The following is a 57,671-nucleotide window of genomic DNA, read 5'->3' as shown; positions in this document are numbered from 1 at the left end:
GTACCTTTTTTGCCTTGATCATTCCAACAGTTAAATTATCCGTTGGTTTCAAACCAAAAGCCAACTTTGCGGCAGCCCCCAAAGTTGGATCAGTGAAGTTAACCACTGTGTCATCAGTTACATCACTAGGTATCGTATAAGAAATCGAACTTGTAGGTGTTGTTGCATTAATTGTCGTCCCTGTGGTACTTGTAGGATCAGCGGGACCTACAGGAGATGGAGATGTTGTCGTTCCACCTATTGTAATTGTGCTCGTGGTAGTAGTTGTTGTTGCTGTCGTACTACCAGTGGTTGAAGTCGTACTACTACTGCTTGGTTTACTTTCCGTTATAGTTCCAGTTGTTGTTCCAGTAGTTGGTGTGCTGCTAGTTGTAGTGCTTGGAGAGGCTGTTGTCGCACTCATAACCCCAGTTGTTGGTGTGCCGCTAGTTGTGGTGCTTGGTGAGGTTGTTGTCGCACTCGTGACTCCAGTAGTTGATGTGTCGCTAGTTGTGGTGTTCGAAGATGTCACCGTACTATTACCTGTAGCTGTACTAATCGGAGATGTTGTACCAGTAATTGATGTCGTTGTAGTGCTTGGTGCAACTGTTGATGAAGTTGCGGTAGTACTCGTGACTCCCGTCGATGCTATCGTTCCACTTGCTGTACTTGGCGATATTGTGGCAGTGCTCGTTGGTGTTGTAACACTACTTGTGGTTCCAGTAGATGTGCTTGGCAACATTGATGTACCGTTCACAGCACTTGACGTTGATGATACAGTTCCACTTGATGAAGTACTATCCGTTCCAGTAGTTGATACAGCCGTTGTACTGTCTGTAGAAGAGCTAGGTACAGCTGTTGTTGTGGTGACTGTCCCTATGGTATCAGCTTTTGTTACTTGTTCTGTTGATACAGTTGCTAAAATTGCTGAAGAAAATAATGTGACGCCTAAATAAATACATTTTTTATTTAATACCATATGAATCACTCCTCTTTTGTTTTTTCAAAGCACATCATAGGTCGTAACTATATGTATACCAAATAAATAGTATTGGCTATATTTTATATAGAATTAGCTTTATATCATTTATATCAGTGGTTTATAGAGTTTTAAGAATCAATAGACCAATTGTATGTATACGAAAGAATAAATATATATATTAATCCGATATTTAATTACATAAATATAGTCATTTTAGTTTATTCCAGATTTTGAAAAAGGTTCTTACGAAAACTGAATCAAAATATCTGCTAAATGATAGTAAACTACGAATTGTATTAAGGAATGACCTCATATAGATATTAGTTAAATTTTTAAGTGCATTTGGCAGTGTACATAAAAATTGATATGTATATAAAATAAAAAAAGATATCCATGGTCGGCATACCACAGATATCTTCAAATAATAATTCACACACAGCTTTAAAATATAAAATTAAATAGTAGCCTTAAAGGATTGTTCAACAACATCGTACATGGCAACGTACTCATCGGGAGCAATACGTAAAAAAGGCATACCGTTAGACGTATTTATTTCAGTATCAGTAGCCCACCGGCTATTTGGTTCTATAGATACGTTATTTTTTTGTACCAAATTATGCTGATAAACTCTTACAGGTTCATCAGCACCATCAAGTGATTGAACTTTAATGACCATGGGACGAACTTTATATGCAAAACTATCCTTTGAACTTAGAAATTGATTAGGTGCAACTTGGAAATAATCAGTTCCATTGATACTTTGAGTTTTGGCAACTTGCCAAGTACTATTGTCTTGGAGTGCAATATCAGTTTTGTTACCGTTTTGATCGTAGACTTGAGCTTCATTTACATCTACTTGGGCAAAGTCTCCCTTTTGAGTTACTGATTGGGCATTTACATCAGTAACTGAATTTGTAGCAGCTGTTAAAGCGCTTCCTGTACCTAATAAAGCACACACTAAAAACAAGATAGTTTTTTTCATTTTTCTGACCTCACTATAATATTAGTTCCCCGTGCGCAGCTATTTTTTGGCAGAAAAATAGCGTACACAAAAATTGATTTTGTAAATAAAATAAAAATATTAATAATTCACACAGTAGCTTATACATTTTCGGCATAATTATAAGCAACTACATAGTACAAGGATTTTGAATCAATTTCAACAACTTTTTGTCATTAAATTAGATATTTTTTTATAAAAAATTTTGTATATTCAATATCTTTAATTGCAAAAAACGTTATAACTCTTGATACTATTTACTTTTGTAGACACAACATATCATGAATATAAAAAAGATTATCTTTAATGTTCTTTAAAGATAATCTTTTTTTCTATATTCTTGATGTAAACGATTGTTGAATTACGTACCACATACCAACATATTCATCTGTCGCTACTCTGACAAACGGCATACCATCTGGCGTAGTAATAACTCGATCTGAATACCAGTAAGTACCTGGTGCTAATGCAACTTCAGAACTCTCAACAAATTTATGGTTAAAAACTGGAATATCTCCATCAGTATCAACTCTGATAACTTCAGGTCTGTCACGGTATACATAACTATCATTAGAGCTTAAATATTCATTCGTAGCAATCTGATAATAATCTGTTCCTTTGATATCAATTGTTCTCCCAAGATACCAATCGCTATTCTCTGATTCAGTTTTGTCTAAGTATTCCCCATCAACGTTATATACTTTAGCGGATGAAGAACTGACATCGACATAATACCCGCTAGTTACGGATTCAGCCTTGACAGTTTCAGTAGGTAAAAATGAAAATCCAATACCTAGCACGATTGCAAAAATCGCTACTATTACCTTTCTTCTCATTTTTTGTACTTCCTTAGTCTCCTTAGACTAAGTGAATAGTAATATGTTTAAACAATTTTAGCAATTACAAAGCTTATTTCTTTTTTTATAAAAAAAATCACCAGAAAATTTTCTGATGATTTGATTTATTTATTATTCATTTTTTCTAACAATTCTTGATTCTTGTTGGCTTTAGCCAAATAAAAAGCCAAATTATTGTGATCTTCATATTCCTGTCTATCGCCATCATTATTCTTTAATGAGTTGGCTGCGGCATAATTCAACTCATCCAAGAAATAAGAGACATGTTTTGTCTGAGCAAAGTTAATCCCTATTTGACTAAAGTCATATGACCTCTTATATAATTCCATATCATTAAATGAATTAGCCAAAGTCTTACAAATAAAGAGAATTTCCAAATCACTAGCATTTGAGATTACTGAATCATCATCAATAGAGTCATCGATCATTTGGAAATAATACTGGGCACGATCGTAATGTTTTTGACCTAGATAATTTAATCCTTTGAATAAGTACGAAAGCAAAGTATAAATATCATCTTTGCCTGACTTAGTAAGTTGTAGAACTTTATCTAAAGTAAATAATGAAGCATCAAAACGCCCCTTCAAATAATCCATCACACCGTTAACTAATTCATATTGTTTCATATCATTGTTACTCAATTTTCCTTCTAACAATGACAATCGGTCTTCAATATTATCAGTCTTCTTCAATAAAACATCATTTTCTATCGCATCCAGAATACTTTCCTCATTGGCAGAAGATTTATCCGAAAAATCACTAAACACATCATTCAATGTTAAGCCTAATTTCAAACAAATTTTAATCAGAATATTCACTGTTGGTGCGATATTATGCTTTTCAATTTTACTGATCGTATTTTGAGTACAAATATCGTTGGCTAGCTCAATTTGAGTCAAATTCATTTCTCGTCTTTTATTATAAATAATAGATCCAAGAAACAATGGCAACACACTCCCATCTTAATATCGTTATGACATTTATCAATAATACTATACCACCTCATAGAAAAATATATACACTTATAATAAATATAAAGTCTAAAAACTAAATATTTTTTTATGACATTTGCATGAGCAAAAAAAAAGCAGCTAGACAAAAATGTCTAACTACTTTAGTGATGCGGGTAAGAAGATTCGAACTTCCACGGAGGAAACCCTCCACAAGATCCTTAGTCTTGCGCGTCTGCCAATTCCGCCATACCCGCATGCAAATACTAGTATACAATTCGGCATAAAATTTATCAAGACGAAATTGTCATATCATGCAGATACTTCAATCTGCCACGACACTTGCCACAGACGTACTTTTGAAGATTCATTTTTCTTACTCTTTTATAAATATGATGACAATTAGTACATTCATATATATGATAATTTTTCTTTTTGGATATTGGTTGAATTGGAGAATATCTTGAACCACCAACTTGTTCCAACAACACTTTAAAACTACGATCCTTATGTTGTGCTGGTAGATCATCATTATACAAATGATAATGACATAATTCATGTTTGATAACGCCAATCAACTCCTGATATCCAAAATCCTGATATATCTTAGGATTAATATCAATATGTCTATCTTTTAGATGAAAACGGCCGCCAGTTGTTTTAAGCCGATTATTAAAATATGCTTGATGAATAAAAGGTTTCCCAAAATATTCTTGGGAAACCTTTTTTATTAATTCAGTTAATTCTCGATCAGTCATTAAGCTAGATTAGTTAACTTTTGAATTAATTTAGAAAACTTATCCATATATTCATCTTGCACTTTTTCAGCTTCATCAAATTTATGACGATCAACTTGTTTATTATCACCAATACTATCAGTCATATCAGCACAACCAGCAACGTAGTTTTTAAATGCTGAAACTAAAGAAATATGTGTCCCCATCAAACGTGCAGGAGCCTTACCTTTTTCTAGTTTAGCCAAAGTTGCTTGATAATTTTTTGTTCCCGTAGCAAAATCTTTTTGAATCTTTGTATATTCAACATCATCCATCTTGTCAACTTTACTACGATCAAGTGCATCACGTAATTTTTCAAATTCTGGATTTAATTTATCTTGTTCATCTTGAATTGATTGAACAGTATTGTTGATCAATTGACCATATTGCATTGCTCTTTTTTGTGCGGCATTCATAGTAATTACCTCTTATTTTCTTCTCGTGTTTTTTCGGTGTAAATATCTCTTTCAACAGTAAATCTTGGGCGTTGTTTAACTTCGCTAAAGATTTTTCCAACATACTCACCGATCACACTAATACTTATTAATTGTACACCACCAAGTGCCCAAATAGATATCATTAATGATGACCAGCCATCAACTACATTGCCATTGATTTTTTGTACAAAACTATATATCAATAGAACCAAACTGACAAAGACGATAACAAATCCTAACCCCATGATCAACTTAATAGGAACTATTGAAAATGAAGTGATTCCATCTATGGCAAATTTAATCATTTTCCGCAATGGATATTTAGATTCACCGGCAAATCTTTCCTTACGTGCATAGTAAACCTTAGCCGATTTGAAACCGATCAAAGGTACGATTCCTCGTAAAAATAAATTTCTTTCTCGATAACTAAGTAATACTTTGCAAGCACGTTGGCTCATCAAGCGATAATCGGCTGAATCCGGGACTAACTTAACACCCAAAAATCCCATGAATTTATAGAACAATTCTGCCGTATTACGTTTGAATTTCGTATCAGTATCGCGATTGTTTCTGACACCATAAACCACTTCTGCACCTTTAAGATATTCGTCCACCATCTTAGGAATGGCATTAACATCATCCTGCAAATCGGCATCTATCGTTATAACGGCATCAGAATCTTCAGACGCACTAGTAACACCAGCTAACAAAGCACCCTGATGACCAAAATTCCGACTTAACTTTACACCCGAAACAGTATTATATTTCTTCGAAAATTCGTCAATCAACTGCCAAGTCTTATCTTTACTGCCATCATCAACAAAAACTATCTTACTTGTTTTTGTTATTTTGGCACTATCGATCAAACCTTGAACAATTCCAGTCAATTCTTTAGTAGTTTCATGTAGAACTTCTTCTTCGTTATAACAAGGCACCACAATGCTCAATTTAAATAAATCAGACATTTGATTTCCCCCATCTTGATCTTGCCCAATCACAAATACTATACAATCCTAAACCGCCAAGTATTGCAATTACTGGTAAAAATTCTAGACGATATCGTCCTTGAACTTCAATTAATAATTGTACAACTGCATACGCCATTAATGGCAGAATAATCAAAAATATTTGCTTATTCAATTTCATTTTAAACAACTTCAACGAACCAAACCATGAAAGAATAATCAATCCTACTGACCCTAGATAACCTAACAATTTAACTAAATTACTTATCTTTAAGGAATGTATCGTTTCAAAACCAGTAAAATCAATCGTCGTTGATCTAGCGGCCCACATGGTCATGTTCTTATTCCAGAATAATTTCAACCAGCCATTAGTTGAATTCAAATTTTGAATATTTTCATGAATTATTTGATATTCTTTGGCACTCATCTTGGAACGACTAGTCTTAAGATCAAATCTATTTACCATTGCTTGATCATATGACCCATTTGAATTTGCATCTAGACCAATCACGAATTTCCACTCGGAATCTCGATTAGTTAATCCATATGAATTAAGACCTGAATTCTTAATAGCCATTCCAGCGCCAGTAAAGAGCAGTTCATAAATAACTAAAGTTATTAAAACTTTTCCAATAGCAGATAGATCAAACTTACCTTCGTGAATCACTAAATATAGCAAAGCGTAAACTACAATACCAGCAATCACTACAGGACCAATGGGTCGGATGATACTTCCTAAAGCTAGGGTAAGACCCGCTAAGGCATAAGACCAGTACTTATTCTTCATAATTAGATAAAATGTTAAAAGAAACAGCATCATCCCTAAATATTGATTATCAGCTTGACTGTTTAAAGCAAACCAATCTAAATCAATCATCAAAATAAAAACTGACAATCGAGCAAGTTTAACTTTATTAAAAATCTGCATTGAAATTAAATAAACTAGATACAAGATCAATACTTGATAAACAACATTTAGTAATTGAATTGCAATAACATGATGTCCAAAAACTTTAACTACTGTCATAACATAGACTAAAAATCCTGTTTGATAAGCCCATTTTGCAAAATAATCATTGTCATAATTAAATATTTTTTGTCCATCTAGTGCTTTCGGAGCTGTTCTCCAAAATGCCAAAAAATCACTAACTTGTTTCTGTGGCACAACTTTTAACCAAACAATTGCCACAATCGCAAAAACTAATAACATACTAATTAGAATCAAGCGATTCAAATTAGTATCGTCATCCCTAATTCGATAAAGCCAGTAACCAATGCCACCGACAAAAATAATTGCACAAAGAAAAACCAGTATGGCTAGTACTGGTTCAATCTTTAAATAATTAACTGTATAAAACTGTCCCATTTGTATCAATACAACAGTCGTAAAAATTGCTAAACAAGCAATAATTACTTTGCTAATAATACTTTGAAATTTACTTAGCATGTTACCCCTCTATACTTGCAAGTTTTTATATTCCTTCAAAAAACTGCCCAATTTTGAAAGACATTCAGAGATATTCTCCATGCTTGCTGCATAGCTGATTCTCAAATGACCTTCGCCACCGATACCAAAGAAACTACCTGGTAAGATTGCCAAATGTTCTTCTTCCAACAATTGATTAGCAAATTTTACATCATCCTGTTCATATTGTTCAGGAATCTTAATGAATAGATAAAATGCACCATCTGGATCTGGAGCTGTAAAGCCTAAATCTTTTAAGCCACCATACAATTTATCTCTTCTAGCTTGATATTGCTCTCTCATTGCAATTGGATCATCATAGCCGTTCGTATAAGCTTCAAGTGCCGCATACTGCGTAATTGAAGTAATAGATGTTGTCGCTAACTCATGAATCTTATTAATTTGAGAAATTACTTCCGCAGGTCCACAAACAACACCAAAACGCCAACCAGTCATAGCATGTGACTTAGACAAGCCATTCAAAAGAATCGTCTGTTCTGGCAAAATATTACCGAATGAAACATGCTTAAAATTATAAGTCAATTCACTATATATTTCGTCACTAACTACAAAAATATCGTGTTCTTTTAAGATATTTGCTAAAGCTTGTAATTCATCCTCAGTGTAACTAACCCCCGTTGGATTGCTTGGATAATTAAGCAAGAAAATCTTAATTCTAGGATTTGTTCTTAAAACTTCTGACAAAATTTCAGGTGTAACTTTAAATCCTGTCTTTGAAGTATCCAAGTAAACCGGTGATGCACCATTAAAATCAGCATCTGGGCCATAAATCGTAAATGCTGGTGAAGGAATCAAGACTTCGTCTCCATCCTGCAAAATTGCATTGAAAACGGAGAAAACTCCCTCAGTAACACCCGCAGTGGCAATTATTTGTGTTTCTGGATCATAATTTAAATCATATTTGTCGTGCAAATAGTTAGCTACGGCAACCAAAAGCTTATGATCACCTTCAGGAACTGTATAATGCGTTTGATCATTTTCGATAGCTGCAATAGCAGCTTTTTTAATATGATCAGGAGTATGAAAGTTGGGTTCGCCAACCGTCATATTAACAGCTCCTGGAATACTCTTTGCTCGAGCATTAAATTTAAAGATCTCTTGTTGTTTGATTGCAACCACAGATGGTTTCATAAGGGAGATTAAATCACTTTTCACTGTTAAACACCTCTTTTAAAAGAATACACTTAATTCTACCATATGATATTTTGTAAAAAAAAAGACATTCAAAAAATTTGAATGTCCAAATATGAAATCACTAATATTTGACTAATCATCAAATACGGTATAAGGAAGACGACGTTTATGTGCGGTTTTCTTGTACCAATTTTCAATTATTTCTGCATTTTCAGGAGCAATATCTTTTCCTTCAAGATAATCATCAATATCCCTGTAAGAAACTCCCAAAGCTTTCTCATCAGGAAGACTTGGACGATCTTCCTCCAAATCAGCAGTTGGAACTTTCTCATAAAGATTCTTAGGAGCATCAAGCTTAGCAAGCATCGACTTTCCCTGACGCTTATCTAAACGGAATAACGGCGTTACATCGGCAGCACCATCACCATATTTAGTATAGAAACCAGTAATATTTTCGGCCGCATGGTCAGTACCTACGACGACACCACTGTTTTCACCTGCAATAGCATATTGAGCAATCATTCTGGCACGTGCCTTGATATTTCCCTTATTAAAATCAGAAATTGTCAAACTATTATCTTCAATAGCCTTTACCATTGCATCAACACTATCTTTAATATTTACACGAACAACCTTGTCAGCTTTCATCCATTCGATAGCTTGCATACAATCAGATTCATCAGCTTGTTCCCCATATGGCAAACGAACAGCGATAAATTGGTAATCATTATTACCTGTTTCCTCACGTAATTCAGTAACAGCAATCTCTGAAAGTCTACCAGCCAAAGTGGAATCTTGACCGCCAGAAATACCTAAAACTAAAGTTTTCAAAAAACTATGTTGTTTTAAATATCTTTTTAAAAAATCAACTGAACGTCTAATTTCTGTTTCAGGTTCAATTTCTGGTTTAGTTTGTTCAAATTCAATAATTTCTTTTTGCAATGGTCTCATTTTAGTCACCTAATCTAATATTGTTTACATCATTTCTAATTTTTTCGATGTACTTCATCTTATGGCTGTAAAGCTTAGAAGACAAATCAACTGGATAAACTTGAGGATTCAAAATACGTTTGTATTCATCCCAAAGTGAATTCAAATTGTCAGCACAATACTTTCTGATATCTTTAACATTTGGCAAATCATAAACTAACTTTCCATTAGTAAAGATATCATGTAATAAAGGTTTAGCCTGAAAGTCTTCAACGGTCTTGTTGATGTAAGTATATTGTGGATGGAACATATAAAGTGAACTATGTTCTCTAGGATCTTCATTCCAGAAGGTTACATAATCACCTTCTGATTTATCATTTTTTTCATTATTTGTAATTCTCCAAACCTGCTTTTTACCAGGTGTAGAGATCTTAGCTGCATTACTAGAAAGCTTCAAAGTATCCATCATATTGCCTTTGGCATCTTCAATGCTTACCATCTTATAAACAGCACCTAGAGCTGGTTGATCAAAAGCAGTAATAACTTTGGTACCAATACCCCAAACATCGATCTTAGCGTCTTGCATCTTCAAATTAAGAACAGTCTTCTCATCAAGATCGTTAGAAGCATAGATTTTAGCATTAGGAAAACCAGCTTCATCAAGTTGTTTTCTAACACGCTTAGAGATATAAGCCATATCCCCAGAATCAATTCTAACACCTAAGAAATTGATCTTATCGCCCATCTCACGGGCTACCTTAATGGCACTTGGAACCCCACTCTTCAAAGTATCGTAAGTATCAACTAAGAAGACACAATCCTTATGAGTTGTTGCGTAAGCTTTGAAAGCAGCATATTCATTACGATAAGTTTGTACCAAAGCATGCGCATGAGTTCCTGAAATTGGGATACCAAACAACTTACCAGCTAAAACATTACTTGTAGCATCAAACCCGGCAATATAAGCGGCACGAGTACCCCAAATAGCAGCGTCAACTTCTTGAGCACGACGTGAACCAAATTCCATAACGGGATCATCACCACAAACAGTCTTAATACGAGCTGCCTTTGTAGCAATAAGTGTTTGGAAGTTAACCATATTTAAAATGGCCGTTTCAATCAATTGACACTGTGCTAAAGGTCCCTCAACTTGAAGGATAGGTTCTTCATTGAAAACCAAATCACCCTCTAGTGCTGAGCGCACAGTGCAACTGAATTTCATATCTTTTAACCAGTGTAAAAACTCCTCATCGAATTCACCATCTTCACGTAAATAATCGATATCAGAATCTGAAAAGCTTAAATTTTTAAGATAATTGACAACATGTTCCAATCCGGCAAAAACGGCAAATCCATTATCAAAAGGCAAGCTTCTGAAGTAAACTTCAAAAACAGCCCGACGATTATGCAAACCTTTCTTCCAGTATGTATACATCATATTTAGTTCATAATAATCTGTATGCAAAGTTAAATCTTCATTTTGAAATTGAGTCATTATTGCTCCCTTATTAATTTGATGTTATCAGGTATATTTTACCCTAATTAGCAATCAATGTCGCTTCGTAACCCGCATGTACCTTACCTGCCAATTTTTCAATTGAATAGTTATCTCTAACTTCTTGATACAATGCTAATCCCTTTCGATCTAAGTTGCCATCCTTCCAAAATGCATGTGCATCATTCAAGGCAGCAATTAATGCTTGTTCATTATCCGATTCAACTAACCAGCCAGTTTCATCGTTAATAATTTTATTGGTAGCACCAACGTTTGTGGCAATCACTGGCTTTCCATAAGCTGCCGATTCCAAGTAAACTGTTGGTAAACTTTCAGATTTAGAAGTTAGTATTGAAACATCACATTCTTGATAAAAATCGCCTGTATTTTCTCGAAAACCGACGAATTCAACTTTATCTTTTAAGCCTAATTCCTTAACCAAATTACGCAGATCATCCATCAATGGACCATCACCAACTAATGTCAAACGGAAATTAAACTTCACTTTACTCAAAGCCTCTAGTAACAAACGATGATTCTTAACTTCAACCAAACGTGCTACTTCCAACAAACTGAAAGTTGATTGACGATTGAAACGAGGATTGATTCCTGAAAAATCAATTGCATTGAAAACTTCATAGGTTTTATCTGTTGAGATTTTCAAGGATTCAAAATAATCTTCCAAATCAGGATTCATGTAGAAAAGTGAATCAGCTTGCTTTAGAGCGTGTAGATTTAATTTGAGCATAACCTTACCTTTTAGTCCGGAAAAGTCAATACGAGGATCAGAATGCACTGTTATGACCCATTTAGCATTAATTTTCTTCCGAATCAAAGAAACAATATAATTGGCCCGTGGCCCATGGGTATGAACAATATCGAATTTGTTATTATTGATATATTGAGCTAACGGTTTTAGAATCGATAAGTCGAATCGTTGCTTTTGCTTCATCACTGAAACACTTAAACCATTTTCTCGAGCCATTTTGGAAACTGGACCTTCCTGAAAAGTCAGCAAGGTACTTTCTTCACCAGTTAACTTTTGACCTTTCATCAGGTTAACAATATAAGTACGAGCTCCACCGTCTTCATTACCGGCATTAATATGTAAAACCCTCATTAAGACACCTCTCAAATTAATCTTTCTCGTGTATAATAATACATTAAAGGAGAACGCCATGCACAAAAATAGAGTAAATATTTTAGGTACAGAGTTTGATAACTTTACTGAAAAACAATTTCATAAATATTTGGATGACGACCTTGACCTTAAAGCTAATAAGTTCATCGTAACACCGAATCCTGAAATTGTTCTTTCAGCTAGAAAAGATAGCAATTTTTCAAAAATTGTCAATAACGCAGATTACGTTATTCCTGATGGAATTGGTATCATTAAAGGTGCCAAAAGCCTTGGTACACCTATTCATGAAAGAATTACGGGATTCGATACCCTACAATATCTAATTTCAGCAGCAAATCGCAAACAATTAAAAGTTTATTTACTTGGCGCTAAGCCTGAAGTTATCCAAGCAAGTGCTGAAAAAATAAAAAATGATTATCCTCAAGTCGACTTGGTTGGTTTTCATGATGGTTATTTCAAAGATGAATCTGAAATAGTAACTGAGATTTCTGAAAAGAAACCTAATATTGTTTTAGTTGCTTTGGGTTCACCTAAACAAGAAGTCTTTATTAACAAGTATCGTAATAGTGCTGATGCAATTTGGATCGGTGTCGGTGGTAGTTTCGACGTTTTCTCTGGAACTAAGAAACGTGCCCCTAAAATCGTTCAAAAGTTGAATTTGGAATGGCTCTATCGTTTAGTAAAAGAACCAACACGTATTGGTAGAATGACAGCTATTCCTAAATATATGAATTTGATTAACAAAGAAAAGAAAAACAAAGGGTAATTAACTTTGCCGTCCTCCACAACAATCAAATATTAAAAGGCAGTATCTATAAGATTCATGGTATACATTTATACCTGAATTTTAAATAGACACTGCCTTTTTATTTCTCAAAATTTAATTAACAATACTAAAAACCGATTTCCAGTCAAAAGTAAAATCTCTGCAGACAACCGCATCCTTCAATAAACTATTTAATACCTGTGGCAAAGTCGGCGATATATTCTGAGTTATCTTTCAAGTTAAGACCACTGTTAATCGTTACATCACCAAGCCAAACATATTCGTTTGATGAAATTTGTCCCCAGTATGAGCCATACTTATTAACTACTAATTTAGAAACCTTCCAAGCTGAACCAGCTGGTAATGTTTGATCATATGAATTTGTAGCATAATTATAAGCTTTAGTAGCAACATTGGTTGTGGCAATTAAACCATTATTTGGTGTAGGAGCTACATAAGTGTTGTCATTAGTTGTTGTAGTGTTAATTTTAACAACTAATGATATGACATAAGAATTAGTGGCAACTTGATAATAGTCATTACCATTAATACTCTTAGTTTCACCTAATTTCCATGATGATCCAGCATCAAGAACTGTTCCTGTTTGATTACCATTAGCGTCGACTACTTTAGCAGCAGCAGTCAATGTTCCAGTCTTACCAGCTACATTAGTAGTTGTTGTGTCATTATTTGTATCAGTAGTATCTGTAGTTGAATTATCTACAACATTCATGTTTGTTGAAAGTGCATATTCATCAGTAGATACTTGATAATAAGTATTGCCGTTAATATTGATGATCTTACCTAATTGCCAATCAGTGTTAGCAGCAAGTCCACGATTTTGAATAGCCTTACCAGTTGAATCAACTAGACTAGTTATAGTGTTAGTACGACCAACCAATTTAGTTGCAGCTTGTGAGTTTTGTTGTGAAAACGAAAGTACTGATGGTGCCAATAGAATTAATGCTGATGTGATAAAAATGTTTCTTTTTTTCACGTTTATTTCCTCTTTTTGATGTGTTTTTGTATGATACACTTCTTGATTGTACACTATGAAATCAACGATTCAAGAGTATAAACAAAAATATTTTTAATCAGAAACCAATTACTAAATATATGTTCTATCAAAAAAAGACACCCTCAAAGGATGTCTTTTTAAATTGATTTTTATTCTTCAACCTCAATTGTAAATGGATCTTCTTTAGTTCTTTGGAAAATACGTGCATTAAGCATGGCATAACTCAAAATGGTTACAAAATAAATACTTACTGAAGGAGCCTCAATAACATGACCCGTCATCAAAGCCATTCCAAAGCCTATTGCTACACTGGCAACTAACATTGCCCATTTGAATGACCACATGTACTTGAACTTCATCAAGAACAATCCAATCAAGTAAATTAAACAATATGCCAATGGTGCTAAATAAATAATTGTCCCAATAACACCAAATTGGAAGAAGATATCAATATAATCCATCTCAACCAATTTAGCTTTTTCGACCTTCTTGAAACTAGTTGCATAACCCATTCCAAATGCCTTTTGAGCTGGAGTAGCTTTAGCAAAGTTATGAGAAGCATTTTCAAAGTAAACTGTTCGACCACTCAACAAGTAAGAAACTGTTTTGTTAGTTTCAACGTACTTCTTTTGATCTTTCGTTATACCCTTTTTAGTCTTGGCTTGTTTCTTCTTATACTTAATCATGTTGTTATGTAACTCAGCAGTTCTAGAAACAGCCATCGCTGGATAAGCTGCAAAGATACCACCTAGAGTAAGTACCAATAAAGCAACTATCCCAGCCGTAAACTTACGTCTACTGCTATTTTGAAAGAATTGAATCACTGCTGCCAAAATTGCCATACATGTTCCAAACAATAATGCCAATAATGAACCCTTGGTACCAATCAATAATGCGGCATAAATACCCACAATGATAGAAATCCAATAATAAAGTCTGTTCCAATTATTGATCTTCTTCAAAGCATACCAAACCATAATTGGGAAAGTAATTGATACAATTGCACTCAATTCATTGGCTGCGAAAAACCAACCACTCTCTCCTAGTTTGTAATATGAATATGAACTGAAACTCGTTTTAGTGAAGTGAGCCACAATCATAATTACACTAATGATATTTATGGCGATAAAAATCACCTTAGGGAAAAATCGATTAATAATTCGATCTTCAGCCAATTCTTCAAAGGCATAAAAATATGCCAATAACATAATTGGATAATATAAACTCTTAGCTAAAGTGGTTAATTCTAAAGAAGGAACAAATAATTCTTTAGTTTTATAGTTTATTATCAAACTGATTACTGAAACCAATGCTAAAAGTACAAAATAACCGATAACCCTAAACCCATGTTTATTATCCCGATTCAATATCAAGAAAATCAGAATATAAAAGATAGTGACAGCCATAACAGCCATCCTAATCAAAACACCGAAGGTTACATCAATTCGGGCTCTCATCATCAATCCCGTAACAGCATCTAATACTGGTTGAAATATAATGTACAGCATCAAAAAGATACTATACTTTTTAATAAAGCTTTGCATAAGTGACTCCCAGTTAAAAATTTAAAAGCAATGTTAGGTAATATCTTACCCTAAAACTCGTTTTAAAGAAATTATCTTTCTAAGTAAAATTCAAAACGATCGCCGGCATATTGTGAACGAACATATTCAAATGGTCGACCGTCATCTAAAGTAGTTATTTGACGCACTCTAAGTACCGCTGAACCGCGTTTAACATTCAAAAAGTTAGCAATCTTTTCTGAAGCCAAAATTGCGGATACGGTTTGAGTAGCGTTACCTAATTTTAACCCAGCTTTGTCTTCCAAAGCCTTGTAAAGAGAAGACGTAATGTCTTTTTTATTTAGACTATTGACTATTCCAATCGGAATAGTTGCAACCTCAAAACATATCGGTTGTTTATCGGCATAACGAATTCTCTCCATCCGAAGAACTTGATCGCCTTCTTTTAATTTCAATTTTTCTAACTCACTGATAGAAGGATCAGCTACATGGTAAGAAACCGTCTTACTTGAAGGTTTCTTGCCTTGGCTTTCGGTAATTTCGGTAAAACTTGTTGTTCCAGACATCTTTTCTTGCACTTTACTGCTAGCAACATAAGTTCCAGAACCAACTTGTCTTTGTAAAATCCCCTCATCGACAAGAGTTTGGATAGCTTGGCGAAGTGTCATCCGACTAACATCGAAATCCTGTGAAAGTTGTCTTTCAGAAGGAATTCGTTCACCGACAGCCCACTTACCTGATTCAATTTCTTTTCTTATCTCATTATGAATTTGTATATATACTGGTACCTTCATTATCTGGCACTCCCTTTACAGCGTTACTTCTGTTAATTATACAGTATTTCTGACAAAAATTAAGAATTGGTCTAAATTTTTTAACAATTGGTCTAAAAACTTTAGAAAATAAAAAGGCAAAATTCAAAATTGAATTTTGCCTTTTAAATTTATTGGGTTAGATGGATTCGAACCATCGCATGACGGGATCAAAACCCGTTGCCTTACCGCTTGGCTATAACCCAATGAATGGAGGGGAGTGGATTCGAACCACCGAACCCGAAGGAGCGGATTTACAGTCCGCCGCGTTTAGCCAGACTTCGCTACCCCTCCATGTGTTTAACACATGTCTTACTCGACTTAATTATATTACCGAAAATTCGAAACCATTTCAAGGGCTTTTTCAAAAAAATATTTTTAAAATGAAAAACAACAAAAAAGACATGGCAAACGCCATGTCTTTGAATTGATTTTTAAATGTTAGTTAACACCTTGCATCAACTTCTTAATTTTTGGTACAAACATAATTAAGATAACTGCTACAACAAGTGTAACGATACCTGTAACGCCAAAGAACATCATTTCATTCTGTGGATTACCAGGTTGGAACAATTTAACAATCTGAGCATTAGCAGCTTGTCCAGCTGAATCAGCTAGGAACCACATACTCATCATTTGACCCCTGAAAGCCTTTGGAGCTAGTTTAGTTGTGGCTGACAAACCAACTGGAGAAATCAACATTTCACCAATTTCAATAATACCCCAACTTAGAACTAACCAAAGTGGACTAACTTTGCCGCTTGGTGCCAATCCCATCAAAGGAATGATCAAAACAAAGTATGAAATAGCTGTAACAACTAATCCCATCCAGAATTTAGATGGTGATGATGGTTGTCTCTTCCCTAGTTTTGTCCAAAGAATGGCAAAGAATGGTGTATAGATAATGATAAAGAATGGGTTAAGCATTTGGAACAATGGAGCTGATAAGTGCCAACCCATGAAGTTCAAGTTTGTTTGTTCAGCAGCAAATAATGCTAAAACAACTGAACCTTGTTCTTCAATTGCCCAGAATACAACAGCAGCTAAGAACAATGGAATATAAGCTAGAACACGTGAGCGTTCAATCTTAGTAACCTTCTTACTTGTAATCATCATAATGAAGTATCCAATTGGTAAGGCAATACCCAAAATACTGATGATTGTAATAACATTACTAATTGTAAAGGCATGTGTAAAGATCATAACGATTACGATAACTACGATTGCAATAATAGATATTGTCAAACGTCTAAAGAACTTACTACGTTCTTTATCAGTAATTGGATCTGGAGCATGCAAACTTTCTTCAGGAAGATACTTCTTTCCATCAATCCAGTAAACGATCAAACCAATAAACATACCAATAGCAGCTAATGAGAAACCTGCATGGAAGTTAAAATGATTTGTCATAGCATTTACAGCTGGTGGAGCAAACAATGAACCTAAGTTAATACCCATGACATAAATACTGAATCCGGAATCACGTCTTGGATCACCTTCAGTATATAATCCACCAACCATTTCGGATACGTTTGGTTTCAATAGTCCGGTACCAATAACAATAAGTGCGATAGATGAAAATAGTCCTGTTTGACCAATTGGAAGTGATAAGACGATGTGACCAAACATGATCAATACACCACCCCAGAAGACTGTTCTTCTGGCTCCCAAAAGTCTATCACTGATAAATCCACCAAGAACACTTGACATGTAAACAAGTGAACCATAGATAGACATGATTGATGCAGCAGTAGTACGGTCCATACCTAGACCGCCCTTTGTTACTGCATAGTACATGTAGAATAGCAAAATGGCACGCATACCATAGTAACTGAATCTTTCCCAGAACTCAGTTAGAAATAATGTACGCAAGCCTGTCGGTTGTCCGAAGAAACCTCGATCTTTTTTTTCGTCCATTAAAAAATTCTCCTCACATTACACAATGAATGTATTAATATTAAACTTTCATACTCTTCATGTCAAAAGTTTTTTAATAAAAATGTCTACAGCCCTTATATATCAATATATAAAAATAAGAACCTTTTAAGATAAGCTCTTATTGTTCTAGCTATTATGCTTAAATGCCATCGTAGCTTGAACAGCATTTTTCCATCCGTCATAAAGATTTTCTCTAATTGAATCATTCATTTTAGATTCATAAAGTTTACCAGTTTGATAATTTTTCTTAATATCATCCAAATCTTTCCAAAAACCAACACCCAGTCCAGCCATAAAAGCAACTCCTAGTGAAGTAGTTTCTAATTCTGATGAGCGTTGTAAAGGAATACCCAAAATATCAGCTTGAAATTGCATTAAATAATCATTAGCAGAAGCAGCACCATCAACTTTTAAAACTTCGATCGGCATTTTAGCATCGGAACTCATTGTTTCAATAATATCTTTCGTCTGATATGCGATTGCCTGTAAAGTAGCTTTGATCAAATCCTTATCCGTTGTTCCTCTAGTAATTCCAAACATTGTTCCATGGGCTTGATTATCCCAATATGGCGCACCCAAACCAGCAAAGGCTGGTACAACGTAAACCTCATTATCGTCAGTAGAAGCCTTAGCATCATCAGAAGTCTCCGGAGTATTACTGATTAAACGCATATCATCTCTCAGCCATTGCAAAGCAGCTCCGGCTACAAAGACACTTCCTTCCAAGGCATATTTGATTTCACCATTGATTCCATAAGCTATCGTCGTCAAAAGATTATTGTCTGACAAAGCTGGTTTATCCCCGGTATTCATCACCGCAAACGCACCAGTTCCATAAGTATTTTTGACCATACCTTTTTCAAATGCCATCTGGCCAAAGAGTGAAGCCTGTTGCGATCCTGTCATCCCTGAAATAGGAATTTCTGAACCATAAAATTGATAATTTTTCGTTACACCAAAAATTTCAGAGTTAGATTTTACTTCTGGCAACATTTTCTTAGGTATATTGAAGAGCTTCAATAAGTCTTCATCCCACTTTAAAGTATTGATGTTATAAAGCATTGTCCGACTAGCATTAGCATAGTCAGTCATGAAGCTATCACCATCAGTCAATTTCCAAAGTAACCAACTATTAATAGTTCCAAAAAGTAGCTCACCCTTTTCAGCACGTTCTTGAGCACCGTCAACATGATCCAAAATCCATCGAATCTTGGTAGCTGAAAAGTAAGGACTGATAATCAGACCTGTCTTCCTATGGATCTCATCTTTATAACCTGCAGCAATCAAGTCATTGGCTAACTTAGCAGTTTGACGACTTTGCCAGACAATTGCGTTATAAATTGGCAAACCAGTTTTTTTATCCCAAACTACCGTCGTTTCTCTTTGACTAGCAATACCAATTGCCTTGATTTGTTTTGGCTTAATGCCTGAATCAATCAAAGCTGTGGCAATCGTTGTTTGAACGGAATTCCAAATCTCATTAGGATCATGTTCGACCCAACCCGGATTAGGCAAAATTTGTCTAATTGGATGTCTAGCAACTGAAACTTTTTTACCACTATGGTCAAAAATTATTGCCCGAGCAGTAGTTGTTCCCTCATCAATTGCTAAAATATATTCTTTCTCCATCATTTACTCCTAAACGCCAAAAAAGGCGAATATCGCCTTTTATTTTGTTGCTTTATGTTTGAATTTTCTAGTTGCACTGACTGCTTCTTCCCAACCTTCATAGAGATAGTCGGCACGTTTAGCGTCCATCTCTGGTTCAAAAGTAGCTCCAGTAGCATATTGTTTCTTAATATCATTTAGACTATCCCAATACCCTACAGCTAGTCCAGCTAAAAATGCAGCTCCTAAAGCTGTTGTTTCCAAATCTTTAGCACGTTGAACTGGCGTTTGTAGAATATCAGCTTGAAATTGCATTAAGTATCTATTATTAGCAGCCCCACCGTCAACCTTTAGTGTTGGAATATCAATTCCTGTATCTTGTTTCATGGTTTCCAAAACATCACGTGATTGATAAGCCAAAGATTGCAATGTAGCTTTAATGAAATCATTCTTAGTTGTTCCACGAGTTAAGCCAAAGACAGCTCCACGAGCATTAGCATCCCAATAAGGTGCACCTAATCCGGTAAAGGCTGGAACTACATAAACTTCGTCGTCATCATTTGATGCCAAAGCAGCTTCTTCAGATTCGGGTGCAGAATCCACAAGATGCATTGCGTCACGTAACCACTGAATGGCTGAACCAGCAACAAAGATACTACCTTCCAAAGCATAATAAACTTTACCATTGATTCCATAACCAATTGTTGTTAAAAGATTATTATCAGAAAGTTGAGGCTTTTCACCAGTATTCATAACGATAAAAGCACCCGTTCCATAAGTGTTCTTGACCATACCAGGCTCGAAAGCCATCTGGCCAAATAGTGCTGCCTGTTGGTCACCGATCATACCAGCAATCGGAACTTCTGAACCATAGAAATGGTAACCCTTTGTCGTAGCATAGACTTCTGAATTAGGACGTACCTCCGGCAACATCACTTTAGGAATATTCAAAGCCTTTAGAATATCATCGTCCCATTTAAGGTCATGGATATTGAACAACATCGTACGACTGGCATTAGAATAATCAGTTACATGGGCAGCCCCACCAGATAATTTCCAAAGAATCCAAGTATCGATTGTTCCGAAAAGTAGTTCACCATTTTCAGCACGTTCTTGAGCGCCATCGACATGATCCAAAATCCAACGGATTTTTGTAGCTGAGAAATAAGGATCGATCAATAATCCTGTCTTTTCATGGATCATCTCACCATAGCCGTCTTTTTCTAATTGAGCAGAAATCTCAGATGTCTGGCGACTTTGCCAAACAATTGCATTATAAATTGGCAAGCCAGTTTTTTTATCCCAAATAATAGTTGTTTCACGTTGATTAGTTATTCCGATACCTTTGATTTGCTTAGGTTTAATGCCTGATTCAATAAAAACAGTCGCAATAGTTGACTGAACCGCATTCCAAATCTCATTGGCATCATGTTCAACCCAGCCGGGTTCTGGAAAATGTTGGGTAAACTCACGTTGTGCATCAGCAATCTTGGTACCCTTTTTATCGAAAATAATTGCTCGAGTACTAGTAGTACCTTCATCAATTGCCATAATATATTCACTTGACATTGTTTCACCTCATTTTTAATGTAAACGTTTCATAACAAAATATTATAACATCTGCAAAATATTGTAAACTTTTCCTATTGTTTTTTAATATTTTGTTGTTTTACTCAAAATAATTCTTTTTATTCTTTAGATTTTAATTTTATTATCCAATTAAAGCCACCAAATAATGTCATTGATACGACCGATACTATCCATCCTAATTTTAGACCCGGAACTTGATAATTCAATACCACTTTATGTTGACCTTGTTTCAAATCAATTGCCATCAAATTATCTACCACACGATGAATTTTAACTTTCTTGCCATCTACATAGGCATTCCAACCATTATCATAAGGAATACTAAATAGCATTGGTGAAGCTTGAGTAACATTGATCGTACCGCGAACCGTATCGTGATTTAAATCAGACGATATCATTAATGACTTGGAACGAAAATTATATAAAGTGCTTAAAAATTTCTTTTGATCTAGTGACTGGAAATATTCTGGATCAACATCTAAAGATTTATCAGTTAAAATTTTTACCTGAACTTTTTGATTTTCTTTAAAATGTCCCAATCTTAAAGTCGCAGCACTATAAATATTCATCGAGGCGGTTTTAATACGTTTACCATTCACGTAAATCTTGGCTGTATCATAATTCATTGGCGATACGTAAAAGTATAACGGTCCACTAGCTCTAGTTGTCAGTTGATAATTGTAGAGTGTTTTATTGTTCACATTGCTTTGCTTCATACTATTGAGCGACACATTCTTTAAATACTCTATACTGTCACCATTCAAAGCTTGCCAAAGTCGATCCTGATTATCCAAAGCTCTTTTGGAATACATTTTGAATCCATAAACATCTTGGTCAACTAAAAATCCTAAAGTCGGAGCGTTATAGTTCTCTTCAACATAATAATGATTATCCCACTGTCGAATACGATAATAGACACCCAGCAACGCATTGGTCAAATTCGTTCCACCAAAGTAACTGATACGACGGACGTTAAGACTGAAGTAGCCTAGATTATGCATCATCTCCAGAGTATTTTGATTCAAAGTTGAACTATACAAACTTAACCCATTGATATTGAACAAAATAGGATCATTGTAATTATTATATTTATCCGGAAAAGCCTTATTTAAACCTGACTTGGAAACAATAATTCGATGTCCTGGATGACTTCTTTTTTTGACATCTTCCAAAATTTTGTCTTCTTTAGCAAATTCACTTCGATAAACCAATTGATTGCCCAATCCTGCAGTACTCATAACTGAATTAAAGTTAGCAATTACTTCAAAAATCATCATTAACAAAATTAAAAATAAGAAATTACGACTACGGTTGAGAAATAACAAAATAATTCCTGAAACAATAATGCAGGTAATACTCAACCAAAAGTAACGTCCATCGTACTGATTATCAGGTGTAGCAAAACCTAATTGCTCAATAATTCTTGGCAATAGCCATTCAGTTGAATAACCGATACACAACAAAATACCTGCCAAACAAGTGCTTTTAATTACCGTACTTACATCAGTGAAAACACCACGATCAAAGGCTTTGTAGGCGATAAAAATACAAACGAATGAAAAAATAAAACTATTTCTAAACGGAAAACCTGCGGGATTTTGAAACATATGCCAAATCGTATTAAAAGTTGTTACCAACATACTTATCAAAAGTATCCCCAAAAGGAATAATGAATTTTGTTTGTCTTTGTTACTGATTTTTGAACTAACAAAAAATGCCAATAACAATATTAAAATTGTCGACGTCATAAATACCGATGGACCATGTTCCAAGCGTTGTTCAAAAGTATTCCCGCCGATACCTAATTCTGTTAAAGCTTCTAGTCCAAACCTGGCTGACGGTAGATAATTCAATAAATTAAATGAAGTTTTAGCAGTTTTTAGCATTCCCACTAAAGTAGGAATCAAAACAACTGCCGAACTAATTCCAGCTAAAATGGAAGTCACTAAATAATTTCGGATTACTTTCCATTTTCCCTTAGCATGAAAAAGCTTTTCTTCTAATCCGATATAAATGAAGAAACAGACTGAAAAAATACATAGCATGTATCCTAAATAATAATTAAAGATAATAGAAAAAAGAATTGAAAAATAATATAGAACATATTTATGTTCTTTAATAATTCTCATAACGCCAATAGCAACTAAAGGCAACATGATCAATGCATCTAACCACATCAGATCATAAAAGTATGACGCTACGAACCCACAAAAACTATAAGCCAAAGTGAACATATAGTTGGCGACAGAAACCTTTTTAAAATAGGATTTCAAAAAGTATGCCATCGTTACACCCATAGATGATATCTTGAGCATAATAATGATATTGGCCGCGGCGGGAATCCCCTTGGGACTGAAAAGTACCAATAATAAATTAAACGGCGATAACAAGTAGTAACTAATAACCGGAAAAAAGTTATCTCCTAAAGATTGGCTGAATAAATAAAGATGCAGATTGCCAGAAACTAACTGTCGTCTTAATTCGGTCAAAAAGGTTAAATATTGAGTTCCTAAATCACTACTCAAAAAATTATTGCTTCCAAAAGGAACCAACCCTGCATACGCAAATATTATTGAAATAATAACAAGATTAATAAAAAACGCTCCGAGGTAATACAGGACATGACGTTTTGACATATTATTTTCTCCTTACTAGCTATTCAAATAATATGAGATTATTAGGACAAATGCAAAAAAGAAGATACAAAAAAGGCTTGCTCACGCAAGCCTGTCATCATATCTTCTTTCATATGTTATACCTCGAATTTGTAATTTTATTTTGAATGATTTTGATTCATGTATTTTTGTGTTTTGTATTTTTGATTGATTAATTTAGTTCAAGAATTTCTTTTCGTTACGACTTCTGATCATTTTAGTACAAACAGTAGCTAAAACAGATACACCCGTTAGAACGAGAATAGGATGTTTTTTCATATACTTCACCTCGTTTTTGTATAGCCATATTTGACTATGTATACATAGTACCGAGATATTGTGAAGTATGTTTTATTAGAGTTTGAATTATTTGTGAATATTATATTAGACGTTGCCTGCAAAATCTCTGTGGACTGTCTTCCTATTTCTCTTTTTAATTTCTCATATCTTTTTCCCATTCTCTAATGGTAGAAATTCCCGACTTACCTGCCGTATCTTCCAATGCCTTTATCTCATCAGAATTTAACTTCAAATTAACTACATTGGCGGCGTCTTTTACTTGTTCCACTTTGGTTACACCGACAATTGGGAATGTTCCCTTTGCTACGGCCCAAGCCATGGCTACTTGTGCTGCTGATACATTATGTTTCGCACCAATCTCTGCTAAAATGTGATTTAATCCTGATAATTCTTGCAACTTATCATTATATTTAATAGCTCTTTGACTTCCTTTTGGAAATGGATGATCTTCATCATATTTGCCAGTCAAAGCACCTTGTTCCAAAACCATATAAGAAAAGAATTTTATATTATTTTCTTTGCAGTAGTCCAAAATCCCAGCATTTTCTGAAGTTCTATCTAACAAACTATAATGATTTTGAACTGCAGAAAGTTTAATTCCGGCATCATCAAGAATCTCCACAACTCGTTTGATTTCATGCAAATCATGATTTGAAACCCCAACATGCTTTACTTGTCCACTCTGTACTAATGGAATAATTTTGGGCGTCCACAATTCCACATCATTGTCATTATGAATCCAATAATAATCAACATAATTAGTCCTCAATCGTTGTAGACTACCTTCAAACATTTCATTAACTGCCTGGTCATTACTGGGATCAGCCATCATTGGTGTAAATTTAGTCGAGATAAGCAAATCCTCTCGTGGCGTATCTTTCATCAGGTCACCCAAAATAGTTTCTGAAGCACCTGAACCATATGCATAGGCTGTATCCCAAAGATTTAAACCATTCTCAATTGAAGTTTTAAAAACATCTTTGAAGTGCGATTCGTCATAATCATTTCCAAAATAGTTGGCACTATCTCCCCAAGCCCAAGCGCCAAGTGCTAATTTAGGTAATTCTGTCATTTTTATTTCCCCCAATAACTAATTCATATCAACTATAACATCGGTTTTTGATATTTATTGATATTGTGAATAAACTCTTGTAACTGTTGGACACTGACTTCAGGATCACCTTTTAATCTAGTAATCAACCACTGCCCCAATTCTAAATAAGCTTTTCGGTCTAAAACAAATTTTTTAGAATAGACATAATTAATGGCCGCTTCATATTTATGATGCAACAGTAAGTTATCAATATCGGTATAAATTTTACCTCTTTGATTCTGTTGTTGTTCAAAAACTATCTCAGTCTTGTTAGCACCTTTTTTACCTACCATATAGCCAAAGCCTTCCGCAAAAGACTTGATTTGGCGCATGATAAAATCATTGTCATCATCCATCAGTTCCACCTCCATACTTTAAATTTATCACCTAGATTATACAAAAAAAGACAGCCATTAGCTGCCTTTAAGTTTTAAATTACAAACTGCCGTCCTCCACCACAAACCCGATTAGGCTGGAACGTAGTGGGCACGAATTTGTTGTTCCGGACTAATATGCTTAATAATTTAATTTTGGATTTTAGGCATAAAAAAGAAGAACAATGTCCCCTAGATATTGTTCTTCTTTTAATTAAGAATTTCAAATACTGAACATTTAATTAACAAATTCAAAACCCTAGTCGGGAGTAAAAAATCTGTGAGCCCTCAGTGGTGAAATTCTACTTAGCTTGCGTAGCAAGATTAGTAGAAGACCGAACTTAAAGACAATTGTGAATTTCAATTGGCTTCAAGTCGTGTCCACCACGTTCCAGCGGCTCACAGATTTTTTACGGACGACGGAATCCTTCAATTAACTTAGTTAACATTGATCATAACCAAGCTTGAAAAAGAATCATACTTTAAATCTAATCGGCTACTTTTGAATTAGCCTTTTCCACAGCCGCACCTGCCAAAGCACTGACATAGTTAACTGGTTTGTCAAAGTTTGGTTGGAACAAGAAGTCGACCATTGATAGTTCATCAATTGTTACTTTCTTTTGAATAGCTAATGACAAGAGATTAGCTGATTGTGATACATCATACTTACTTGTCAAAGCTCCACCTAAGACAACTCTTGTTTCAGGGTCCCAAACAAGATTCATCAAAACTGGTGTTGTTGATAACATAAATTCTGGACGATAATTATCTTCCAAAGAAACTGTTTCAACGTTCTTACCTAATACTTCAGCATGATCTTTCGTCAAACCACTAGCAGCATATGTTCTTCCAAATAATTCAACAGCTGAACTAGCTTGTGTACCCATGTATGCTAAAGTATCTTTTTCAATATTCTTACCAACTAGAATACCCTGACGAACTGAGTTAGTTGCCAATGGAATATATTGATTATCATTAGTTGGATTGTAATGTACTGAAGCGGCATCTCCAGCTGAGAAGACATCTTCCTTACTTGTGTGCATGTATTTATCAACTATCAAAGCACCATTTGGCAATGTTTCAAACTCATCAGCAAACATCTTAGTATTAGGACGGAATCCAACACACATAACGGCGATATCGGCTTCATAAGTATTCTTGTCAGTTTTAACGATTACACTGTGGTCTGTTTCTTCAAAGGAAACAACTTTTTCGTTCATCCCCAAAGTTACTCCATTGTCGAGATAGTCCTTCTCAGCAACAGCTGACATATTTGGATCTAAATTCTTAGCCAAGACATGAGGCAAGGCATCAATCAAGGTAGTTTCTTTGCCTAGAGTAGCGTAACCTTCAGCCAATTCAGCACCAATATATCCAGCACCGATAACAATTGCACTCTTAATATCCTTAGCATTTTCTTTCAATTCATTAGCATTAGTCCAATTCTTGCAAAGCATTACGCGGCTTGAATCAATGCCTGGAATTGGAGGAATAACAGGTGCTGATCCTGTTGTAATAACAAGCTTGTCATAATCTTGTTCAAAGGTTTCACCATTAACAAGATTTTTAACATTAAGTTTCTTATTATCAAAGTCAATATTTGTAACATCATGTTGCATATACATATGAGCGCCTAAATCTGTCAAAGCTTCTGGACTAGCATAAAACATCTTATTGGGATCTGATACACGATCACTTACCCAAAGGGCAATCCCACATGAAAGGAATGATAAATTATCATTTCTTTCAAATACTGAGACTTCCCAATCTGGATGTTCTTTCAAAATATTCATTGCTGAAAAAGTTCCTGCATGTGTACAACCGACAATACTTACTTTCATAATAAATACCACCCTTTTTTGATATACTATCTATTATAGTTAATTTCTTAACATAAGAAAAGCGCTTACTTTAAATTTAAAAAATTATATCAAAAATATTAACGTTAAGAATATTAACCGCTTACTTGCTCATTTATACCCCACATTTTTTATATTTGTGTATTATTTCGACTGGGAACGAAAAAATGAGCTTACCATTATAATCCCATAAATAGATATACTTGTGAAACTAAATACAAATAATTATTTTTTCCTAAAATGAATTTAATTGTTTAAACACATGTGGTATATTATAGGCGTGAAAGGGGTTAAGATATGGATCAATGCAATTCCTTCCTTTTTAACTCTTAATAAGATTGCGATACACATCCTCATATCGTGATCTGATAGCTTACTCGCAATTCAAGTAAGAGTTGCCCCCCTCAATCAATTCTTACTTGTATGCGTATCCCATTACAATAATTTACTTTAAATGCTTTCATCAATTTGAATTAATAAATCCCTCTCTATTTGACAAATATGGAAACCTCACAAGCATTCATATCTTCCCCTGACACTACTGGTAATGCCGTTGTACGCAATAGTACAACAAAAAAACAAGCCCGTCCCCCCAGATGAGCTGTTTTTTTTGCTGTTTTTTCAAATTATTACGAATAATATTGATTTAATTAACTTATAATAATAAAATACTTAATAATGTTTAGTGCTTACAGTTAATCAGCTTTGGTCAAAATCAAAAAAATATCTTTTTCAAATATGGATATAGTTGTTTAAACATATATGCTATATTACTAACTGTGAAAGGGGATAAGATATGAATCGCAAATTCTTCCTTTATAGCTTTTAGAGAAGAGCTAGATACATCCTCATATCTTAACTCTTCAGTAATTATTCGCATTCAGAACAAAAGTTGCCCCCTCAATCAACTTTTGTTCTCCCCCTCAAATGCGTATCCCATTACAATAATTTACTTTGAATGCTTTCATTAATTAATTAAAAATCCCTCTCTATTTGACAAACATGGAAACCTCACAAGCATTCATATCTTCCCCTGACACTACTGGTAATGCCGTTGTACGCAATAGTACAGCAAAAAAAACAAGCCCGTCCCCCAGATGAGCTGTTTTTTTTTGCCTTTTTTTCAACAAAATCAATCGGATCAAGAAATACAAATATAAAAATAAAACGACATCTATTACAAAATTCAGGTATATATTTTACATACCTAAAATATTTCTTAATAGATGCCGTTTTTTATTAATGTTTAGAAGCACTAGAAGTTACGTCAACTTTAACTTCTGGTTTCTCAGAAGCTCCTGAAGTAGCGTCAATTTCAGCATTAGGATCTTTAACTAACTTTTGACCAGTTTCGTGAAGATATTGATCAACAATTGGTTTAATATCGACTGCCCATTCATTAACACCTTTGTAATTACCTTCTTCATCATGCATTGCCTTGTAATAATGCATCACATGACTCTTTGATTCATCTCCACCTGGTACAGGCATTGAAACAAGATCTGTCTTACCTGTTCGCAAAGTATTAATAACTTGTTTAACATGCTTAATAACACGACTGATCTTTGGATGTACTTTATCAAGTGCATCCCCTACTTGGGATGGCACACGTTTAGCAAGCATATCTTCAGCTGAACCGGTCTTGTTATAGTAAATAAATTGATTATTCTCATCAACATAAGTTAATTCAACAGGCATTGTTTTAAGGAAATAATCTAATTGATTTACAGTCAAAAGTCCGCTGTCCAATTTGACATAAGTATCTCCATCAACAGCGTGAACCTTCTTAGCAGCTTGATCCAGCCAATCGTCAGCGTTCATATCAACACCTTGAATTGTTGTATCAGTTCCCTCTTTAGCTGAAAGATCTTCTTCCTCATAATCTTCCGTCTTACTAATAAGATTGATTACTTGAGCAAACTTAATAAAGTTTTGCAATGTTGTTTGTAAAAAGTTAACTGTATTTTGGTCCTTCAAATCACCATTTTCATCAAAAGCTTCTTTAACTTTGCCCAACAAGAATTCATTTCCCGGCAAAACAACAGCATTTACACCAGGTGCTTCCAGAATCTGTCTTAAATGCAACTGAGCACGTGATGATCCTTGAGTGTGATAAGAAGCGCCAACAATCATAACTGGCTTGCCATCAAAAGGATGAATCTCATAAGATAACCATTCGATAACATTTTTCAAAGCAGCCGGAACGGTATGATTATGCTCTGGAGTGGCAATAATTACCCCGTCAGCAGTACTGATTTTCTTACTTAGGTTTTGAATCACAGCACTATTTGTTTGATCATTATCCTGATTGAACATTGGTACATCATTAATATCCAAAACTTCAACATCAACTAAACCTTCAAAATGCTTGGCGATAAAATTCAATAATGTTCGATTATATGATTGATCTGCGATTGATCCTGCAATACCGACTAATTTCATTTTTCTACCTCTAATCTTTATCCCATGAAAATTTTTCTACTTTTTGTTTATTAACAACATTGGCATTATTTAACTGTTTAGAAATATTGACGAACTGTAAGAAATCCTTGAAAAGACCGTCTAATTCTTTAGCCACATCTTGATCATTTAAATTACCATTGTCGTCGAATGCTTGGAGTGAATGTCCTAACAGAAATTCCGAACTAGGCATAATTCTAGCCTTTAATTCTGGCGAATCTAATATTTGACGCAATTGTGCTTGGGCGCGTGACGAACCTAAAGATCCATACGATGCACCGGTAATCATCACTGGCTTATCAACGAATGGATGAATTCCATAAGACAACCAAGCCAAAGCACTAGAAAGTACTGCTGGAATTGAATGATCATATTCTGGAGTAGCAATAATCACACCGTCAGATGATTCAATTTTTTTGGCAATTTCTTTAGCCTCTTGAGGTACATACTTATCAGCACTCTTTTTAAAAATTGGTAAACCTGCAATTTCAACTAGTTCAATTTCGGCTTGAGGTTGAAAATGTCTTTGCATATATTTCAACAACTCCCGATTAGTTGACTTGTTAGAATTTGATCCCACAATAGCAATAAATTTATTCATAGCACTAATCACCTCATTTATATCTTCCTTAAATCAATTGTAAAATGTTTCACTAACTAATTCAATATATTATTGTTATTTATTGTATATATTTTTTTATATCATTTTAAAAGTATCTTTTAGTCCGCTTGTCACAACTGTATCTAAATCTCGAGTAATAAAAATAGCCTCAATTCCAGTTTGAGCCTCAATCAAAGCTTTGCCCTTTTCAATTCCTTGATAAAATCCAATCGTTGACCAAATTTCACCATCAATTGATTTATCACTGATAATCGTTACACTAGCCAAATTATTTTTTATTGGATAGCCCGTTTTAGAATCGAACATATGGTGGTATTCATGACCATCAATTACTAACTTACGTTCATAAATACCAGACGTTCCAACAGATTTAGCTTTAGTATGAACAACTCCTAAGGAAACATCTCGAGGTTTGATTGGATTTTGAATTCCAACATTCCACATTCCATCTTGGTGCAAACTTGGACCAACTAACAATACATTGCCACCAAGATCAATTATTCCAGTCTTTACACCACGATCGAGCCAGAATGTTTTGATTTGATCCGCAATATATCCTTTAGCAATTCCACCTAGGTCAATTTCCATACCCTTTTCTTGCAAAAAAACTGTCCTTTGGGAATCATCCAAAATTATTTTTTCTGGATCAATAATTTTTAACTTTGCTTGAATCTCACTATCACTGGGTTTATTAGCACCTTTAAAACCTATTTTCCAAAGTTTCACCAATGGACCAATCGCCACATTGAAGCCCAAGTGTTTTCGACTTACCAAGACAGCGCGTTTGATCAAATCATAAGTGTCTAGTGGCACTGTTACTGGTTTTATTCCGGCATTATGATTGATCGACATTACTTCTGACTTAGTTCGATTAACTGTTAACTTGTCTTCAAATTGTTGAATCAACTGATATCCAGCATCTAGGTCAGCATCTGTACTAGGCGTCGCTACTGAAAGGTTGATTGTTGTTCCTAAAGCATAATAACTTTTATTTATTAAGCTCATAAAAGCTTCCTCAATTCATTTAAAAAATATTTTATATTTAGTGAACACTATCTATCATAGTCTTTTGTGTCGTTTACGACAAAGAGAACTTGTTCACAATATCACCGATTAGAGTTATATTAATCCTAACATCTAGACGAAATGGAGTGAACGAAATGTTTGAGGATTCAAATTTAAAGTGGGACGCAACATATGATGTTATCGTCCTTGGTTTTGGTGGTGCAGGTGCTACAGCCGCCCGCTTTGCTGCTGATAACAACGCCAAAGTCTTAATTACCGACTCAGCTCCCGAGGGTCATGAGGGTGGCAATACTCGTTATGCTGGACAAGTTATTTCTTCAGGTGACAATCTTGACGACTTGCGCAAATATTATCAAGACTTAGCTTTTCCTTTGTCATACGATAAAGAATTGATGGAAACTTATATCAAAGGGCTCTATGACATTCCCAATTACTTAGAAAAATATCTTGGGGTTAAGCCATTTATCATGGGTAAACACCCAGAATCACCAGTTTCCAAAGCCTTACACTTTATGGCTCATGAATATCCCGAATTCCGTGGTCAAGCTACTCATGAATTAGTTGCTGTCCATGAAGGTGTTGCTGATTCTGCCTTGTGGAAAAACTTACGTCAACAAGTACTAAAACGTGCTGACAAGATCGATGTTCTCTACAATACTCCTGCAGAACATTTAATCCAAAGTCCTGCAACTAAGGCAATCGTTGGTGTTCAAATTAAACGTAATGGTAAAGATTTGAACGTTAGAGCTAAAAATGGTGTCATTATGGCAACTGGTGGCTTTGAAAACAACCCTAAGATGGTCGAAAACTATCTAGGCGAAACTAGCCTCAATCCAATTGGTTCACTTTATAACAAAGGTATTGGTGTCAAAATGGCTAGTGAAGTCGGTGCCCAACTTTATAATATGGACAACTATGAATCTTACGGCATTTTCCACGGTTTAACTCCTAAACCAGAAAAGGGACAACGTTCACAGTTTTTACCATTCGATTGGCCCGCATTTCATCAAGGTAGTTTAATCGTTGTTGGTGATGATGGAACTCGTTACTTTGACGAAAACGAAATTCACAGACATGGTCACATTCAAGATCATGGCAACTGGAGAATTCCACTAGCTCAACGTCATCCATACGTTATCTTTGATCAAAAGAAATACGATGAATTGAAGAATGACAAAAACGCCCCTTACCCAGAATTTATGAAATTAGTTATCAAGGCTGATACTTTAGATGACTTGGCTAAAGTTATCCATGTCGAAGCTAAGAATTTGAGTAATACAATCAGTGATTTTAATCTCTTTGCTGAAGCAAAACGTGACTATGCTTTCAATCGTGATAGTAAAACTTTGACTGCATTCGATATTCATGGTCCTTACTATGCTCTGGCAATGGTTCAAGGATTATTGAATACCCAAGGTGGTCCGGTTCATAATTCTAATGCTGAAGTTGTCGATAATGATAATGTTGTTATCCCACATCTTTATGCTGCTGGTGAATTAGGTAGCTTAATGGGACGTCAATATAACGGTGGTAGCAATTTGGCTGAGAATTTGATTTTCGGTAAAATTGCCGGTGAAAATGCTGCTAGCTCCAAAACCGAAATCAAAAAAACTGCAGCTGTCGACGTTCAATCATCTGCTAGCGTTCACGAATCAGGGTTGGGTTCTGATGTATCAGAGGAACATTATGAAACAAAAGATAATCAATACATCGGTAAATCAACTGCTGGTATGGGTAATGAAATTGTCGTTCGTGTCACAGCTGACAGTAAGGACAACATTCAAAATATTGAAGTCTTAAAACAAAGCGAATCTGACGATTATGGTTTAAAGGCTGTTAAAGAATTGCCTAAAGAAATCATTCAAAAGAATTCAGTTGACGTTGATACAGTTTCAGGAGCTTCCGCTTCAAGCAAGGCTATTAAAGAAGCTGTTGCCAACGCTTTGGAACAAATTAAACAGTAATCTGCCGTCTTCCACTGCGCTAGGAATGGTCTGGAACGCCATGGGCATCGTTTGAAACCAATTAAAGTTCAAATTGTTTTCAAATCGAGCCTTATTCTAAGCCGGCACAAATCGCCGACTAAGAATAATTTCATAGCTGAGACCATCCTAGCTCCGTTACGGACTAGATATTTCGTTGTAATATAAATCAATAAGGGATTCTAATGACTATAAAGTGCCATTAGGATCCCTTATTTTAATAAAATAAAAAACAATAAATCTCTTAAAACTTCCACAAAAATAAGAATTAAATGATTTTACGCAAAAAAAAAGAGCCGTTGAATTAAATTCAACAGCTCTTTTGGGAGTTTGGTTCTTTAATATATCATCAAGAAATGCCGTGTGCAGGAGTCGAACCTGTGACCGCCGGTTTACGATACCGATGCTCTACCAACTGAGCTAACACGGCTTAAAAAAATACACCTAATTCATGTGAACTAGATGTAATATATTGGACACCTAGGTATCTCCTAAGTATTATAACTCCGGATGTCAGACTCGAACTGACGACACCCTGATTAACAGTCAGATGCTCTACCAACTGAGCTAATCCGGAATAATTCAATAGTTCTTTTAACAGAACTATTAAATCTTATCAATTTATACGCCTCAGGTCAATAACTATTTGGCATTTTCTTTAGTAATTTTTGTAATTCCACCCATATAAGGTACCAAAACATCAGGAATTGTTACAGATCCATCTTCATTTTGGTAATTTTCAAGAATTGCAGCAACTGTACGTCCGGCAGCAAGACCTGAACCATTCAATGTGTGAGCCAATTTTGTCTTACCATTTTCGTCACGATATCTAATGTGAGCACGACGAGCTTGGAAATCAAGACAGTTTGAACAACTTGAAACTTCACGATACTTGTCTTGTGCAGGCATCCAAACTTCAAGATCGTATGTCTTAGCAGAACTGAAACTAGCATCTCCACTTGAAAGTACAATTACGTGATATGGAAGTCCTAATTGTTTCAAGATATTTTCAGCATTAGCTGTTAGTTTTTCTAGTTCATTGTATGATTCTTCAGGTTTTGAAACTTTAACCATTTCAACCTTGTTAAATTGGTGCATACGAATCAAACCACGAGTATCACGGCCTGCACTACCTGCTTCTGAACGGAAACAAGGTGTCAAAGCTGTAACATACTTAGGCAAATCTTTTTCATCCAAAATCTTGTCAGCAAAGTAGTTTGTCAAAGGAACTTCAGCTGTAGGAATCAAAGTCAATGGATTTTCATCAACCATAACTGTGTAGACATCTTCGGTAAACTTAGGGAATTGACTAGTACCAAACATAGCACCGTTATTTACCAAGTATGGAGGAATTACTTCTGTATAACCTTCCTTTTGGTGTTGATCCAACATAAAGTTGTAAACAGCACGTTCAAGTCTAGCACCCATACCAATGTAATAAACAAAACGTGAACCAGAAACCTTAGTAGCTTGTTCAAAGTCTAAGATACCTAGTTCTTCACCAATATCCCAGTGGTGACGAGGTTTGAAGCCTTCCTTAGGAATAGCACCAACTTTACGAATTTCAACGTTAGTACTTTCATCAGGTCCAACAGGAACTGAATCATCAGGAATATTAGGTAAACGAACTAAGATATAGTTCATCTTGCCTTCAGTTTCTTCAAGTTCAGCATCAATTTTCTTGATGTCAGCACCAACTTGTTTCATAGCTGCGATTTCGTCACTAGCATCTTCTTTGTTACGTTTCTTAGTAGCGATTCCTTGAGAAACAGTATTTCTCTTTTCCTTCAATGATTCAGTCTTAACAAGCAATTCACGACGCTTAGCATCGTAACCTAATAATTCATCAATTTCATCACTTGTAACACCACGCGAAGCTAACTTATTCTTGATCCATTCTGGATCTTTTCTAATTAACTTGATATCTAACATAGATATTTCTCCCTCTTTTTATTTACTTTGTTCACTAAAATCAATGTATTAAGGATGCCGTCCTCCGCAACAAAGAAAATTGGGCTGGAACGTAGTGGGCACGACCTGAAGCCTCTTGGCTTTGCCAACAGTCTTCAAGCTCGGCCTTCTACTAACCTCACTTCGTGAGCTAAGTAGAATTTCACTACTGAGCCCATTTTCTTTGTTGCTCCGGACTAGGGTTTTGTTGCTAGATTCATCTAAGATTCTTAATGACAAAAAATTAAACTCCATTGTATGCAGCAATTTTAACTAACAAGACTAAAACCCCAGCCCCAGTCGGGAGCGGAATCCTTAAATTCAAAAAACAAAAAAATGGTCGAATCATCCCAATAAAGGGACGAATCGACCATTCGCGGTACCACCCAGTTTCAGCGTATACAAAAAGATACACTGCACTTTCAGACTTTATCGGATCAACCCGAACGGCATTACCCGTTACCAGAATGCTGGAATAAAGACCTTAACGATTTACACCAACCATCGCTTCTCTGAAAGGTTTATGAGTAGGCACTCTTTTAGCTTAAATATTCTTTGTTCATCATAATTTAATTTGTAACAAATTTCAACTAGTAATGACCACCGTTTTTAGTTTTTTCAACATCGATATCTTCTAGTTTCAAGAACTTGGTCTTATGTTTGATCTTATAATAAGCCCAACATACGAACAAGATGATCAAACCACTATAACTGATCAATAGACGTCCAATATTGAAGTTGACCATTGAACGAACATCTTGACCAAGGATAATAATAATACCTAAAACAATTGCCAATAATGGGCCAAATGGGAACCATTTTGCTTTATATTTTAGATCATCCAGACTATAACCTTTGTATAAATAAGCCTTTCTGAATCTGTAATGTGAGAAAGCAATTCCCAGCCAAGCAATAAAACCAGTTAAACCAGAAGCAGCAACCAATAATTCGTAGAATGAATCACCATATAAACTAGTGAATAAAGCAATCCCACCAACTAAAGCTGTCAAAATCAATGAAAATACTGGTACTCCACGACTGTTTGTCTTTTGGAAAGCTTGAGGAGCCATGCCATTTTTACTCATTGACCAAAGCATACGACTGGCAGCGTATAAACCTGAATTAGCAGCGGAAATAACTGATGTTAAGATAACAGCATTCATAATCCCAGCGGCTAAAGGAATCCCTACTTTTTTGAAAACAATAGTAAAGGGACTGATAGCAATATCACCAGCACCTGAACCTAGCAAATTAGGACTTGTATAAGGAATCAAAGCACCGATAACGGCGATAGACAAAATGTAGAACAAAAGAATTCTCCAGAAAACTTGTTTAATAGCCTTGGGAATACTTTTTTCAGGTGTTGCTGATTCACCGGCTGTAATACCGATCAATTCAGTCCCTTGGAAGGAGAACCCAGCAACAACGAATACACTTAGAATCGCCGGTACTCCTCCTACAAATGGAGCTTGCTTGTATGTGTAATTTGAAAGTCCAACTGATCCGTGACCACCAAGAATACCCATGATAGTCAAAATACCACAGATCAAGAAAATAATTACTGCTGTAACTTTGATTGATGAAAGCCAATATTCAGTTTCTCCAAATGAGCCAACCGATATAAAATTAATAACTAATAGAACAACCATGAAAGTTAAACTGATCTTCCAGGAAGTCCAACTTGGAAACCAATATTTCACAACTAACGAAATAGTTGATAAATCAACCGCTAATGTAATCGCCCAGTTGAACCAATAGTTCCAACCTAGCGCAAATCCGAATGCAGGATCAATAAATTTTGTAGCATAAGTAGCAAAAGAACCAGAAACAGGCATGTAAGTTGCCATTTCTCCTAAACTAGTCATCAGGAAGTAAACCATAATACCAATAGCCACATAGGCTATCAAGGCACCTCCAGGTCCAGCCGTTGAAATTGAAGAACCACTTGCAACAAACAAACCAGTTCCGATTGAACCACCAAGTGCAATCATAGACAAATGGCGAGTCTTCAGCGACCTATTCACATCATTATTTTCCATCTTTCATTCCCCTTTTTGGATATAAAAAAAATCCTTATTATCAGAGGAACTACCGACAATAAGGATTATAATTATCCCATTAATCAATAGCTCAACGAATCCAGAGAGCGGAGCAAAGGCGGTCAGCTCCCGAGGATTAGCCTAGCATTGGAAATTACATGCGTATTTTGCGTGTAGTTTTCAATGCGTAGCTAACCGGAAGGAGTTGCCTTTGCGCAGCTCGTTTTAAAGCCATACCAGCCCTAAAACAATCTTCATAAGGAAAGTTTCCTTATTCACGTTCTCTAAATCTCGACAGTCTGGTACCTTTTAAGCACCAGCCCAATCAAATTATCAAGTAGGGATAATTGATTTCGGCAAACTCTCCTTTCATATCTTTTCAAAGTACCCTATCCGTACTCCAAAATACTAATAATAAAGATTGCACCTCTATCTGATTACAAAACATTATAAATAAATGTTAAGATAGTAGCAAGTAGTGTTTTATATATAATTAGATTTTTTTAATTTAATGTTACCGGGGGAAGACAAATGTTGGAGCAAATTTTCTTAGTTAAGCAAGACGTTGAAAAGTACCGCATGCTTACTGTAATAAAATCATTACCTCCTCGTGAAGTAAACTTAAGTAATATCAGTAATAGACTACAATTCACATATCAAAAAACTTACAATATTTTCCAGGCACTGCTAGAGGATCTAGCTGACGTCGCTCCCGATATTGACCCAAGCGATACTAAAATTGAGTCAATCGACTTCAGCAAAATTTCAATTGATACTTACCGACTATATCTAGTAAAAAATTCTGTTGTCTTCCAAGCTTTCAACTACGGTTTGACAAGTGCTAATCCTTCGTTCGAAAGCTTTAGCAATGAGCACTTTACTAGTAAATCAACTCTTAATCGGCGAATGTCAAAATTCAGGGCTTTCCTAAAAAACTTTGGACTAAAGATCTCCAACTCGACATTAGAGATCAAAGGCAATGAAAAAAATATTCGTTGGATGGCATACTATGTCTACTGGTACACCTATCATGGGCAAGAATGGCCATTTGGCTTGATTCAAGAAAATTCAATTGATCAAATTATTGGACGTGCTGGTATTACTTTCGATAATCCAATCGTTCATTTTCAATTGAAATACTTCCTAGCAATCTCCAGAATTCGTTTGATCAAACGTAATTATATCGACGAATTGCCATATTACAGTGATGTTTTTGGTGATCAAGGCTTGGGGGAGGACATCTTAACTCATGATGACTACCCTATCGTTCCTATTAACGCCTTAGACAACGAAAACAAGCTGATCAATCTCTTTAGAAAGACTGCCTTTCAACCAAGTGATACAGCATTTGAACAACCAATCAATGCTAATGCCAGAATCAATCCGAAGTTCTACGCGCTCGTTTATCACTTTATAGATTTCCTAAAAGAACATTATCATGATGATATGACTGTCTACCATAATCAAAAGACTTTGAAGCATATTATGACCTATGTAACTCGGGATATTGTCTTCTATTACATTATGGCTCCCTACTCACTCATGCATCTTGACTCAATGTATAGCAGCGATGATGAAAGAATTTATACTGACTTGTACAAAGACGTATATACATTCTTCTCAAATGTAGATCAAAATGAATTTCCAGGCATCTACAATGCAGCCGAATTGATTTCCAGAAACCTTTATCAAGTTTTGCCTAGTTATATCTCCACAATTCGTGCTGAAGATATTATCAAGGTCAAAGTCTTGATTGATCCCGGAAATCAAGCTGCTGAAGTTGTTTTAAGAAATATTCGTAGCTTAGGGTTTGTCCAAATTGTACCAAGTAGCGTATACGAAGACGTCGATGTTTTAATTACTTCGTTAGATGTATTGCCACTAGATATCGAAAGAAAAAAATATCCAAGCAACATTAAGGTTATTCCATGGGATATCTCTTCAACTAGACCTGATTATATCTGGCTTTTGATCCAATTAAATCAAGTTTATGTCAAGAAACTCAAGAACAAAATCGAGAGTAATAAAAAGAAAAAGGCTTTGTGAAGAGCCAAGAAGTAGCTATCAAATAATTGATGGCTACTTTTTTTGTTTTTATAGTTGCATTTTAAAAATATAGAACTATAATCGGATTTGTAAATTGATAGTGAGTACTCACTATCATATAAAGGAGAGTGGATATTATGTTTACAACAATGTTTTGGATTCTAATGGTTTGGTTCATTATTAATGTCATATGGATGTGGTTTGCAACTGATAATCAAAACTTGCAAAAAACCTTTGCTTGGATCAACGTTATTGCAGTTATCGTTGGTTTCTGGGTTTACTTCGGTACTGTCAAAGTCAGTGGCATTGATACTTGGTTCAATATTCTAAATTACGTCAATATTGTTCTAGCCATCGTTCAATTTTACTTCGGATATAGAAACAGCCACACAATGAAACATTCATAAAGATTTTCCTCTTGGGCTCCATTTAGGATAGAATGGAGCTATTAATAATAATTAGAGGTAAAGCAAATGAATGATCAATTTAATATTTATCGTGAAGCAGAAAAAACTGAAAAACTCACACCGAAACAAAAATTGATTTTTCAATCGGCCATCGAACTCTTTTCCGAACGTGGCTATGCTAATACCTCAACCAAAGAAATTTCAGAACATGCTGGAGTTTCCGAAGGCAGTATTTTCCGTAAGTTTAAAAATAAAGAAGAATTGTTGATGGCTATTCTGACACCTTTGACACACAAGATCCTACCCCAGGATTTAGACAAATTTTCTCGTACCGCTTATCAGAATGGCAATCTCAATTTGAAATATTTTTTAACGACAATGATCAATGATCGAATTTCCCTTTTTAAATACAACCATAAGATAATGAAAATTTTCTTGAATGAATTTATTTACGACCAACATATTCACGACAGACTAATTGAGAGCATCCCTAAAAAATCCTTTAAACAGTTCAATGAGGTCCTTGATGATTTGAAGAAAAAGCAAATTCTGATCGATTGGGATAACTTAGAAATCTTCCGGTTTCTAGCCTCAAATATTTTAGGATACTTGATCGAACATTATATTATCGTTGATGTCAAAAAATGGAATGAACCTTTAGAAATTGAACATATAACGGATTTTATTGTTAAGGGATTGACCCCAACAAAATAAAAAGAGCTATCTGAATTTAAATATTCAGATAGCTCTTTATTTTTACTTCTTATGACGTGAAGATCTTGTACTACCAGATCTTGAATCTTTTGATTTATTAGATGAATCAGGTTTCTTTGGTAATCTCAAGTTTAGCTTACCACGACCATTCTTTGGACCATCACCTTTATTACGTTGTGAGTAGTAGAGATACATCCAAACAACTACGGCAATCAAAACAATGATTCCTAGAATGATACCGATCCATTGCTTGTTATTTGATTCTTGTTTTGGATTAGCGGCGTCATTGACATAGTTAGCTTGTGTTTTCTTAACAGTTATATTGTAATTAAACTCTTTTTGGAAACCATTATCGTTTTTCAAGGTAATGTGTGCTTTGTACGTACCAGCATCTAATTTCTTAATTGGAATAAAGTAACTGAACTGTGAACTAGGAGCAAATTGTAAATTGTCTGCCTTATAGTTAGTTACTTTACTGCCATTAGTAATCTTAGCCTTCAAGGATACCTTGTTGACGTTAATTGGGGCTGTATTGTCCATTGTATAGGCAATACCAGTTGTTCCAGCAATTGCCTTAGGGGCAGCAGATGTCAAATGCATATCAGGCATTACTCCATCATCTTTGGAACGAAGGACAACCACTTTGACATAACGAACTTGATTTTTAATGTTAATATTCTTCGATTTAGTTGGGCTGACAGAAGCTGTTGTCGTTACACCACCCAAGATAATTCCCGTATAGTCAGAACTTGGTGACTTAACTTTAAACTCAACTGTCTTGTTTTCGCCCGTATTAAGCTTTACAACCTGTTTTCTCTTACCCTCGACTAATGATGTCAGAGAAGGATTCTTGCCCTTGTAGAGCTTAGCATTATACTTATCGTAACCAATTACACCAGAATCCGCTGTATAAGCATTGTTAACCTCAGCAGTAACCGTGATCGGTTTCGTACCAGTATTAGCAATCAATACCTTCAAAGTTTGTTCCTTATTAGGTTCAACCTTCAAATCAAAATATGACTCATCTTTATTGATCTGATTATCCGGCAAGATAGCTTGGATCGCATAAGATTTATCAGGCGCAGCCTTTACCGTTGTCGCAAATGGCAAAAGCGTTGCTATTAATAGTAAAAATGTTGAAAAAAATACAATTATTCGTTTCTTCATAAGTATTAACTCCTACCTGAATACCAAATGGCCCAGAAAATTAGGAAAATCAATGATACTAAGACACAGACAATAAGAATATATGTCGTCGTCTTATTATAAATCAGACCCTTGCAGCGTTTATTAATATCGTTGGCTTGGTCCTGCGTAATGTGATATGTCTTATGGAACGTCCACGTTGCCTTACCACTTCTAGCCGCACCTTTTACAACATAAGTTCCAGCTTCAATCGGTGTGGTGTTTTGATCAAAATCAACTGGAATACGTGAGTTAGGAGCAACTTTGGGATAAGTTAGATCAGCAATCATTGTTTTGGGACCGAGATTAAATCTATCTAACCAGCTCTTACGCTTTACCGTCATGTGAACTATTACATTTTTCATCATGCCTGGTTCTTTGTTTTGGAGGTTGATGATTATGTGCGGTTTTTTATTGATTACATCTAATGCCAGATTATGAAGCGTAACAATACCACCAACAGGTTTGTTATCATCTGTTATCCAAACTGGAATGTCAGCATTACCATGTATTTGATTACTTGCATCATATATATTAAATCCACCCAGCAGTAAACCATTAATCTTACCCTCTGGAAGTTTAACTTTAAATGTTAAATCTTTAGTTTTATTGGGTCGCAACAAAACAGTTTGACTTTTTGTCATATCCGCAAAAGCATATTTCAAACCATATTGTCCAGCCTTCACATTATCAGTATATACAATTTTTCCGTCCATAGACGTGGTAGCATTCGTTGGAACAATTTTTAAATTAGCCTTTCTAATCCCGAAATTGCTTATTGAAATTTTTAACGTTCTCTCAGAACTCGATTTACCAACAATTTGAAATCTATTAGTTACATCAGAATCATTCTCAATTAATGGAGTAACGGTAATTCCATCCAAATCAGCTTTGGCAGTTATCGGATTACAAATAAAACTAATTAAAGCAAAAAAAGCAAGCGAAACAAAACAAACTATTCTCTTATTCATAATAATCCTCTAGTTAAAATCCTTATACTACCTATGATACTAAAAAAGCCGTTCCAAGTCCTGGAACAGCTCAATTTATTTTTTTATTAACGACGACGTCTTCTAGTTGTATTTCCAGAATTATTATCACCATTATTACTATTGTTATTATTATTTCTCTTACCTAGATAAATACCAAGGCCTAAAATAATAGCCAAGGCTAGAATACCCAATAGAATGTATAACCATAGATAATTTGGTTTAATACCAGCTAACTTATTATACTTAGCAGCATCATTATTTGTGATAGTAAAGTCTTTATTAATTACCCAACTCTTAAGTCCGCCTTCAGCCTTGTATGTTAATTTCAAGTGATAATTACCAGCTTGAAGTGATTTCTTACCCCATGAAATTCCCATATTAAAATTAGTTGTTGGAGCAATATTTTGACTATTTGCATCCTTTACAATTTTAAAACTCTTGTCACCTTTTTTAGTAACAACGGCTTTTGCAGTTAATGATCCAGCATAAGAGTTTGTTGAATTATGAACATTAACATTGATACCTTGAGTTTGACCTTTGGTGCCTTGTACCAAAGCTGGCTTAATTGTTCTTACTGAATACTTTGGTTCCGGACTAGCACTATCCTTTTGTTTAATCTGAATAGGAATAGAGTAACTAAACTTATTCTTGATTAAAGTACCATTTGCAGAAACTGTTCCTTTAGCCTTTTCTTTATATGGGGCAACCGTGACACCCCCCATGATTGTTCCTTCATAACTCTTTTCAGGAATCTTAACTTTAAATGTTAAAGTAGCAGTTTTATTACCTGGAACACTAAATACTGCCGACTTTGGAGTTGCCAAACTACGTAATTGAATCTTCAAATCTGGATCAGAAACCTTATTTTTATTATAAGACAAAGTTCCACCGTCAGATGTATAAGCAGTATTCACATCAAATCTAAATTTTCTAGTATTACTTGCCTGATTAATTACCAAAAGCTTTAACTCTTCTGTTTGACCAGGGTCGCCAGTAATATTGTAATTACCACCATCAATATTTAAAGTATCTGTATTTTCCCCACCAATTTTTAAAGTATAGTCCCCAGATGTTGCCGCTTTAATGTTTTCTTCATTTAAACTAACTGAGAAAATTGATAGCAAAAAAGCAAATGCAATAAAGAATAAACGCATTCCTTTTCTTTTCATCATAAGCCTCCATATACCTAATTCATAACTATATTATAAAATAAAAACCACTACTAATGTAGTAGTGGTCTTAATTTATAGTATAAATTTTAATTTTTATTAATTATCCAGCTGTCTTTGATGGCTTTGCAGTCAAAGTCCAAGTAATCTTAGCATTATAAGCCTTAACACTAGCCTTGTCAGCTGTTGTTGTTGAAGCATCCTTACCCAATGTCAAGAATACATTCTTGTCGCCAGGTTTGAATGAAGCATTTACTTGACCTTCCTTGTATGAACCAGCAGCTAAGTCTACAAGTGTAGCAGGATCAGAATCTGCACCTGACAAACTAACATTGTTTGTTTGTACAGATGAAACTGAGTTACCTTGATCGTCTGTCAATGATGTTGGTTGTAAATTCAAAGTATATGCTTGACCTGTTGTATCGTTAGCAGAAGTGAAGTTTGAAATTTGTGCACCTAATGTGAAACCAGGAGCAGCTGTACGTGATTCTGTTACTTTAACAGCATCGGCGTTTGTTGAATCTGCTTCTTTTTGAGCATATTGATTATTTACTAAACCAACTGTTGTACCTGCAGCAGCTGAGCCAAATCCGAAGTCAGGAACTGCATCCAATACTAACAATCCACTAACAACTTTAACATTAGCATTTGAAGCCATTGTTGCTGAACCAGCATCTGTACCATTACCAGCATCATAAGCAATTGCTAAACCACCATTTTGTGCTGCATCTGCAGGTGTTGGGAATCCGTCTACCTTTGTAACACTACCATCATTGTTAACCTTACCTGTTGTTGTAGCAGCTTGTGCTGTCAATGCTGGTGCAATTGCTCCTAATACCATACCTACTGTTGCTAATGATCCTACTAGAACGTTTTTTGATAATTTCATGATATATCCTCCCTGATATAGAAAATTATTTTTTGTTTTTATCTTTCTTGATTACAATTAGATAATACCAAATTTTACAGCTTGTACATTTCATAATCTGTAAAACTTATTTATCAGAATTGAATCATTTTGAAACCCTTGAAACATGTGAAACTGCCAAGCTTTTGCGGAGCTTATAACCGTAAAAAGCGAATAGACCAATCAAAATCGTAAAGCCGGTTATGATTAATCCGGTGTCACGAGCATCACCCGTTTGTGGGTAAGATGACATGTTATTAACATTTACTGAAGGTGTTTCATATCCGGTATTAGCAACTTTACTTTCATTACCAGTGCTACTACCAGTATTATCACTATTCAGTACCACGTTAGCATTTGTACCGCCGCCACCTCCATCAAGTCTAGATGACTCTGATGCGCTAGCGACAACTGCTACCGGTGCTGACCTATCAGCGCCACCTCCTGTCGTACTGTTAGATTCGGCAATTACATGCGTAAAACCAAATCCTCCAATCACACCCAACAATATAACGGCAATTGCGAAGAAACCGACTACTCGCTTTTTGACTGTGAGACTTTTTCTAGTTCTCATTCTTTTCTTCATATAAAAAACCTCTCATCAAAAGTCTGTCTGTTTTCTCCTTACGCTTTGTATAATACCATCTGTACACTTCCTTCTTAATCCGAAATAATTAAGAATTTCTTACAAGAAGTGAATCATTTCTTTAAAAGGTAATATTTAACCAGATTGTGTTGTCCCGTGTATGGAAGCGCTTGATCAGCTTCGTAGACATATTTGAAATCTAATGTTTCTAAAAGTTTTTGCGGAGCTGGATTATCTTTTTCAGTTGATGCCCAGATCTCGGTTAACTTGAGATCATTAAATCCGTAGTCTAGCAACAGCTTAACTGCTTCTTTGGCATAACCTTTTTGCCGAAAGCTTCTATTAATAACAAAACCGATTTCACGTGTTAGCAACAACTCGGTTGATTCACCACGTTTATTCAACTCAATTATTCCGATCATTTGGTTTGTATCCTGCAAAGCAATGGCGTAGGCACCATCCCTTCGCTGATACATATCAAGGAGATCACGACCAAAGTCTACATCCTCGGTATACTCCAGTCCAGCTAATTTATGATTATTTTTATCTTGCACTAATTTAAGAAATTCTTCCAAGTCAGACATTGCAAAATTACGTATTTTTATGTGCTTTCCTATTAATTCCATGACATAACCTCATGTTAAGTTAATTTTCAATCTAATTTCTAGGTTTTTGATTTGCGGTACTTTATAATAAATCTAGTTCAATTATGAAAGGTGTGATTTTGTATGGATTTAGATTTTAAAGGACAAACTATTACAACAATTGGCAAGCCATTGACCGTGGGTGAAAACTTCCCCGACTTCACTGTTCTCAACAAGGATAACAATGAAATCAAACTAAGTAGCCTATTAGACAAGCCATTGTTGATCAGTGTCGTTCCAGATATCAATACTAGCGTCTGCAGCATTCAAACTAAACACTTTAATGAAGAAATTGACGGACACTCAGCTATCAATTTCGTAACTATCTCAACTAACACCCCAGAAGAACAAGCAAATTGGTGTGCCGCAGAGAATGTTAAGAATATGCAAATGCTCTCCGATATCGACCATGACTTTGGTAAAAAATCAAACATTTGGATCAGAGACCTAAACATCTTAGCCCGTTCCGTTTGGGTCGTAGACAAGAATGGTGAAATCATCTATTCAGAAATCGTACCCGTTCAAACCGATGAGCCAAGTTATGATAAAGTACTAGGCCAATTAAACGAATTAGTCAAATAGAGAGAGTGGAACAGAGGTGGTCAGTCCACGAGGATTTGCCTAAGTATCAAAATTGCACGCCGTTTTTGCGTGTGACTTCGATGCTGTAGCAAACCGGAAGGGATTGTCTCTGTGTAACTCGTTTTAATCAGAGAGCGGAACAAGCCTGGGAATTCCCAAGGATTAACCTAGCGTTGGAAATTACATGCGCACTTTGCATGTAGTTTTCAATGCGTAGCTAACCCGAAGGAATTGGCTTGTGTAGCTCGTTTTAATCAGAGAGCGGAGATGGAGCGGTCAGCTCCCGAGGATTAAGACTACTTTTTGGGTTGCTCGCATAGCGAGTGACACAGAAAGTTGACTTAACCGGAAGGAGTTGCTCCATCGTAGCTCGTTTCAAACAATAAAAGGCGGTCATATATAACTGACTGCCTTTTTTAATATCCAATTATCTACGACGATGCTTTACAAAAGTAACAAAATGCAAAATACATGCTAATAATACAAAGAAGATAACAGTAAAGGTCACATAGTTCAACCAAAAACTCCCTGAGATCCATGGGCTTAAAGGTACTTGAATCCCCATCGTTATTAGTGCCATTATGGCTATCATGAAGAATAACTGTATATATCTTTTCAAGGTTGAATCGTCCTTTCTTTTTCTAACAGAAATCTTTTTGGCATACTTTTGACACAGTTTCTTCTTATTATTAGGTATTTCTTTCATGCCAAAAGTTCCTGGTAATACAATCTCTCCTACTTTAATAACTCCGGCAGCTGACATTACTCGATCAATTGTCTTAAATGATTCGTCAGTTACTCCGGTAATAAAGTTTTCAAGTGGTGAAACATAACAAGAACTGATACTTAAATAATGCTTATTCTTAAATTGCCCCGGAATCGTATCGCCATTCTCTTTAAAATAAACCAATTTTGGACGCATACAATCAAAAAAGTTCTTCAAAACACCTGACAACTCACGGAAATATGTTGGTGCCGCAAAGACCCAGACGTCACTTTCGGCTAACTTTTGCGATAATTCATCTAAAACATCATTCTTCTCATGATACTTATGTGGTGTAATATCGTAATTTTCTAAGTATATGGTTTCTGTTTCAACGCCCTTGTCGACATTCTTCATAACTTCATCAAGCATCTTGGCGTTCAAACCATGCTCTTGATGTGAAGCTAAGATTCCTAATATCTTCATACGCAAAGTCCCCTTTATATATAAGTCTAATATACCGTGATATTAGATTCAAAACACTAGCTTTATTAAAAAATTGTTGCTACGATATGTTTAAATAAGGAGGTCTGGAATTTATGAAAGTTCTTATCATTGGTGCTCATGGTAAAGTGGGTCACCTACTAATTGGAGAATTACAATCAAAAAATATTGATTTCGTTGCTGGATTGCGTAGTCAGGAACAAATCAAGGCTTATAACGAAAACAACATTGAAACTCAATTTATTGATTTGACAGCCTCCCTTGACAGTATCAAAGATTCTATTGAAGCTTCTGGAGCCGACGTAATTGTCTTCTCTGCTGGTGCTGGCGGTGCCGGTTATGATTTAACTTTGGAAATTGATTTAGATGGTGCTATCAAGACGATGATGGTTGCCGAAGCTATTGGTATCAAGCGCTACATTATGGTTAGCTCGCTCTTTAGTGACAATCGTAGCAAGTGGGACGCATCAGGTATTAAACCATATATGATTGCTAAGCATTATGCTGATGATCATTTACGTGGCACTAATCTCGATTATACGATCATCCACCCAGGCGCCTTAACAAATGATGACGGTACTGGCAAAATCAAATTACTTGGTCCAAACGAATCAGGCAGCATCCCTCGAGTTGATGTTGCTCGTGCAATTGCATTGATTATTCAAAACCCAGCTACGATCGGTAAAGAGTACACCTTTGCTAGTGGCGACCAATTTGAAGAAGATATCTTTAACTAAATTCTAAAAAAGGCATTCTGCAGAATTTTGTGGAATGCCTTTTCATTCGTGTTTTTAATATATTTTAATCGTATAAATTATTTTAAATTTAATTATCGTTATATAATCCGAACTATAATAGATAATTTGTATAAATCAATCGTATTTTAGTTGTCTTTTTTCATAAACTCTGTAATACTTACTGAGTAATCAATGAAATAAACCTTAGGGGGTTAATATCATGGAATCAGAAGATCTCAGTTTTATGGAAAAGCTTTTTCATCTTAAAGAAGCTAATACAACCGTTAGACGTGAAATATTAGCTGGACTTACTACTTTTGTTTCGATGGCTTATATTTTATTCGTCAATCCGCAAGTCTTAGGAACTGCCGGTATGAATAAAGGTGCCGTCTTCACTGCTACTGCTCTTTCAGCAATTTTAGGTTCCGTCTTGATGGCATTACTTGCTAACTATCCTATTGCCATCGCTCCCGGACTAGGCGACAATGCCTTCTTTACTTATTCAGTTGTTCTAGCCATGGGTATTCCTTGGCAAACAGCTATGGCTGGAGTATTCATGTCCAGTATCTTGTTCCTATTGATCTCTGTTTTAAAATTACGTGAATTAGTTATTGATTCAATTCCGCACGACCTGAAACTAGCTATGGCATCAGGTATCGGATTATTCATTGCTTTTGTTGGCTTACAAGGTGGTGGCTTGGTTACTGCTAGTAAGTCAACTCTAGTTGAAATGGGATCCTTGACCGTTCCAACTACTTGGTTAACTATCTTTGGTTTGATCGTAACTGGACTATTAATGGCAAAAAAAGTCCCCGGATCAATCTTCATCGGTATGGTTTTGACAACTATTTTAGGACTTATTACTAAATTGATTCCTTTACCACACCAAGTTATTTCAACTATTCCTAGTATGAAACCTACATTTGGTGTCGGTATTGCTCATCTACCAGATCTAGCTGATCCCAAACTCTGGGCAGTCGTCTTAGTCTTCTTGCTAGTTGCCTTCTTTGATACTGCCGGTACTTTAATTGGTTTGGCTGAACAAGCTGGCTTTATGAAAGATAACAAAATGCCTCGTATCGGTCGTGCATTGATGGCTGATTCAATTTCTATGTTAGGTGGATCTGTTATGGGTACTACTCCAACTGCCGCTTACGTTGAATCGTCTGCCGGAATTGCTGTTGGTGGTCGTACAGGTCTGACATCTCTTGTTGTCAGCATCATGTTTATCATTTCAATGTTCTTCTCCCCGCTTTTGACAGTCGTTACTTCTAATGTAACTGCACCGGTATTGATCATCGTTGGTATTCTAATGGCCCAATCAATGAAACAAATTGATTGGAATAAGTTTGAAATCGCTATGCCAGCCTTTTTAACTATCGTTGGTATGCCACTGACATATAATATTTCTTACGGATTTGCTTTCGGAATTCTCTTTTATCCTCTAACAATGTGGGCAGCAGGACGTCGTAAGGAAATTACTCCAATCATGTATATTTTGTTCTTTGTCTTTATTGTCTTGCTCTATACTATTAATGTTTTACCTGGTAATTAAAGAAGATATTTTAAAGGATTCCGTCCTCCGCAACAAAGAAAATTGGTCTGGAACATAATGGGTACGATATTTGAAACCATTTTCTTTATTGCTCCGGACTGGGATATCATATACTTGATTTATCCCCAAAGTACCTACATAACCTTTTCTCAAATCTGACTATAACCGATACTAATTAAAAAAGAACAGTGAATATTAAGCCTTCCAAGTAGTAGTAAAGCTACCTGAAACTAATAGACACTGTTCTTCTTTTTTATATTTAAAATTGAATCACTAAAAAAAAATAGTCCGGAGCAACAAAACCGATGGGCTCAGCCGCGAAATTCTACTTAGTGAGGTACTCACTTAGTAGAAGGCCAGCATTTGAAACAATTCACAGAATTGGTTCAAATCTGTGCCCGCAGCGTTCCAGCCCAATCGGTTTTGTTGTGGAGGACGGCAAATTCAAAGTATGACCAAACTTGAAATTTTTTTTCATTTCCTTGATGGGCGCTTTCTTTATTCTTCAAATAACTACGCTTTATTTATTAGATCATTCATACCTTTGTTCATTTTTTCGTCATCTTCTTGATTAAACTGATTCTGAGATTGTCCGGTCGTTCCATCTGAACTTCCACCAATTGAAGGCTGTTCTGGAATTCTTCTATACTGACCGTCGGAATCCTGAAAGAAAGTGGCTTTATTGGCAAAGATTGGTGACCAAAATTTGCCAGGGATATTATTTGCTCCTGATGGAGCTTTAGAAAGAATTAAGGCTACCTTTTCTCCAGCTTGGGGAAGTCGATTACCTGCATACTCTACGGTTACAATTTCATCTGAATTTGCTTCTTCATCCGTTACGTTCATAGACGACTTATCAGCTACTGGTGCCAACATTTCTTTTTTAGTTATGTTTCCACCAACAAACATTACTCGAATTGTTTTATCTAGTTTAGAAGCATCACCACGTAAGACTTTATTTACATACACATTAGCGACCGTATAAGGATGACTTTCAAAAACGTAACTTTTGAGTCCCGTTATTTCGCCAATGATTGTTAATTCTCCCTGTTTTAACAGTTTGGAAAAAGTAGCTGGATAACCTACTAATGCCATTTCAGCTTCAGATTGAACTTTTTCATGACTGTAAAATTCAGCATTGATTTGTACCGCAGCTTTTTTACTAAGAGTTTTCTTGGATATTTTAGGCTTATCCTTAGAAACCACTTTTTCTTCAGCTGTATTTTTTCGGACATTGACATAATATGTAGTAAATCCACCAAACAACACCATTACGAGCGCTAGACCAACTACTATCTTCTTTGTCATTCTTTTGCTCCCCCATATGTTTATTGTTGTTATCTCTACAATCTAGTCTACCTAAATAAGTCTGATCAATATAGTAAAATTTCCATAAAAAAACATTACCCTGAACCTAGATGGCTCTTTCTCAAATCTGGTTATAACTGATACTAACTAAAAAAGAACAATGTCTATTAAGCCTTCCAAGTAGTAGTAAAGCTACCTGAAACTAATAGACATTGTTCTTCTTTTTTATATTTAAAATAAAGCAATAGTCCGGAGCAACAAAACCGATGGGCTCAGCCGCGAAATTCTACTTAGTGAGGTACTCACTTAGTAGAAGGCCAGTATTTGAAACAATTCGCAGAATTGGTTCAAATCTGTGCCCGCAGCGTTCCAGCCCAATCGGTTTTGTTGTGGAGGACGGCAAATTCAAAGTAATGTTTTTTCTAATTATCAAAATCAATCAATTGTAATCTAATTGCATTCAAGACGGCTATAATCGTTACACCAACATCAGCGAAAACGGCTTGCCACATATTGACCATTCCTAAAGCTCCTAATAATAGAAACAAAATTTTAACTACTAGAGCAAAGGAAATATTTTCAATAACAATTTGACGTGTTCTTTTAGCAATCTTCATTGCTTGAGATACCTTTGAAGGTTCGTCGCCCATGATAACAATATCGGCTGCTTCTACAGCAGCATCTGATCCCAAGCCACCCATAGCAAATCCAATGTCAGCTGTTGCCAATACTGGTGTATCGTTAATTCCATCGCCGACAAAGGCTACTTTCTTATTATTTTGATGTGAACTCTTTAGTAAATCATTAACGATTTGAACTTTATTTTCAGGCATCAAATCAGTATAAGCTTTTTGCATATGAAGTTTTTGTGCAATTGCTGATCCAACTTTTTGATTATCACCGGTCAACATGACTGTCTTTTCAATACCACGATTATTTAACAATTTGATAGCATTCAAAGCATCGCTCTTAGGTTCGTCCGCAATTACAATATCACCCCAGAACTTACCAGCCACAGCTACATAGACCACGGTTCCTATTACATTGGCTTCAGTGAAGTCAATCTTATTAGTCTTCATGGCCTTTGCATTACCAACAATCACGTTTTGTCCATTAACTTCAGCGCTAAGTCCATGACCTGCTTGTTCAAGCGATTTTTCAACTGGTAAAATTTTGCCTGTATAAGCATTCAAGATAGATACGGCAATTGGATGTGTAGAATTTTTTTCTACACTGGCTGCCATCTGCAATAGTTCATCTTTAGAAATTCCAGTCTGAGGATCAACAGCTACTACATCAAACTTTCCTTTGGTTAAAGTTCCTGTTTTATCAAAAGCTACTGTATCAACGGAATTCAAAGCTTCTAGATAATTGCTACCTTTAACTAAAATACCTTGTTTAGAAGCCGCTCCAATACCACCGAAGAAACTCAAAGGTACTGAGATAACCAGTGCACAAGGACAGGAGATAACTAGAAAAATCAACGCACGATAGATCCAAGTGTCCCATGTCCCTTGAAATACCAATGGTGGAACAATTGCTAAAACTACTGCCAAACCAACTACGATTGGTGTATAAATCTTAGCAAATTTAGTAATGAATTTCTCCGTATCAGCCTTCTTGCTACTGGCATTTTGAACTAAGTCCAAAATTCTAGCAACAGTCGAATCGTTATAAACTTTAGTAACTTTAATTTGTAAAGTTCCATTTTGATTAATTGAACCACTCAAAGCCTCGTCGCCGACTTTGATATTCTGAGGCATCGATTCACCCGTTAAAGCAGAAGTATCTACCGATGAATTGCCTAAAACTACAGTACCATCAAGTGGAATTTTTTCTCCTGGTTTAACTAAAATAATTTGTCCTTTTTCGACATAACTAGGATCGACCCTTTTAGTTTTATCGTTAAGCTTCAAAGTCGCAAAGGTTGGCTTAACTTCCAACAAAGCCGAAATTGATTTTTTAGAACGATTAACAGCCACATCTTCAAATACATTTCCTAATTCGTAAAACAGCATAACAGCGATAGCTTCAGGATATTCACCCAAAACTATTGCCCCAATGGTCGCAATACTCATCAGAAAATTCTCATCGAAGATCTCTCCGTGAAAAATATTTCTAATAGCCTTATAGACAATTCTGGCGCCTATTACTAAATAGGCCAAAACAAACGTTCCTACGTTGACTGAATCAGGAAGTAGTGAACTGGAACCTAATAGTAGTAGAATAAAGGAAATCAACAAACGAATAATAGTTAACTTAGTTGATTTGCTCAATTCATTTTTAACATGTTTTTGTTTCTTTTTAATTTTATATTCAGTTTGGACATCGTATGATTTCATCGAGAATATCCTCCTTTAAAATTGAAAAGGTTTACATGCTCATCTGAATATATGAGCAATCATTCATATATGAATTATAATATAATAGGTCTTGATGAATTTCAACCTATTTCCAATAAGAGGACAACTTATGCCAGAACAAAATTTTGAAATGGAACACCAAAAAGCATTGCACAATTTAAAGAAAAATTTACCTGATAATGAAGACCTTGAAGCTATGGTTAATATTTTTAAAGCTTTTGGCGATATGACCCGTGCCAAAATTATTTTTGCCTTGGCTGAAACACCATTAAGTGTTGGTGAAATTGCTGATACACTTGATATGAGCCAGTCTTCAATCTCCCACCAGTTAAGTATTCTCAAGGGATTAAATCTTGTTTCTAATGCCAGACGTGGAAGAAATATTCACTACCGTCTTAGTGATCAACATATCATTACTATTTTTAAACAAACCCAAGACCATATCATCGAAGATGAAAATGACTTTTAATAGATAGATTAATTTTCCAAATAAGAAAATAAAATCAGTCACTAAAATATTAGTGGCTGATTTTATTTTGTACCAAAAGAATGCGCTCACAACTATTGGCCTATACGGATTTCCCCCTCTCCACAAAAAAAGGTAGATTTCTCTACCTGATCTGTGAATATAAATTTAAATTGTTTTTCTAACACCACAATAACCATCACAGGCACACTTATCAGCACTGATCATTTTGCAATGACAAATTCCATCAGTTCTAGCGCAGCGACAACCATCATGACACTCCATTCCAGCATGGCAATATGGATTTCCGTCTGACATAAACTTCCTCCTACAAAAATATTTATAGATTAAGTTTAAAGCGATTATCAATCCATGTAAACATTATTTTATATTACATATATTCTTAAAATATATTAAAGATACTTAAAGCTTATTCTTCAGCCAATTAATATGGTTACTTTCCCGTTCAATTGCCCGAGTCAAAATCAAATAATGACCATAATTATCTTTTATTTTATTCTCAGTATCAAACACGGTTTGCAAACGGCCTTGCAAGTAGTCCAACTTAGTCTGCTTTATCTGTAACTCTTCTTTTAACAAAGTATTCAACAATGGATCACTTTCATCTTTTATAAAATACAATTTCAAAGAAAACAATTCTTCATTGTCATCTAATGGCTCTTGCATCCAAGTACGCAAAATCTGATGACCTTCAGTAGTCAAAGTATAAAAGGTAGACTTATCCTCATCATGATCCTTTAACCAGCCATCATCTTTCATTCGTCCCAATTCGGGATAAATTTGACTGTGTGAAGCATGCCAAAAATCTCCAACTTCATTTTTGAATTCCTGACTGATCTGATAACCAGACAAACTTCCCTTATTATTGATCAAACCAAGCAATACATATGGCAATATTCTTTTCTTAGGCATAATTTTCTCCAAAAAAAATGATATACATCTCTGTATATCATTCTAGCATGCTATTTGTTGATACGATGATAGTTTTCGTCAAAGTACTTGCCATTTCTAATATCGTTAGGCAATTCCTTGTATGGTGCTTCACTGATTACATCTTCGTTATTTTGACCAGCATCACCCATATATGTAATCTTAGCCATTTCAGGAACAACTAATTTAGGATATGTTTCATACTTCTCACGTGATTCTTCCATTAAATCAATATGTTCATTTTGGAATGTAACTGTAATTTCTGGATGTTCTTCAACCCACTTAGGGAAGAAAATTGTACCATGCATTTTGTTTTCATTAGGCATGAAATCAAGTGCAACATCAGTCCCAGTTGGTTCAGTCCATGAAACCTTATAAACGCCTTCAGTTAACATCAAGATATCTGCTTCTTGGTCCTTGACCCAACGTCCAGCAACCATACCACCATGAATTCGATAATCCACAGTATGATCATTCTTAGCGTACCATTCGTATTCCCAACCATTATCATATGTATAAATAAAATGTGTTCCTAAAAAGTCGTCTAAAGTTTTAAATGTTTTTGTCATAATTTTAATATCTCCTTAAAATCTCTTATGTCGTTATCGACAATGATTAGTATATGTCGTTAACGACATATAGTCAAGAGATTTATTTGAACAAAATAAAAACACCTACTATTTTGAAGTAGATGTTGTTTAAAAATTATTTATTCACCATTTGATTCATAACTCTAGCAGTCACCGGAACATCAGCATATTTACCAATAGAATCCTTATCCATCACAACTGTATTAGTATTTGACCCAGCTAGAGATTGAAAGGCTTGAATTTGTTGAGCTGTTAAGTACTTGCTATCAACTGTTGCTAGAGTGTCATTTAACTTTTTGATTTCGTAAGCTCTAGCATCTGCCTTTGCTTTAATAGCTTCAGCTTCCGCCTTGGCACTTGTAACTGTGGCCTCATTTTTAGCTTTGATTTCAATTTCAATACTTTTAGCATCACCGTTAGCTTTAGCAATTGCGGCTGTTTTTTCACGATCAGCTCTAATCTGTTTCTCCATTGATTCAGTAATTGAAGCAGATGGTTTCAATTCATCAATATTGACACGATCGACCTTGATACCATATGTATCAGTCAAATCCCCAATGGCAATCGACAAATCAGCATTGATTTTAGAAGTAGAACCAAGAGCTTCATTCAAATCTAATTTACCAATGATGTCACGTAAATGACCACGAACTAATTGCACCATTGATTCTACTGAATCACTATTTTCATATTCGAATTTTTTAGCATTAGTTACATGATAGTTCAAAGTAACTGTTGTTTGTACTTCGGCATTATCCTTTGTAATCACTGAATAACCTTGTAATGACAAAGGAATCATTGCTAAATTGACAATTCTAATTTTTTGAAAAATAGGAATATAAAGACTTAATCCGGCATTAACTTCACGGCTATATCTTCCTAGCGTTTCAACCAATCCTACGTGGTTTTGACGTACAACTTTAAATCCTAACATATTTAATCCCCTACTTTTCTGATTTTAATTCTTGAATAGTTAAAATATTTCCATTTGCTTTAATGACCTGATAATTACGGGTCTTATCAACCAAATCATTTGCCAAAAGATCATAACGATAATAGATACCCTTAACCTCGACCAAATCATTTGCCATATTGATCTTGTCCCCTCTAACGACTGATCCGACTATTTGGCGTTGTTCAAGATTATTGGTTGGCACCGTATCGCTAAGCTTCGTGACAATATAATTGTTGATACTTCGATTCTCCTTAGCTGCATCTTCAGAAATTCGATCATATAAACTTTTGTCTAATCTTAGTGCTATCATTTTATCTGCCATATCTATATTATATCATTTTCATATCACATTGATATCATACTGATATTGTCAATATGTAAAAAAATCTCAGTGCAATAATCACGGCTTTTACTCAAGTTCGGTTACAGTATAAGTTTGCCGTCCTCCGCAACAAAGAAAATTGGGCTGGAACGTAGTGGGCACGACTTGGAGCCTCTTGGCGTTGCCAACAGTCTTCAAGCTCGGCCTTATTCTAAGTGACTTCGTCACTAAGAATAATC

General features: G+C 35.3%; 51 protein-coding genes, 5 tRNA genes and 1 riboswitch (1 of these 57 running past the window's edge). Of the genes, 10 read left to right on the top strand and 46 right to left on the bottom strand.

Annotated elements, in window-relative coordinates:
- A protein-coding gene (locus LAB100_RS10510) for an SLAP domain-containing protein (RefSeq protein WP_162894245.1) crosses the window boundary here: on the bottom strand, positions 1 to 511 show its 5' portion. 1,877 nt of this gene lie to the left of the window's left edge; 511 of the gene's 2,388 nt are visible here — the first part of the coding sequence; it begins with the start codon at positions 509 to 511; the stop codon falls past the left edge of the window.
- Here LAB100_RS10510 and LAB100_RS11600 point away from each other — a divergent pair.
- Positions 492 to 935, top strand: a complete 444-nt coding sequence (locus LAB100_RS11600; RefSeq protein WP_162894246.1) for a hypothetical protein — start codon at positions 492 to 494, stop codon at positions 933 to 935. The genes LAB100_RS10510 and LAB100_RS11600 overlap by 20 nt on opposite strands.
- Positions 936 to 1,415: 480 nt before the next feature.
- Here LAB100_RS11600 and LAB100_RS10505 read toward each other — a convergent pair whose 3' ends face one another.
- From LAB100_RS10505 to LAB100_RS10450, 12 genes are all read right to left on the bottom strand, one after another.
- The gene (locus LAB100_RS10505) at positions 1,416 to 1,943 is read right to left on the bottom strand and encodes an SLAP domain-containing protein (protein ID WP_119327058.1); all 528 of its coding nucleotides are present in this window, start codon (positions 1,941 to 1,943) and stop codon (positions 1,416 to 1,418) included.
- Between the two features lie 350 nt (positions 1,944 to 2,293).
- The gene (locus LAB100_RS10500) at positions 2,294 to 2,797 is read right to left on the bottom strand and encodes an SLAP domain-containing protein (RefSeq protein ID WP_119327059.1); all 504 of its coding nucleotides are present in this window, start codon (positions 2,795 to 2,797) and stop codon (positions 2,294 to 2,296) included.
- A 125-nt stretch (positions 2,798 to 2,922) separates the two neighbouring features.
- Entirely contained in the window at positions 2,923 to 3,771 is an 849-nt protein-coding gene (locus LAB100_RS10495) for a helix-turn-helix domain-containing protein (RefSeq protein ID WP_281274001.1), read from the bottom strand.
- Positions 3,772 to 3,939: 168 nt separating this feature from the next.
- Positions 3,940 to 4,025: transfer RNA gene (locus LAB100_RS10490), tRNA-Leu, on the bottom strand.
- A gap of 36 nt (positions 4,026 to 4,061) precedes the next feature.
- Positions 4,062 to 4,526 (bottom strand): SprT family protein, encoded by a 465-nt coding sequence (locus LAB100_RS10485; RefSeq protein WP_119327061.1) that lies wholly within the window; start codon positions 4,524 to 4,526, stop codon positions 4,062 to 4,064.
- A complete protein-coding gene (locus LAB100_RS10480; RefSeq protein WP_119327062.1) occupies positions 4,526 to 4,960 on the bottom strand; it encodes a hypothetical protein in 435 nt (144 codons plus the stop codon). Before LAB100_RS10480 ends, LAB100_RS10485 begins: the two co-directional genes overlap by 1 nt.
- A 5-nt stretch (positions 4,961 to 4,965) precedes the next feature.
- Positions 4,966 to 5,946: a glycosyltransferase family 2 protein gene (locus tag LAB100_RS10475; RefSeq protein ID WP_119327063.1), complete on the bottom strand. Its 981-nt coding sequence runs from the start codon at positions 5,944 to 5,946 to the stop codon at positions 4,966 to 4,968.
- A complete protein-coding gene (locus LAB100_RS10470; RefSeq protein ID WP_119327064.1) occupies positions 5,939 to 7,393 on the bottom strand; it encodes a glycosyltransferase family protein in 1,455 nt (484 codons plus the stop codon). Before LAB100_RS10470 ends, LAB100_RS10475 begins: the two co-directional genes overlap by 8 nt.
- Before the next feature lie 9 nt (positions 7,394 to 7,402).
- The gene (locus tag LAB100_RS10465; protein ID WP_119327065.1) at positions 7,403 to 8,587 is read right to left on the bottom strand and encodes an aminotransferase class I/II-fold pyridoxal phosphate-dependent enzyme; all 1,185 of its coding nucleotides are present in this window, start codon (positions 8,585 to 8,587) and stop codon (positions 7,403 to 7,405) included.
- A 111-nt stretch (positions 8,588 to 8,698) separates the two neighbouring features.
- Positions 8,699 to 9,517, bottom strand: a complete 819-nt coding sequence (gene nadE / locus LAB100_RS10460) for an NAD(+) synthase (RefSeq protein WP_119327066.1) — start codon at positions 9,515 to 9,517, stop codon at positions 8,699 to 8,701.
- A 1-nt stretch (position 9,518) separates the two neighbouring features.
- Positions 9,519 to 10,991 (bottom strand): nicotinate phosphoribosyltransferase, encoded by a 1,473-nt coding sequence (locus LAB100_RS10455; RefSeq protein ID WP_119327067.1) that lies wholly within the window; start codon positions 10,989 to 10,991, stop codon positions 9,519 to 9,521.
- Positions 10,992 to 11,034: 43 nt separating this feature from the next.
- A complete protein-coding gene (locus LAB100_RS10450; RefSeq protein WP_119327068.1) occupies positions 11,035 to 12,111 on the bottom strand; it encodes a glycosyltransferase in 1,077 nt (358 codons plus the stop codon).
- Between the two features lie 58 nt (positions 12,112 to 12,169).
- Here LAB100_RS10450 and LAB100_RS10445 point away from each other — a divergent pair, with 58 nt between their 5' ends.
- On the top strand, positions 12,170 to 12,898 hold the full coding sequence (locus LAB100_RS10445; protein WP_119327069.1) for a WecB/TagA/CpsF family glycosyltransferase: 729 nt from the start codon (positions 12,170 to 12,172) through the stop codon (positions 12,896 to 12,898).
- A 187-nt stretch (positions 12,899 to 13,085) separates the two neighbouring features.
- Here the strand turns inward: LAB100_RS10445 and LAB100_RS10440 are convergent, their stop codons facing one another.
- From LAB100_RS10440 to LAB100_RS10370, 15 genes are all read right to left on the bottom strand, one after another.
- Positions 13,086 to 13,895 carry an SLAP domain-containing protein gene (locus LAB100_RS10440; protein ID WP_119327070.1) on the bottom strand — a complete coding sequence of 270 codons (810 nt, stop codon included), beginning with the start codon at positions 13,893 to 13,895 and terminating at the stop codon, positions 13,086 to 13,088.
- A gap of 170 nt (positions 13,896 to 14,065) precedes the next feature.
- Positions 14,066 to 15,460, bottom strand: a complete 1,395-nt coding sequence (locus tag LAB100_RS10435) for an O-antigen ligase family protein (RefSeq protein ID WP_119327071.1) — start codon at positions 15,458 to 15,460, stop codon at positions 14,066 to 14,068.
- Positions 15,461 to 15,531: 71 nt separating this feature from the next.
- A complete protein-coding gene (locus LAB100_RS10430) occupies positions 15,532 to 16,233 on the bottom strand; it encodes a GntR family transcriptional regulator (protein WP_119327072.1) in 702 nt (233 codons plus the stop codon).
- A gap of 152 nt (positions 16,234 to 16,385) precedes the next feature.
- A tRNA-Gln gene (locus LAB100_RS10425) sits at positions 16,386 to 16,457 on the bottom strand.
- Between the two features lie 5 nt (positions 16,458 to 16,462).
- Positions 16,463 to 16,545, bottom strand: a tRNA-Tyr gene (locus LAB100_RS10420).
- 147 nt (positions 16,546 to 16,692) lie between these two features.
- Complete coding sequence (locus LAB100_RS10415) at positions 16,693 to 18,168, bottom strand: peptide MFS transporter (RefSeq protein WP_119327073.1); 1,476 nt, start codon at positions 18,166 to 18,168, stop codon at positions 16,693 to 16,695.
- 147 nt (positions 18,169 to 18,315) lie between these two features.
- On the bottom strand, positions 18,316 to 19,818 hold the full coding sequence (gene glpK, locus LAB100_RS10410; RefSeq protein WP_119327074.1) for a glycerol kinase GlpK: 1,503 nt from the start codon (positions 19,816 to 19,818) through the stop codon (positions 18,316 to 18,318).
- A gap of 39 nt (positions 19,819 to 19,857) precedes the next feature.
- Positions 19,858 to 21,366: a glycerol kinase GlpK gene (glpK, locus tag LAB100_RS10405; protein ID WP_119327075.1), complete on the bottom strand. Its 1,509-nt coding sequence runs from the start codon at positions 21,364 to 21,366 to the stop codon at positions 19,858 to 19,860.
- 119 nt (positions 21,367 to 21,485) lie between these two features.
- Positions 21,486 to 24,023 carry a YfhO family protein gene (locus tag LAB100_RS10400; RefSeq protein ID WP_119327076.1) on the bottom strand — a complete coding sequence of 846 codons (2,538 nt, stop codon included), beginning with the start codon at positions 24,021 to 24,023 and terminating at the stop codon, positions 21,486 to 21,488.
- A gap of 451 nt (positions 24,024 to 24,474) precedes the next feature.
- Positions 24,475 to 25,413, bottom strand: a complete 939-nt coding sequence (locus LAB100_RS10395) for an aldo/keto reductase (RefSeq protein ID WP_119327077.1) — start codon at positions 25,411 to 25,413, stop codon at positions 24,475 to 24,477.
- A 32-nt stretch (positions 25,414 to 25,445) separates the two neighbouring features.
- The gene (locus tag LAB100_RS10390; RefSeq protein ID WP_119327078.1) at positions 25,446 to 25,790 is read right to left on the bottom strand and encodes a DUF6483 family protein; all 345 of its coding nucleotides are present in this window, start codon (positions 25,788 to 25,790) and stop codon (positions 25,446 to 25,448) included.
- A 506-nt stretch (positions 25,791 to 26,296) separates the two neighbouring features.
- On the bottom strand, positions 26,297 to 27,649 hold the full coding sequence (locus LAB100_RS10385) for an FAD-dependent oxidoreductase (protein ID WP_119327079.1): 1,353 nt from the start codon (positions 27,647 to 27,649) through the stop codon (positions 26,297 to 26,299).
- Positions 27,650 to 28,906: 1,257 nt separating this feature from the next.
- Positions 28,907 to 30,109, bottom strand: a complete 1,203-nt coding sequence (locus LAB100_RS10380; protein WP_119327080.1) for an NAD(P)H-dependent oxidoreductase — start codon at positions 30,107 to 30,109, stop codon at positions 28,907 to 28,909.
- Between the two features lie 10 nt (positions 30,110 to 30,119).
- Positions 30,120 to 30,728, bottom strand: coding sequence for an NADPH-dependent FMN reductase (locus LAB100_RS10375; protein WP_119327081.1), 609 nt, complete (start codon positions 30,726 to 30,728; stop codon positions 30,120 to 30,122).
- Between the two features lie 96 nt (positions 30,729 to 30,824).
- A complete protein-coding gene (locus LAB100_RS10370; RefSeq protein ID WP_119327082.1) occupies positions 30,825 to 31,754 on the bottom strand; it encodes an FAD:protein FMN transferase in 930 nt (309 codons plus the stop codon).
- Positions 31,755 to 31,909: 155 nt separating this feature from the next.
- Between LAB100_RS10370 and LAB100_RS10365 the strand changes: the two genes are divergently transcribed.
- Positions 31,910 to 33,739 carry an FAD-binding protein gene (locus LAB100_RS10365; protein WP_119327083.1) on the top strand — a complete coding sequence of 610 codons (1,830 nt, stop codon included), beginning with the start codon at positions 31,910 to 31,912 and terminating at the stop codon, positions 33,737 to 33,739.
- A 375-nt stretch (positions 33,740 to 34,114) separates the two neighbouring features.
- Here the strand turns inward: LAB100_RS10365 and LAB100_RS10360 are convergent.
- The 4 genes from LAB100_RS10360 to LAB100_RS10345 all read right to left on the bottom strand — a co-directional run bounded on the left by LAB100_RS10360 (position 34,115) and on the right by LAB100_RS10345 (position 37,746).
- Positions 34,115 to 34,187: transfer RNA gene (locus LAB100_RS10360), tRNA-Thr, on the bottom strand.
- Positions 34,188 to 34,261: 74 nt separating this feature from the next.
- Positions 34,262 to 34,334 (bottom strand) — tRNA-Asn (locus LAB100_RS10355).
- 65 nt (positions 34,335 to 34,399) lie between these two features.
- The gene (gene serS, locus LAB100_RS10350; protein WP_119327084.1) at positions 34,400 to 35,689 is read right to left on the bottom strand and encodes a serine--tRNA ligase; all 1,290 of its coding nucleotides are present in this window, start codon (positions 35,687 to 35,689) and stop codon (positions 34,400 to 34,402) included.
- Between the two features lie 608 nt (positions 35,690 to 36,297).
- Complete coding sequence (locus LAB100_RS10345) at positions 36,298 to 37,746, bottom strand: amino acid permease (RefSeq protein WP_119327085.1); 1,449 nt, start codon at positions 37,744 to 37,746, stop codon at positions 36,298 to 36,300.
- A gap of 255 nt (positions 37,747 to 38,001) precedes the next feature.
- A riboswitch (Lysine riboswitch) is annotated at positions 38,002 to 38,186 on the bottom strand.
- A gap of 91 nt (positions 38,187 to 38,277) precedes the next feature.
- Between LAB100_RS10345 and LAB100_RS10340 the strand changes: the two genes are divergently transcribed.
- From LAB100_RS10340 to LAB100_RS10330, 3 genes are all read left to right on the top strand, one after another.
- A complete protein-coding gene (locus LAB100_RS10340; RefSeq protein ID WP_119327086.1) occupies positions 38,278 to 39,792 on the top strand; it encodes a helix-turn-helix domain-containing protein in 1,515 nt (504 codons plus the stop codon).
- Between the two features lie 137 nt (positions 39,793 to 39,929).
- On the top strand, positions 39,930 to 40,199 hold the full coding sequence (locus tag LAB100_RS10335; RefSeq protein WP_119327087.1) for a hypothetical protein: 270 nt from the start codon (positions 39,930 to 39,932) through the stop codon (positions 40,197 to 40,199).
- A gap of 66 nt (positions 40,200 to 40,265) precedes the next feature.
- Positions 40,266 to 40,913 carry a TetR/AcrR family transcriptional regulator gene (locus tag LAB100_RS10330; protein ID WP_119327088.1) on the top strand — a complete coding sequence of 216 codons (648 nt, stop codon included), beginning with the start codon at positions 40,266 to 40,268 and terminating at the stop codon, positions 40,911 to 40,913.
- A 42-nt stretch (positions 40,914 to 40,955) separates the two neighbouring features.
- On the opposite strand, the gene LAB100_RS10325 is transcribed toward LAB100_RS10330, so the two are convergent.
- The 6 genes from LAB100_RS10325 to LAB100_RS10300 form a co-directional block, all read right to left on the bottom strand.
- Positions 40,956 to 42,080 carry a DUF916 domain-containing protein gene (locus LAB100_RS10325; RefSeq protein WP_119327089.1) on the bottom strand — a complete coding sequence of 375 codons (1,125 nt, stop codon included), beginning with the start codon at positions 42,078 to 42,080 and terminating at the stop codon, positions 40,956 to 40,958.
- Positions 42,081 to 42,085: 5 nt separating this feature from the next.
- The gene (locus LAB100_RS10320) at positions 42,086 to 43,069 is read right to left on the bottom strand and encodes a WxL protein host-binding domain-containing protein (RefSeq protein WP_119327090.1); all 984 of its coding nucleotides are present in this window, start codon (positions 43,067 to 43,069) and stop codon (positions 42,086 to 42,088) included.
- A gap of 86 nt (positions 43,070 to 43,155) precedes the next feature.
- Positions 43,156 to 44,262 carry a DUF3324 domain-containing protein gene (locus LAB100_RS10315; protein ID WP_119327091.1) on the bottom strand — a complete coding sequence of 369 codons (1,107 nt, stop codon included), beginning with the start codon at positions 44,260 to 44,262 and terminating at the stop codon, positions 43,156 to 43,158.
- Positions 44,263 to 44,362: 100 nt separating this feature from the next.
- Positions 44,363 to 45,148, bottom strand: a complete 786-nt coding sequence (locus LAB100_RS10310) for a WxL domain-containing protein (RefSeq protein WP_119327092.1) — start codon at positions 45,146 to 45,148, stop codon at positions 44,363 to 44,365.
- A 124-nt stretch (positions 45,149 to 45,272) separates the two neighbouring features.
- Complete coding sequence (locus LAB100_RS10305) at positions 45,273 to 45,752, bottom strand: LPXTG cell wall anchor domain-containing protein (RefSeq protein WP_119327093.1); 480 nt, start codon at positions 45,750 to 45,752, stop codon at positions 45,273 to 45,275.
- A 113-nt stretch (positions 45,753 to 45,865) separates the two neighbouring features.
- Complete coding sequence (locus tag LAB100_RS10300) at positions 45,866 to 46,378, bottom strand: GNAT family N-acetyltransferase (protein WP_119327094.1); 513 nt, start codon at positions 46,376 to 46,378, stop codon at positions 45,866 to 45,868.
- Between the two features lie 102 nt (positions 46,379 to 46,480).
- On the opposite strand from LAB100_RS10300, the gene tpx reads away from it, so the two are divergent.
- Complete coding sequence (tpx, locus tag LAB100_RS10295) at positions 46,481 to 46,978, top strand: thiol peroxidase (protein ID WP_119327095.1); 498 nt, start codon at positions 46,481 to 46,483, stop codon at positions 46,976 to 46,978.
- 427 nt (positions 46,979 to 47,405) lie between these two features.
- Here tpx and LAB100_RS10290 read toward each other — a convergent pair whose 3' ends face one another.
- Positions 47,406 to 48,167, bottom strand: coding sequence for a flavodoxin family protein (locus tag LAB100_RS10290; RefSeq protein ID WP_119327096.1), 762 nt, complete (start codon positions 48,165 to 48,167; stop codon positions 47,406 to 47,408).
- Between the two features lie 113 nt (positions 48,168 to 48,280).
- Between LAB100_RS10290 and LAB100_RS10285 the strand changes: the two genes are divergently transcribed.
- Together LAB100_RS10285 and LAB100_RS10280 are read left to right on the top strand one after the other, a co-directional pair.
- Positions 48,281 to 48,922, top strand: a complete 642-nt coding sequence (locus LAB100_RS10285) for an SDR family oxidoreductase (RefSeq protein WP_119327097.1) — start codon at positions 48,281 to 48,283, stop codon at positions 48,920 to 48,922.
- Between the two features lie 220 nt (positions 48,923 to 49,142).
- Positions 49,143 to 50,477 (top strand): NCS2 family permease, encoded by a 1,335-nt coding sequence (locus LAB100_RS10280; protein WP_119327098.1) that lies wholly within the window; start codon positions 49,143 to 49,145, stop codon positions 50,475 to 50,477.
- A gap of 513 nt (positions 50,478 to 50,990) precedes the next feature.
- On the opposite strand, the gene LAB100_RS10275 is transcribed toward LAB100_RS10280, so the two are convergent.
- Both LAB100_RS10275 and LAB100_RS10270 read right to left on the bottom strand, forming a co-directional pair.
- The gene (locus tag LAB100_RS10275) at positions 50,991 to 51,785 is read right to left on the bottom strand and encodes a hypothetical protein (RefSeq protein ID WP_119327099.1); all 795 of its coding nucleotides are present in this window, start codon (positions 51,783 to 51,785) and stop codon (positions 50,991 to 50,993) included.
- Positions 51,786 to 52,207: 422 nt separating this feature from the next.
- Positions 52,208 to 54,127 (bottom strand): heavy metal translocating P-type ATPase, encoded by a 1,920-nt coding sequence (locus LAB100_RS10270; RefSeq protein WP_119327100.1) that lies wholly within the window; start codon positions 54,125 to 54,127, stop codon positions 52,208 to 52,210.
- A gap of 130 nt (positions 54,128 to 54,257) precedes the next feature.
- Between LAB100_RS10270 and LAB100_RS10265 the strand changes: the two genes are divergently transcribed.
- Entirely contained in the window at positions 54,258 to 54,617 is a 360-nt protein-coding gene (locus LAB100_RS10265) for an ArsR/SmtB family transcription factor (RefSeq protein ID WP_119327101.1), read from the top strand.
- 165 nt (positions 54,618 to 54,782) lie between these two features.
- On the opposite strand, the gene LAB100_RS11595 is transcribed toward LAB100_RS10265, so the two are convergent.
- The 5 genes from LAB100_RS11595 to LAB100_RS10245 form a co-directional block, all read right to left on the bottom strand.
- On the bottom strand, positions 54,783 to 54,932 hold the full coding sequence (locus LAB100_RS11595; protein ID WP_162894248.1) for a hypothetical protein: 150 nt from the start codon (positions 54,930 to 54,932) through the stop codon (positions 54,783 to 54,785).
- Positions 54,933 to 55,037: 105 nt separating this feature from the next.
- Positions 55,038 to 55,547, bottom strand: coding sequence for a PadR family transcriptional regulator (locus LAB100_RS10260; protein WP_119327102.1), 510 nt, complete (start codon positions 55,545 to 55,547; stop codon positions 55,038 to 55,040).
- Between the two features lie 50 nt (positions 55,548 to 55,597).
- The gene (locus LAB100_RS10255; protein WP_119327103.1) at positions 55,598 to 56,134 is read right to left on the bottom strand and encodes a phenolic acid decarboxylase; all 537 of its coding nucleotides are present in this window, start codon (positions 56,132 to 56,134) and stop codon (positions 55,598 to 55,600) included.
- Positions 56,135 to 56,270: 136 nt separating this feature from the next.
- Entirely contained in the window at positions 56,271 to 57,089 is an 819-nt protein-coding gene (locus tag LAB100_RS10250; RefSeq protein WP_119327104.1) for an SPFH domain-containing protein, read from the bottom strand.
- 10 nt (positions 57,090 to 57,099) lie between these two features.
- Positions 57,100 to 57,432, bottom strand: coding sequence for a toxin-antitoxin system HicB family antitoxin (locus tag LAB100_RS10245; RefSeq protein WP_119327105.1), 333 nt, complete (start codon positions 57,430 to 57,432; stop codon positions 57,100 to 57,102).
- Positions 57,433 to 57,671 lie beyond the last annotated feature (239 nt).

The organism is Companilactobacillus musae, assembly GCF_003967595.1.
In the GTDB taxonomy this organism is placed as follows: Bacteria; Bacillota; Bacilli; order Lactobacillales; family Lactobacillaceae; genus Companilactobacillus; species Companilactobacillus musae.
Note: the sequence above shows the minus strand (reverse complement) of the source record. Positions and strands in the feature narration are given on the sequence as shown.

Excerpts from the sequence above, each read along its gene's own strand:
- LAB100_RS10505 (WP_119327058.1), bottom strand. The coding sequence starts at position 1,943 with ATGAAAAAAACTATCTTGTTTTTAGTGTGTGCTTTATTAGGTACAGGA.
- LAB100_RS10500 (WP_119327059.1), bottom strand. The coding sequence starts at position 2,797 with ATGAGAAGAAAGGTAATAGTAGCGATTTTTGCAATCGTGCTAGGTATT.
- LAB100_RS10485 (WP_119327061.1), bottom strand. The coding sequence starts at position 4,526 with ATGACTGATCGAGAATTAACTGAATTAATAAAAAAGGTTTCCCAAGAA.
- LAB100_RS10480 (WP_119327062.1), bottom strand. The coding sequence starts at position 4,960 with ATGAATGCCGCACAAAAAAGAGCAATGCAATATGGTCAATTGATCAAC.
- LAB100_RS10475 (WP_119327063.1), bottom strand. The coding sequence starts at position 5,946 with ATGTCTGATTTATTTAAATTGAGCATTGTGGTGCCTTGTTATAACGAA.
- LAB100_RS10470 (WP_119327064.1), bottom strand. The coding sequence starts at position 7,393 with ATGCTAAGTAAATTTCAAAGTATTATTAGCAAAGTAATTATTGCTTGT.
- nadE (WP_119327066.1), bottom strand. The coding sequence starts at position 9,517 with ATGAGACCATTGCAAAAAGAAATTATTGAATTTGAACAAACTAAACCA.
- LAB100_RS10455 (WP_119327067.1), bottom strand. The coding sequence starts at position 10,991 with ATGACTCAATTTCAAAATGAAGATTTAACTTTGCATACAGATTATTAT.
- LAB100_RS10450 (WP_119327068.1), bottom strand. The coding sequence starts at position 12,111 with ATGAGGGTTTTACATATTAATGCCGGTAATGAAGACGGTGGAGCTCGT.
- LAB100_RS10445 (WP_119327069.1), top strand. The coding sequence starts at position 12,170 with ATGCACAAAAATAGAGTAAATATTTTAGGTACAGAGTTTGATAACTTT.
- LAB100_RS10435 (WP_119327071.1), bottom strand. The coding sequence starts at position 15,460 with ATGCAAAGCTTTATTAAAAAGTATAGTATCTTTTTGATGCTGTACATT.
- LAB100_RS10430 (WP_119327072.1), bottom strand. The coding sequence starts at position 16,233 with ATGAAGGTACCAGTATATATACAAATTCATAATGAGATAAGAAAAGAA.
- LAB100_RS10415 (WP_119327073.1), bottom strand. The coding sequence starts at position 18,168 with ATGGACGAAAAAAAAGATCGAGGTTTCTTCGGACAACCGACAGGCTTG.
- glpK (WP_119327074.1), bottom strand. The coding sequence starts at position 19,818 with ATGGAGAAAGAATATATTTTAGCAATTGATGAGGGAACAACTACTGCT.
- glpK (WP_119327075.1), bottom strand. The coding sequence starts at position 21,366 with ATGTCAAGTGAATATATTATGGCAATTGATGAAGGTACTACTAGTACT.
- LAB100_RS10400 (WP_119327076.1), bottom strand. The coding sequence starts at position 24,023 with ATGTCAAAACGTCATGTCCTGTATTACCTCGGAGCGTTTTTTATTAAT.
- LAB100_RS10395 (WP_119327077.1), bottom strand. The coding sequence starts at position 25,413 with ATGACAGAATTACCTAAATTAGCACTTGGCGCTTGGGCTTGGGGAGAT.
- LAB100_RS10390 (WP_119327078.1), bottom strand. The coding sequence starts at position 25,790 with ATGGATGATGACAATGATTTTATCATGCGCCAAATCAAGTCTTTTGCG.
- LAB100_RS10385 (WP_119327079.1), bottom strand. The coding sequence starts at position 27,649 with ATGAAAGTAAGTATTGTCGGTTGTACACATGCAGGAACTTTTTCAGCA.
- LAB100_RS10380 (WP_119327080.1), bottom strand. The coding sequence starts at position 30,109 with ATGAAATTAGTCGGTATTGCAGGATCAATCGCAGATCAATCATATAAT.
- LAB100_RS10375 (WP_119327081.1), bottom strand. The coding sequence starts at position 30,728 with ATGAATAAATTTATTGCTATTGTGGGATCAAATTCTAACAAGTCAACT.
- LAB100_RS10370 (WP_119327082.1), bottom strand. The coding sequence starts at position 31,754 with ATGAGCTTAATAAATAAAAGTTATTATGCTTTAGGAACAACAATCAAC.
- LAB100_RS10365 (WP_119327083.1), top strand. The coding sequence starts at position 31,910 with ATGTTTGAGGATTCAAATTTAAAGTGGGACGCAACATATGATGTTATC.
- serS (WP_119327084.1), bottom strand. The coding sequence starts at position 35,689 with ATGTTAGATATCAAGTTAATTAGAAAAGATCCAGAATGGATCAAGAAT.
- LAB100_RS10345 (WP_119327085.1), bottom strand. The coding sequence starts at position 37,746 with ATGGAAAATAATGATGTGAATAGGTCGCTGAAGACTCGCCATTTGTCT.
- LAB100_RS10340 (WP_119327086.1), top strand. The coding sequence starts at position 38,278 with ATGTTGGAGCAAATTTTCTTAGTTAAGCAAGACGTTGAAAAGTACCGC.
- LAB100_RS10335 (WP_119327087.1), top strand. The coding sequence starts at position 39,930 with ATGTTTACAACAATGTTTTGGATTCTAATGGTTTGGTTCATTATTAAT.
- LAB100_RS10330 (WP_119327088.1), top strand. The coding sequence starts at position 40,266 with ATGAATGATCAATTTAATATTTATCGTGAAGCAGAAAAAACTGAAAAA.
- LAB100_RS10325 (WP_119327089.1), bottom strand. The coding sequence starts at position 42,080 with ATGAAGAAACGAATAATTGTATTTTTTTCAACATTTTTACTATTAATA.
- LAB100_RS10320 (WP_119327090.1), bottom strand. The coding sequence starts at position 43,069 with ATGAATAAGAGAATAGTTTGTTTTGTTTCGCTTGCTTTTTTTGCTTTA.
- LAB100_RS10315 (WP_119327091.1), bottom strand. The coding sequence starts at position 44,262 with ATGATGAAAAGAAAAGGAATGCGTTTATTCTTTATTGCATTTGCTTTT.
- LAB100_RS10310 (WP_119327092.1), bottom strand. The coding sequence starts at position 45,148 with ATGAAATTATCAAAAAACGTTCTAGTAGGATCATTAGCAACAGTAGGT.
- LAB100_RS10305 (WP_119327093.1), bottom strand. The coding sequence starts at position 45,752 with ATGAAGAAAAGAATGAGAACTAGAAAAAGTCTCACAGTCAAAAAGCGA.
- LAB100_RS10300 (WP_119327094.1), bottom strand. The coding sequence starts at position 46,378 with ATGGAATTAATAGGAAAGCACATAAAAATACGTAATTTTGCAATGTCT.
- tpx (WP_119327095.1), top strand. The coding sequence starts at position 46,481 with ATGGATTTAGATTTTAAAGGACAAACTATTACAACAATTGGCAAGCCA.
- LAB100_RS10290 (WP_119327096.1), bottom strand. The coding sequence starts at position 48,167 with ATGAAGATATTAGGAATCTTAGCTTCACATCAAGAGCATGGTTTGAAC.
- LAB100_RS10285 (WP_119327097.1), top strand. The coding sequence starts at position 48,281 with ATGAAAGTTCTTATCATTGGTGCTCATGGTAAAGTGGGTCACCTACTA.
- LAB100_RS10280 (WP_119327098.1), top strand. The coding sequence starts at position 49,143 with ATGGAATCAGAAGATCTCAGTTTTATGGAAAAGCTTTTTCATCTTAAA.
- LAB100_RS10275 (WP_119327099.1), bottom strand. The coding sequence starts at position 51,785 with ATGACAAAGAAGATAGTAGTTGGTCTAGCGCTCGTAATGGTGTTGTTT.
- LAB100_RS10270 (WP_119327100.1), bottom strand. The coding sequence starts at position 54,127 with ATGAAATCATACGATGTCCAAACTGAATATAAAATTAAAAAGAAACAA.
- LAB100_RS10265 (WP_119327101.1), top strand. The coding sequence starts at position 54,258 with ATGCCAGAACAAAATTTTGAAATGGAACACCAAAAAGCATTGCACAAT.
- LAB100_RS11595 (WP_162894248.1), bottom strand. The coding sequence starts at position 54,932 with ATGTCAGACGGAAATCCATATTGCCATGCTGGAATGGAGTGTCATGAT.
- LAB100_RS10260 (WP_119327102.1), bottom strand. The coding sequence starts at position 55,547 with ATGCCTAAGAAAAGAATATTGCCATATGTATTGCTTGGTTTGATCAAT.
- LAB100_RS10255 (WP_119327103.1), bottom strand. The coding sequence starts at position 56,134 with ATGACAAAAACATTTAAAACTTTAGACGACTTTTTAGGAACACATTTT.
- LAB100_RS10250 (WP_119327104.1), bottom strand. The coding sequence starts at position 57,089 with ATGTTAGGATTTAAAGTTGTACGTCAAAACCACGTAGGATTGGTTGAA.
- LAB100_RS10245 (WP_119327105.1), bottom strand. The coding sequence starts at position 57,432 with ATGGCAGATAAAATGATAGCACTAAGATTAGACAAAAGTTTATATGAT.